Source organism: Streptomyces sp. NPDC085481, assembly GCF_044541845.1.
Taxonomy (GTDB): Bacteria; Actinomycetota; Actinomycetes; order Streptomycetales; family Streptomycetaceae; genus Streptomyces.
This window is the reverse complement of sequence record NZ_JBITTJ010000025.1, coordinates 1-48,374: the sequence shown is the minus strand read 5'-3', so window position 1 is coordinate 48,374 and position 48,374 is coordinate 1. Positions and strand designations below refer to the sequence as shown.

Below are 48,374 nucleotides of genomic sequence, written 5' to 3'. Positions count from 1 at the left end.
GCCGTCCGCGACTCGACCACGATGCTGCGCCGCAACCTCCTGCACGCCCGGCGCTACCCGTCCCTCACCCTCAACCTGCTGCTGACGCCGATCATGCTGCTGCTGCTCTTCGTCTACATCTTCGGCGACACCATGAGCGCGGGCATCGGCGGCGGCGACCGCTCCGACTACATCGCCTACATCGTGCCCGGCCTGCTGCTGATGACCATCGGCAGTACGACGATCGGCACCGCGGTCTCCGTCTCCACCGACATGTCCGAGGGCATCATCGCCCGCCTGCGGACGATGGCGATCCACCGTGGGGCCGTGCTCATCGGGCACGTCGTCGGCAGCGTCCTGCAGTCAGTCGCCAGCGTCGTCCTCGTCGGCGCCGTCGGCGTGGCCATCGGCTTCCGCTCCACCGACGCGACCGTCCTGGAGTGGCTCGCGGCCTTCGGCCTGCTGGTGCTGTTCTCCCTGGCGCTCACCTGGATCGCCGTCGGCATGGGCCTGATCAGCCCGAACGCCGAGGCCGCCAGCAACAACGCCATGCCGCTGATCCTGCTGCCGCTCCTCTCCAGCGCCTTCGTCCCCACCGACGCGATGCCGGGCTGGTTCCAGCCGATCGCCGAGTACCAGCCCTTCACCCCCGCCATCGAGACCCTCCGCGGCCTGCTGCTCGGCAGCGAGATCGGCAACAACGGCTGGATCGCGGTCGCCTGGTGCCTGGGCCTCGCGGTGCTCGGCTACTTCTGGTCGACCTCGAAGTTCAACGCCGACCCGAAGTAACCGTCATGACCACGCGGGGCACCTCCCGCCGGCTCGTCCCACCCCAGGGCGGCGTACCCACCGACACCCCGTCGGCGTACGCCGCCCCGTTTCTTTGAGCGGTCGGCGTTGCCGGTGGGGCGTCAAGGGCAGAGGTGAATGCGCCGATTACTTTCTCCGTGATCCTCAGTCAGAGTTCACGCAACGGCCTGATCCGCCGACAACAGGACCCGAGAAACCGAGGAACCCGATGCGCACCCTGATCAGCACCGCCTTCATCTCGCTCGACGGCGTCGTGGAGGCCCCGGGCGGCGAGCCCGGCTACCGCAACTCCGGATGGACCTTCAAGGACGTCGAGTTCCTCCCCGAGGCGTACGAGATCAAGGGCCGCGAGCAGCAGGAGGCCACCGCGATGCTGCTGGGCCGGACGAGTTACGAGGCCTTCAGCCCGGTGTGGCCCGGCATGGCGGAGTTCGCCGAATACAAGCTGATGCCGAAGTACGTCGTCTCCACCACGCTCACCGACGACGACCTGGTCACCGACTGGGGCGAGACCACGATCCTGCGTACCCTCGACGAGGTCGCCGCGCTGAAGGAGACCGAGGGCGGCCCGATCATCGTGCACGGGAGCGCCTCCCTGAGCCGGAGCCTCGCGGACGCCGGCCTGATCGACCGCTACCACCTGCTCGTCTTCCCGCTCCTGCTCGGCGCGGGGAAGCGCCTGTTCAGCACCTCGGACAAGGACGCACAGAAGCTGAGGCTGGTCGAGCACGAGGCGTACGCCAACGGCGTGCAGAAGAACGTGTTCGACGTCGTCCGCTGACCGAGGCGGTCGCCGGGCGCTCGGCTTCGGCGCCGGTCACATCGGCGAGTGTCCGCCCCCGCGAGCGCTTCTCACGACCGGCCGCCGGCCGCCTCGATCTTCGCCTGCAGGGCGCTGAGCAGGCCCTGCAGCAGCTCGATGGTGACCTCGTCCGTCAGGTTGCCGTCGGCGTCGAAGCGCTCGTGCGAGCGGAAGACGTGGACCTCGGGCTTCACGACGACGTCGCTGTCGGTCCAGACGAACATCTGGCGCAGGGCGAGCTGGGCGCGCACGGTGCCGAAGTTGGTGGGAGCCGCGCCCATGATGGCGAGGGGCTTGCGGTTGAGGGGGAGGCCCTCGGTGCGGGTCCAGTCGGTGCTCAGCCAGTCGAGGGCGTTCTTGAGCACACCGGGGACCGAGTAGTTGAACTCGGGTGTGGCGATGAGCAGTCCGTCCGCCTCCTGGACCCGGCGGCGCAGCTCGGCCACGGGGGCGGGGCGCAGTTCGGGGGTGTCGAGGTCGAGGTCGTACGGCGGTATCTCGCGCAGGCCCTCGTAGATCTCGATGTCCTGGCCGGTGTTGAACTTCTGGGCGGCGCGCAGCAGTTGCGTGTTGTGGGAGTCGGCGCGCAGCGAACCGGAGATGGCGAGGACGCGGGACGCGGGCATGGGGTGCTCCTTCGGGTGATTCCGGTCGATGACCGTTGCCGGTCAGGGAGTTGACGACCCAGAAGCTAAACCGGTCGGTTCAGTCTGTCAACCAGACGGTTCAGTATTGACAATGAACTGAATGGTGTAGTTCATTCGAGCCCATGTCGACCCCCCGCGCCTCCCACGCCTCCCACACCCCCCGCTCGGCAACCCGGCGCGCCTTACCGCCCGCCGCCCGGCCACCCCGCGGGTTCCCCCTCGCCGCGCTCGCCGCGCCCGCCGCCATGGGGGCCTCCGGGCCGAGCCTCGCCCTCCCCGCCGCCGCACGGGAGTCGGGCGCCTCCCCCACCGCCGTGGCCTGGCTGATGACCGTCTACGGGCTCGGCATGGCGATCGGCACGCCGCTGCTCTCCGGTACGGCGGGCCGCCGCGGCCCGGCCGGCACCGTGCGGGCCGGCGCCGCGCTCGTGCTGATAGGCGCCGCCGTCGTCCTGCTCGCCCCGAGCCTGCCGCTCGCGGTGGCGGGGCGCGTCCTGGAGGCGGCCGGGGCCGCCGGGCTCAACGTCGCGGCCTTCCAGATCGCCGGGCGGGACCGGACGGGCCGGGCGCCCGGGATCGTCGCGATCGGCAGCGCCGTCGGGGGCACCGCCGGGCTCTTCGTGGGCGCGGCCGTCGCCGGGGCCGCCGGCTGGCGGGGCGCGCTGGTGCTGCCGCTGCTCAGCCTCCTGGTCCTGCTGCCCGCCCTGCGCGCGGCGGGACCCGCGGCGACCGCCGAGGACCGCCCCCGGAGCCGTACCGGAGGAGTGCCCCTCGACGTTCTCGGCGACCGGCGCTTCCTCGCCGCCGCCGGGCTCATGCTCGCCCTCTCGACCGTCAACTTCGCGCTCCTGTACGGCGCTCCGCGCCGGGTCGCCGCGCTCAGCGGATGGAGCCCCGTCCAGATCGGCGCGGCCGCCTCGGTCGCAACGCTCGTGGGGGCCCTGCTGTCCTGGCAGTTGATCCGTACGGCACCCCGGCTCGGCACCGGCCGGACCCGGGCCGTGCTGGCGGGCGGCTCGCTCGCCGCCGCCGTCCTCGCGTCGGCGGCGCCCTGGCCGCTCGCCGTCCTCGTCGGAGCCGGTGCGAGCTCGTTCGTCACCGCGGGCGGCCAGGGGACGCTGGTCGGAGCCTCCGTGCAGGCCCTCCCCCAGGACCGGCACGGCAGCGCGATCGGCCTGTTCAACCTGGCCTTCCTCATCGGCGTCGCCGCCGGTCCCGCCCTGGCGGCCGCCCTGGTGGCCGGCTGAGCCTCCGCAGCCGCCCACGACCCTTTGCAGACCGAACCGTTCAGTTCATATACTGACCGGCCCCGCCGCCCCCGTCGCCTAAGGACACCCCCTCATGGGCACCGAGACCAAGGACGTGCTCGACGAGTACGGCATCCCGGTCATCCCCGACCCCGCCGACGCCGCCTCCCGCAAGCGCCGGGCGATCATCGACGCCGCCCTCGCCGAGTTCCTCGCCGAGGGCTACTCGGCGGCCTCCATGGACGCCATCACCCAGCGCTCCGGCGTCTCCAAGGCCACCATCTACAAGCACTTCGGCAGCAAGGAGCGACTGTTCCTCGCCGTCATCGGCGGCGTCCTGCCACAGACGTACGCCGATCTGGAGCCCGCCAACTCCACCATCGCCGACGCCCCCGACCTGCGCGCGGCCCTCGTCCGGCTCACCACCGACTGGGCCCGGATCCTGCTGCGCCGCGACATCATGTCGCTGCGCCGTCTGGTGATCGGCGAGATCGACCGCTTCCCGCAGCTCGGGCAGCTCTGGTACCGGGTCAGCTACGACATGAACAACGGGCCGCTGATCGACGCCTTCACCGCGCTGCACGCGCGCGGCGCGCTGGACGTCCCCGACCCCGAGCTCGCCGTGCAGCAGCTCGTGGCGGTCACCGTAGGGGTGCCGCAGCTCGTGCACACCTTCGCGCCCGACGCCGAGGTCGACGACGCCGAGCTCACCCGGGTGATCAGCTCGGGAGTGGACCTGTTCCTGGCGCGCTACGCCACCGCCTGACGCCCGCCCAGCACAGCAGCCCCACCGCCCACGCGCCCGTGGTCAGGAGCTGGCTACGGCTCGCCGGGTCGCCCAGCATGAACACGAGCACCCCGCCGATCCCGGCGAGCGCCGCCACCGCCCGCACCGACGGGCCGTGCAGGCGCAGATGGGAGGCGGCGACCAGGGCCCACACCAGCAGGATCGCCGCGCCGATCGAGTGCAGCAGGAACGGGAAGACCGTACGCGGCCAGAGCAGGCTGAGGACCACCGAGCCGAAGCCGAACGCGGCGGAGGCCAGGACGGCCGCGTACGGGACGCCCCCGCGCACCCGCCCCAGGGCGCGGGGCGCGTCCCCGCGCCCCACCAGGGCGAACAGCATGCGCGAGGAGCCGTAGACGTTGGCGTTCATCGCCGAGAGCAGCGCCACCAGGACCACCGCCCGCATCACGTCGGCCGCGCCCGCGACGCCGGTCCGCTCCATCACGGCGGCGTACGGTCCCTCCGCGACGCCCGGCGCGTTCCACGGCACCAGGGCCACGATCACCGCCATCGAACCCAGGTAGAAGACCGAGACCCGCCACACCACCGCCCGTACGCCCGCGCGCACCGCCCGGGCCGGGTCGCCGCACTCGGCGGCCGCGATGGTGACCGTCTCCAGACCGCCGAACGCGAACACCGCCGCCACCAACCCGACGGCCACCCCGTGCCAGCCGTGCGGCAGGAAGCCGCCGTCACCGGTGAGATGGGCCGCGCCCGGCGACGGGTGGCCGGGCAGCAGGCCGGCCAGGACGGCGGCGCCGAGCGCGAGGAAGCCGCAGATGGCGGCGATCTTCAGGCCGGCGAACCAGAACTCCAGCTCGCCGAAGTGGCGCACCCCCGCCAGGTTCCCCGCCGTGAACACGGCCATGAACACGGCCACCCACGCCCAGACCGGCACCCCCGGCACCCAGCCGGTCATGATCCGCCCCGCGCCGATCGCCTCCGCCGCCACGCTCACCACGAGCAGCGCCCAGTACATCCAGCCCGCCAGCAGCCCGGCCCACGGCCCGAACGCCCGCCGCGCGTGCTCCGCGAACGAGCCGGTCACCGGGCGCGCCGCCGACATCTCCCCCAGCATCCGCATCACCAGCGTCGTCAGGACGCCCGCGAGCCCGTACGAGACGAGGATGCCGGGCCCGGCGGCCGCGATCCCCACCCCCGAACCGACGAAGAGCCCCGCGCCGATGGCCCCGCCCAGCGCGATCATGGCCAGATGTCGCTGCCGCAGCCCGACACCCAGTACCCGATTTGTCACGTTATCCCCCGAATCCCGTACGGCCTTGAGACGGCCAGCGGGGAGCCTCGCCGGTCGGGAACGCCGCGGGCAAGTCGGTTCCGGTCAGCGAGATGGCTATTCCGCGCGAAGTACGATCGGGAGGCCAGCACAACCCATGTGACGTCAGTCGAAGGAGATCCCCATGGCCCAGGTCGCGCTCAAGGGCAACCCGGTACAGGTCAACGGCACCCTGCCCGCCACCGGCAGCCAGGCTCCCGAGTTCACCCTGGTCGGCGAGGGCCTCGCGGACAAGTCCCTCAAGGACTTCGCGGGCGTGCGCAAGGTGCTCAACATCTTCCCGAGCGTCGACACCCCGACCTGCGCGTCGTCGGTGCGCAAGTTCAACGCGGAGGCGGCCGGCCTCGACAACACCGTGGTGCTCTGCATCTCCGCCGACCTGCCCTTCGCCCAGGCCCGCTTCTGCGGCGCCGAGGGCCTGGAGAACGTCAAGAACCTCTCCACCCTCCGCGGCCGCGAGTTCCACACCGCCTACGGCGTGGACATCGCCGACGGCGCCCTGGCGGGCCTGACCGCCCGCGCCGTCGTCGTCCTCGACGAGGACGACAAGGTCCTGCACACCGAGCTCGTCAACGAGATCTCCGAGGAGCCCAACTACGAGGCCGCCCTGTCCGCGCTGAAGTAGGCGCTGCCCGGCACCCGCACGGCACTCCCGGGGGCCTGTCCGCTTCGTCTTCGTCGCGGGCAGGCCCTCGGGCGTGTTCCAGGGGAACTGCCGCACCAGGCTGACCGCCTCCTCGTACGGCGTGGCCGGGTCGCCCGTCGTGCCCACCACCAGACCAGCGCGGCGCAGCCCGTCGACGTACGCGGCGGCGTCGCCTGACGGCAGCATCCGGTCGAAGACGGCGCAGTCGTACGCCGTGACGAACAGGGCCTCGTCGGCCTCGGGCAGGTCCGCGGCCTCGTCCACGGCGAGTCCGGCGGCACGCAGGGCCCGCGGCCACACCGAACCGGAGGTTGTCGTCGTCCTCGACGAGCAGCACGCGCACGTCGGCACCCTGACCGCCTACGATCGGAGCATGGGCAGCAGCAGCCGGAACGGCTCCTACCTCTCCCTCTGGTCGAAGGACTCGTTCCTGTCGATCGGGTCCGTCGGGTCCTTCCTGTCCATCGGGTCGGTGGGCTCCGCCTTCTCGGTCGGCTCGGTCGGTTCCTTCCTGAGCGTCGGGTCGCTGCTCTCGGCCCGGTCGCTGTGCTCCGTCATGGCGTGGCGTTCCGTCGGCGGGGTCATGAGCGCGTGCACGCGGCGACGGGGGTGACCGCCACCACCTCGCTGAGCGGCACCTCGACCGTCCGGCCCTGCACGGACAGGGTCAACGCGCTCGTGCCCCGGGCCAGTTCGCCGCACCAGGTGCCGGTGGCGGTGGTGACCTCCACGGTGGCGGTGCCGGCCGTGCCCGGGGCCTGACTCGCCGAGGCGGGCTCGGGCCACCAGGAGGTCGTGGCGGCGACGGCCGTCAGGAGGACGGTGACGAAGGTCAGGGCGAGGCCGGTACGCAGACGCCGGGCGGCCCGGGACGGGTCGTCGGCGGCCGTGGCGTGCGGCCACGCCGTGCGGCCGACCAGATAGACCGCGAGACAGGCGACGAACAGGGCGAGCAGCACCAGAACGCCGGCGATCGCCTCGACGGACCGCGGGGCCGCGGTCCCCGACCCGCCCGCCTTCAGCGCGCCGCACAGGCCCACGAAGCCGAGCGCCGCCAGCTGGAGCGTCAGCCAGCCCCTGGCCGAGGCCTGGAGCAGGGCGCCGCGGTCGTCTCCGTACTCTCCACCGTCGACCATGCCGACAGGATGCCGAGCCCCGGGCCCGGGAGGCGGGGTGCCACGCCGAGGGGGAGACTGAAGGCAGGGCCGTTCGGCCCTTGGCGCGGCCGTCGGCAGGGGTGCCCTGAAGGAGTGGTCATGGGCGGTACGGCTGTGGAGACCCTGCGCGAGGCACTGCGCGGCGAGGTGATCGGACCGCAGGACGCGGAGTACGACGAGGCCCGGGCGATCTACAACGCGATGATCGACCGGCGGCCCGCGGTGATCGCGCGGTGCGCGGATTCGACGGACGTACGGGCGGCGGTGCGCTTCGCCCGCGACAGCGGCATGGATCTCACGGTGCGCGGCGGCGGGCACAGCGGTGGCGGACTGTGTCTGGCCGACGGGGCGTTGATGGTGGACCTGTCGGCGCTGCGCTGGGTGCGGGTGGCGCCGCAGGACCGCTCGGCGCGGGTCGGCGGCGGCAGCCGGCTCGGCGACCTCGACCACGAGGCGCACGGCTTCGGCCTCGCCACCCCGGCCGGGATCATGTCGACGACCGGTGTGGGCGGGCTGACCCTCGGCGGCGGGCACGGGCATCTGACCCGCGCGTACGGGCTGACCGTCGACAACCTGCTCGGGGCGGACGTGGTCCTCGCGGACGGCTCGTTCGTGTCGGCCTCGGCGGAGGAGCACCCGGACCTGTTCTGGGCGCTGCGCGGCGGCGGCGGGAACTACGGGGTGGTCACCTCCTTCACGTACGCCCTGCACCCGGTGGACGCGGTCGGGCTCGCGGTCACCCTGTGGGAGCCGGAGCACATCGGGGCGGTGCTGCGCTGGTACCGGGAGTTCCTGCCGGCGGCGCCGGAGGAGCTGAACGGCTTCTTCGCGGTGCTCGTGGTGCCGCCCGGGCCGCCGTTCCCCGAGGAGATCCACGGGAAGAAGATGTGCGGCGTGGTGTGGTGCTTCACCGGGACGCCGGACGAGGAACGGCTGGCCGAGGTGTTCGCGCCGGTGGCCGAACCGGCCCCGCCCGCCTTCCACTTCGCGACGCCGATGCCGTATCCGGCGGTCCAGTCGATGTTCGACGAGCTGATGCCGAAGGGTCTGCAGTGGTACTGGCGCGGTGACTTCTTCGACCGGATCACGGACGACGCGATCGACGTGCACCGCACGTTCCTGGAGAACATCCCCACGGAACTGTCGACGATGCACCTCTACCCGGTCGACGGCGCCGCCCACCGCCCCGGCCCGGTGGACTCGGCCTGGGCCTACCGGGACGCGGTCTGGTCCGGCGTGGTCGCCGGGATCAGCCCGGAGCCGGCCGAGGCGGACCTCGTCCGCAAGTGGGCCGTGGACTACTGGGCCGCCCTGCACCCGCACTCGATGGGCGGCGGGTACGTCAACTTCCTGGGCGCGGACGAGGGACAGGAGCGGGTGCGGGCGACGTACCGCGGGCACTACGACCGGCTGGCCGAGGTGAAGAAGACGTACGACCCGGACAACGTCTTCCACCACAACCAGAACATCGCCCCGTCCTAGGCCGTGTCCTGCCCCCATGGACGATCCATGGCCGGAGGTCATCGCGGTCCAGCGCGACCTGGTCAGGATCGGCCACCACCGGGGTCCTTCCCCCATGGAGATTCTGATCGCGCTGACGGCCGGGCAGCACCGCCTCACACTGATCCACGTGGACGACGACTTCCAGGCCATCGCCAAGGTGCGCCCGGACATCTCCATGCTCCGGCTGGACGTCGGCTGAACGAGCCTCCTACACCACCAGATGCACCGCGAGCACGGCGATCAGCGTGCTCGAGGCGAGGGCCGTCGTGAGACGGCCGCGGGCGCCGGTCAGGGTGCGGCCCAGGAGGGTGCCGCCGGTGGCGAGGAGGAGTTGCCAGGTCGCGGAGGCGAGGAGGGCGGCCAGGACGAAGGCGGTGCGTTCGGGGGCCGAGGCGGGAGCCTCTGGGCCGGTGGCGAGGATGAGGGCGGCGAAGTAGATCACCGTCATGGGGTTGAGGATCGTGATGCCCAGGAAGGTGAGGTACGCGCGGGCCGGGGACAGCGCCGTAGCGGCATCGTCGCGTGAGGCGAGACGGCCGGAACGGTGCGCGGCCAGGGCCGTCAGGGCCGCCCGTACCGCAAGAGCCACCAGGACCAGCGCGGAGACCCACCGGAGCGGGGTCATCACCGGGGTGAGCAGCGGCACCAGGGCCGAGCCGCCCGCCACCGCGAGCAGGGCGTACACGCCGTCCGCCGTGGCGACACCGAGCGCCGCCGCCGCGCCCGTACGCCAGCCGGTGCGGGCCGTGACGGCGACCAGGTAGGCGCCGACCGCGCCCACCGGGATCGCGATGCCGTAGCCGGCGAGCAGGCCGGCCAGGGCCGCGGCGATCACGCGACGGCGGGGGTCGCTCCTGCGGGGGCGCCGGGCTGTCGCCGGTAGGCCGAGCCGTCCTTCGTACGGGCCAGCTGCCCGCCGATCACCAGATAGCGGCGCAGGGCCGGGAAGTCCTCGTGCACGGTCTTCAGGGCCTCGTTCACCTCGCGCTCGCTGTACACGCGGGTGGGCTCGAAGAGGGTGGCGGCGAGATGGTCCAGCAGGGCCGCCCGGCGGGCGGGCCTGCGTGGGATCGCCTTGAGGCGCCCGTCGGCGGCGAAGAGGTCTGTGGTCATGCGGTGCAGCCTGGCCCGCCCGGGGGGACGCCCGCAAAGGGTTTATCGGATGACGACGTTCACCGCCTCGTCGATCCTCGGCATGATCGGCGGCGTCCCCTCCTCCTGGAAGATCGGCATCGCCTTCTCCACGAAGGCCTGAAACGCCTGCTCCGACTCCCAGAAGTCGATCACCCGCCAGCCTCCCGATCCGTCGGGCCCCGCCGCATGGGCGAGGAACCCCTCGGGCGGCCACCAGGACGCGGTGGTGATCCTCTGGTTGGTGCGCTCGTAGATCTCCTGGGTGCCGCCGGGAATCTCGACGGTGACGATGACGGCCATGGCGTTGCTCCCGTACGCGATCGGTGAGGGTCCCGACCAGCACACCAGCCGCCGCCCGCGGGCGCACCGCAACGGGACCCGAACGGGCGATGCCGACACTGGCTCGGCTGCGGTTCGGCCGAGGACTTCAGCACCCAGGGCTGGCACCCCGGGGTGGCCGATCAGCCGGGTACCGCTCTCCTGGGATCGGCCGGAGCCATGTCCCGGGCGATCTCGCCTGCCAGGCGACCGAAGAGCTCTATCGCCCGGTTGCCGCCGCCGGACCGCCACGTCAGGCCGTATCCGAGGGGCTTGTCTCCCTCCACCGGGACGTAGGAGATACCGGGACGGCCGTGGTAGAGGGCGATGTGGGCGCCTGACAGCAAGGCTCCCTTGCCGCCGGCGACGAGTGTCAGGGCCTCCTGGAAGTTGGTGACGGACGGCCCCTGCGCGATGGGCCTGCCGCTGGGTGTGCGCGTCGGCAGTTGATGCTCCAGCCAGTAGTCCGGGATGTCTCCCGCGATCGTCAGCAGCGGCACGTGGGCCAGGTCCTCAAGCGTCACCGTGTCCCGCCCCGCCAGGGGATGCCCGGCCCCGACAGCCAGCACCCTGTCCTCGGCGAGGAGTGTCGGGCCGCGGGTCAGGTCGTCCTCGCGCACGGGGAAGTCCGTCAGCTGGAGGTCGAAGTCGCCTTTTCGCAGCATTCCGTACGGATCGGAGAGCGGCACCTCGCATACCTCGACGGCGAGTTCGGGATGGGTGATGCGCAGCTTCTCGATCGTCTTCATCACCATCTCGCCGGCCAACGGCGTGGAGAAGCCGACGTGCAGGACTCCTTCGATGCCTCGTGCCGAGGCGACGGCACGCACCAGGGCGTTCTCGATGCCGCGGTAGTGCGGTGCGAGGTCGTCACGGAGGCGGCTGCCCAGGCTGGTGAGGGCCACGCGGCGGCTCGTGCGCGTGAACAGCGGCGCTCCGACGCGGCGCTCCAGTTTCCGGATGAGCTGACTGACCCGGGCGCGGGACAGGCGCAGGCGGTTTGCGGTACGGCCGAAGTGCAGTTCTTCGGCGAGTACGAGAAAGCATTCGAGCTCGTTCTGGTCCACGCACTTCTCCGGGATCGCATGGGACATGGATCGGTAAGCCTGGCTGACCGAACGTTGCGATCATCGCCGTTGTTCCCGTCCGGGGCGTGGCGAAAGCTTGAGGCACCACCAACACCCACCACTCCGGAAGGAGTTCATCGTCATGAGTGCCTTGAGTACTTCGAGCGGGCTGAGCGCACACAAGTGGGGCATCCTGCTCGTGCTGTGCGGCGCGATCTTCCTCGAAGGCATCGATGTCGCCATGCTCAACGTGGCACTGCCGTCGATCCGCGCCGACCTCGGCCTGTCCACCGGTGAGCTGCAGTGGGTCATGAGCGCCTACGTACTCGGTTACGGCGGCTTCATGCTCCTCGGCGGACGGGCGGCCGACCTGTTCGGACGCCGTCAGATGTTCGTCTTCTGGCTCACCGTCTTCCTGCTGTTCTCCGGGCTCGGCGGACTCTCCACCGAGGGATGGATGCTGATCGTCGCGCGGTTCATCACGGGCGTCGCCGCAGCCTTCATGACCCCGGCGGGTCTGTCCGTCATCACCACGGGCTTCGCCGAGGGTCCGGAGCGGAACAAGGCCCTGCTCATCTACTCGGGCACCGCCGCGGGAGGCTTCACGATCGGCCTGGTCGCCGGTGGGCTGCTCACCGCCGTCGGCTGGCGCTGGGTCTTCTTCGCCCCGGTCGTGCTCTCCTTCCTCATCCTCGTCGCAGCCCTCGCGTTCGTCCCCAAGTCGGCCCGCCCGGACCGGTCCGGCAAGCCGGTCGACGCCGCCGGCGCGCTCACCGTCACCGCTGCCCTCGTGCTGATCGTGCTGGGCGTCGAGCGTGCGGCCCACGCCGGGATCACCGCCAGCGCCGGCACCTTGCTGGCCGGGCTGGCGTTCTTCGCGGCCTTCCTCGTCATCGAACGGCGCTCCCCCGAGCCCCTGGTACGCATGGGTATCTTCCGCAACGGCTCCCTGGTGCGGGCGAACCTTTCGGCGATGCTGTTCGCCGCCGGGTTCTTCGGCTTCCAGTTCCTGGTCGTGCTGTACCTCCAGGAACTGCGCGACTGGTCGACGCTGCAGACGAGCTTCGCGATGCTGGTCATCGGGGTCGACGCGATTCTCTCGCCGACCCTCACCCCACGGCTGGTCAGCCGCTTCGGCACCGCCAAGGTGATCTCCGGGGGGCTCCTCCTCGCGGTGCTCGCCTACGGGCTGTTCCTCCCGCTGGGAGCGGACTGGAGCTACGCGGCGATGTTCCCGAGCCTGATCTTCCTCGGCCTCGCGTTCTCCCTGGCGTACGGCCCGCTCACCATCGTGGCCACGGAAGGGATCGCGGAGGAGGAGCAGGGACTCGCGGGCGGTCTCCTCTACACCGCCTTCCAGTTCGGTGCCGCCCTCGGGCTCTCCGCAGTCACCGCCGTCAGCGTGGCCGCCACGCACGCGGCGACTCCTGCCGCACTGCTGGACGGTTACCGGGCCGGTCTGCTCGTCCCCTTCGCGGCATCGGTCGCCGCCGCTGCCATCAGCGCCTTCGGCCTGCGCACCCGGCGCGGCGGAGAGCCGTCCGCCGCGGTGGACGCTGCCGCTGAGCGCATCAACGCCCCCGTCTCCCGCTGATCCTCGACGCTGATCCTCGAAGGGACAGACTCATGGCCGACACCGTCAGCGAGTTCTCCGAGATCCAGGACTCCTTCCTCGGCTACATCCGCGACATCAAGTACGCGACCATGGTCACCGTCGACCGCCGGCACCGTCCGCGCGCTCGTGTGCTGCTGCCCGTGTGGGAGATCGTCGACGGAGAGCCGATCGGCTGGCTCGCCGCGTACCGGACCCCCGTCAAGAGCGCGCACCTCGCGGGCAACCCGCACACGACGTACGCGTACTGGAATCCCCGTCAGAACGCGGTCTTCGTGGACAGCGTCACCACCTGGGCCGATGACGAGGAATCCAGACTTCATGCGTGGGACCTGTACAAGCGGGGCGGTCCGCCGGGTGTGGGCTACGACCCGGTCCACTACTGGCGTGGCGGTCCCGACGATCCCGGCTACCACGTCCTGCGGATCGATCCCTGGCGCATACAGCTCGTCCGCGGTTCCGATCTGCGCAGCACGCTGTGGCGGAGGCAGGACCCGGCCCCGGCGATCACCTCGTCCACGACCCCGAGCAGCTCGGCCAAGGCGGCCGTCCGCTGAATCCTCGTGAGAAGAACGGATGCCCCCCGCTCCAGCGGGGTCATCCGTCCTGCTCACGTGTGGGTCCCCGCTACAGCGGCCTTCGCGGCGGGCCGAGTTGGGGGCAGTGGACGAGGGGTCACTCTCGCGGGGCATATTCACTCGACGCGTTCACACCGACACCCTCCGTACGGTACGGTTCACGCAAATCGGCCCCCGCGATGGCGCCAACCATCAGCGAGGGCCTCGACCACTAGTGGAAGCCGACTCCACCGTGATGTACCGGAACTTTATCGCGCCCTCGCGCTGCTTCACCCGGTTCTCCCACGAGATCATCCGTCATCCGCGCCTCGGATCCGATGCCGTGCGGCTCCTGACCTGGCAGCTTTCGCTGCCCGAGGGTGCTCGCGAGTCGCTGTCGCGGACCGCCGAACGTGCCCGGATCGGAGCATGCGCGTTCACCCGGGCGAAGCGGCAGCTCAAGGAGGAGGGCTTCGTTCACGAGCGGCGGGTGCAGGGGCCCGGGGGCAGGTGGGTGACGCAACAGCTCGTGTCCAACCAGCCGTTGAGTGCGGCGGAGGCCGCCAAGCTGCTCGGGTGCATGCCCGGAGTCGTACCGGGTCCCGGGATTCCGGCCGTCGGTCGGCCGACCACCCCGTGCACCGACGGTCATCCAGAGAAAGATCCGGGGGGAGAGACCTCCGACCTTCCGCCCGAACCGGAGGCCGATCCCGAACCGGAGGCCGATCCCGAACCGGAGGCCGATCCCCAGCCCGAGCCGGAACCCGGGCCCGAGCCCGAGCCCGAGCCCGACGTTGCCCAGGAGGGTCGGGCACTCGTCGGAGCGCTGCCGCTGCTCTCGCCCGCCTTACGCCACATCCCGCCCGGCATGCGGGACGAGTTGGGGCGGCTCGCCGGGCGCTGGCTGGCCGCCGGGCACACGGTCGCCGACGTGCACCAGCACATCCTGCGGGGACTGCCCGGGGGCGAGGCGCCCGTGTACCGGCCCGGTGGGCTCGTGCGGTATCTGTTGCGCGAGGTCCCGCCCGTAGCCCCCACGCCGCCCGAGCCGCCCGCCGGCCCGCGCCTTTCGGCGCGGCTGGCCGCGGCCCGGGAGTGCGAGGGCGAACACGTACAACCGATGCTGTTCCGGCCCCTGGCGGACGAGACGCTGTGCGCCGCGTGCACTCCCGGAAGAGCTACCGCCCCAGCCGGTGCCTGATCCTCTTCACCGGCTCCTTCGGGTTCGCCCTCAGCGGTAGATGAGCAGCTCCTGCTCCGTCGCCCCCGTCAGTTCGTACCGGGTCCGCACCAGCGGACGGCCCGAATAGATCCGGATCAGGGTCGCCGCATCACCCCGGAAGCGCGCCGGCGGACGCCCCGGGGCCGGGTTGCCCAGGGCCACCTCGCCATCCCGGTCGGCCAGGACGCCCAGCAACCGGGGCGTCTCCCGCTTGCGGCTGGTCACGGACAGCAGCGACAGGGCCAGATCCAGGGCGGCCCCGCAATAGGCGCCCGGCTCGCCGAAGGCCTCCCGTACGTCTCCGGCGTGGACCCACTCGCCGAGCGCGACCGCGTCCAGCCGGCCGTCCGACTGCCCGGCGATGACCGGCCCCGCCTCGGTGAGGCCCCGCTCCAGCTCGTCGAGGATCCGGCCGAGCGGCCAGTCCTCGCGTTCGGCGACGTCGGCGGCGTTGGCGTCCGGCAGGAAGACGCCCTCCTCGAGCCGCCCCTCGACGATCCTGACCAGCGCCGCCGCGCAGTGCGCCAGCACCTGCCGGGCGGTCCAGCCGGGGCAGGCGGTGCGGAGCTCGTACGCCTCCTCGGGCGTGCGCCGCAGGAGCGGCATCAGCAGGTCCCGCTCCGCTCTCAGGAGCCGGTCCGGCAGCCAGGGGTCACGCGCGTCGTCCGCCGTGCGATCCGTACACATCAGTAGCGGTAGTGGTCGGGCTTGTACGGGCCCTCGACCGGCACGCCGATGTACGCGGCCTGCTCCGGGCGGAGGGTGGTGAGGCGGACGCCGAGGGCGTCCAGGTGCAGCCGGGCGACCTTCTCGTCGAGGTGCTTGGGCAGCGTGTAGACGCCGATCGGGTACTGCGCGGTCTTCGTGAAGAGCTCGATCTGGGCCAGCGTCTGGTCCGCGAAGGAGTTGGACATCACGAACGAGGGGTGGCCCGTCGCGTTGCCCAGGTTGAGCAGCCGCCCCTCGGACAGGACGATGACGACCTTGCCGTCCGGGAAGGTCCAGGTGTGGACCTGCGGCTTGACCTCGTCCTTCACGATCCCGGGGAGCTGCGCGAGACCCGCCATGTCGATCTCGTTGTCGAAGTGGCCGATGTTGCCGACGATGGCCTGGTGCTTCATGCGGGCGATGTCGGACGCCATGATGATGTCCTTGTTGCCCGTCGTGGTGATGAAGATGTCGGCCGTCTCCACCACGTCGTCCAGGGTCGCGACCTGGTAGCCGTCCATGGCCGCCTGGAGCGCGCAGATCGGGTCGATCTCGGTGACGATCACCCGCGCGCCCTGCCCGCGCAGCGACTCCGCCGACCCCTTGCCGACATCGCCGTAGCCGCACACGACGGCCGTCTTGCCGCCGATCAGCACATCCGTGGCCCGGTTGATGCCGTCGACCAGCGAGTGCCGGCAGCCGTACTTGTTGTCGAACTTCGACTTCGTCACGGCGTCGTTCACGTTGATCGCCGGGAAGAGCAGCGAGCCCTCGCGGTGCATCTCGTACAGCCGGTGGACGCCGGTGGTGGTCTCCTCGGTCACGCCGCGGATGCCGGCGGCGATGGCGGACCAGTTGAGGGCGCTGTTCTCCAGCAGGGCCCGCACGACGGCCATCTCCTCGCTGGCCGCCTCCGGCAGCGCGCCGGACTTCTGGCGCTCGACGCCCAGGTGGACGAGGAGCGTGGCGTCGCCGCCGTCGTCCAGGATCATGTTGGGCCCGTCGGCGTCCGGCCAGGTCAGCGCCTGCTCGGTGCACCACCAGTACTCCTCCAGGGTCTCGCCCTTCCAGGCGAAGACCGGGATGCCCGCGGCGGCGACGGCGGCGGCCGCGTGGTCCTGCGTGGAGTAGATGTTGCAGGACACCCAGCGGACCTGCGCGCCGAGCGCGACGAGCGTCTCGATCAGCACGGCCGTCTGCACGGTCATGTGCAGCGAGCCGGTGATCCGCGCCCCGGCCAGCGGCTGGGCGGCCGCGTACTCGCGGCGGATCGCCATCAGGCCCGGCATCTCGTGCTCGGCGAGGGTGATCTCCTTGCGGCCGAACGCCGCCAGGCCGGTGTCGGCGACCTTGAAGTCCGTGAAGGCCGTGCGGGCCGCGGTGTCAGACATGGACAACTCTCCTAGCATTGCTGATCGTTCGGTGGATTTCGAGCGCCGCCGTGGACCTGTTGAGGGTGATGTAGTGCAGGCCCGGTGCCCCTTCCGCGAGCAGCCGCAGGCCCATCGCCGTCGCGTGCTCGACCCCGATGCGGTACGCGGCGGCCGGGTCGTCCTTGGCGCGCTCGAGGCGGTGCGCCAGGTCCTCGGGGAACGCGGCGTCGCTCAGCTCCGCGAAGCGCCGGATCTGGCGCGCGTCCGTCGCCGGCATGATCTCCGGGATGATCGGGGTGTCGCAGCCTGCGGCCGCCACCCGGTCACGGAGCCGCAGGTAGTCCTCCGGGTCGAAGAACATCTGCGTGATGGCGTAGTCGGCGCCGGCCCGGCACTTGGCGACGAAGTGCGCGAGGTCCTCCGCCGGACCCGCCGACCTGGGGTGGCCCTCGGGGAAGGCCGCCACGCCGATCCGGAACTCGCCCAACGAGCGGACCAGCCCGACCAGTTCGTGTGCGTACGTGAAGCCCTGCGGGTGCGGTGTCCACGCGCCGCGCGGATCGCCGGGCGGGTCGCCGCGCAGCACGAGCACGTCCCGGACGCCCGCGTCCGCGTACGCGCCGATGATCGAGCGCAGTTCGGCCACCGAGTGCCCGACGGCCGTCAGGTGCGCGACGGGCCTCAGGGTCGTCTCGGCCGCGATCCGCTTGGTGACCTCGACGGTCCGGTCGCGGGACGAGCCGCCGGCGCCGTAGGTCACCGAGACGAAGTCCGGGGACAGGGCCTCGACCCGGCGGATCGCCTCCCACAGGGTCCGCTCGCCCTTGTCCGTCTTCGGCGGGAAGAACTCGAAGGAGAAGGTCGCGCTCATCTGCGGCCTCCCGCGTTGAAGTAGCTCGCCTCCGGGTGGTGGACGACGATCGCGTCCGTGGACTGCTCGGGGTGCAGCTGGTACTCCTCCGACAGCTCGACCCCGATCCGCTCCGGGCGGAGCAGCGCGGCGATCTTCGCCCGGTCCTCCAGGTCGGGGCAGGCCGGATAGCCGAGGGAGTAGCGGCAGCCCTGGTACTCGGTGCGGAGCATGCCTGCGAGGGACGCCGGCTCCGAAGAGCCCGCGATTCCCCATTCGGCGCGCACCCGCGCGTGCCAGTACTCGGCCAGCGCCTCCGCCAACTGCACGGACAGGCCGTGGAGTTCGAGGTAGTCCCGGTAGGCGTCGGCGGCGAAGAGCCGCGCCGTCTCCTCGCCGATCCGGGAGCCGACGGTGACCACCTGCATCGCGACGGCGTCGATCTCGCCGGAGTCCTCGGCGCGGTGGAAGTCGGCCAGGCAGAGGCGGCGGCCCCGCTGCTGGCGGGGGAAGGAGAAGCGGGTCCGCTCGCCTCCGTCCTCGTCCAGGACGATCAGGTCGTCGCCCTTGGACACACAGGGGAACCAGCCGTAGACGACGGCTGCTTCGAGGAGGTGGTCCGTCTGGAGGCGGTCGAGCCAGGCGCGCAGGCGCGGCCGGCCCTCCGTCCCGATGGTCTCGTCGTCCTTGAGGCCCCACTGGCCCTTGAAGAGGGCGGTCTCGTCGAGCCAGGGTGCGTAGTCGGCGAGCTGGATGCCCTTGACGACCCTGGTCCCGAGGAAGGGGGGTTCGGGTACGGGGTTGTCGGTGGCGACGTCGGAGCGGCCGGCCGGCTCGGGCTCCCGCACCTGGGCGACGGGGGTGTCGCGCTTCGGCACCCGGCGCTGCTTGAGCGGGGGGAGTACGGCTCCGGGCACGCCGCGCTTGACGCCCATGAGCGCGTCCATCAGGCGCAGGCCCTCGAAGGCGTCGCGAGCGTAGCGGACCTCGCCCTGGTAGATCTCGTGCAGGTCCTGTTCGACGTACGCCCTGGTCAGCGCGGCCCCACCGAGGATCACGGGGAAGCGTTCGGCCAGCCCCCGGCCGTTCAGCTCCTCCAGGTTCTCCTTCATGATCACTGTGGACTTCACCAGGAGACCCGACATGCCGATGACGTCCGCCCGGGACTCCTCCGCCGCCTCCAGGATCGCGGAGACCGGCTGCTTGATGCCGATGTTGACGACGTTGTAGCCGTTGTTGGAGAGGATGATGTCGACGAGGTTCTTGCCGATGTCGTGGACGTCGCCGCGCACGGTCGCGAGGACGATCGTCCCCTTCCCGTCCGCGTCCGACTTCTCCATGAACGGCTCCAGATAGGCCACCGCCGTCTTCATCACCTCGGCGGACTGGAGCACGAACGGCAGCTGCATCTGCCCGGAGCCGAACAGCTCGCCGACCGTCTTCATGCCGTCGAGCAGGATGTCGTTGACGATCTCGAGCGCCGGACGTCCGGCCAGGGCCGCGTCCAGATCACCCTCCAGGCCGTTCTTCTCGCCGTCGATGATCCGCCGCTTCAGCCGCTCGTCCAGCGGCAGGGCGAGCAGCTCCTGCGCCTTGCCGGCCTTCAGGGACCTGGCCGTGGCGCCCTCGAAGAGCTCCAGGAGCCGTTGCAGCGGGTCGTAACCCTCCCGCCGCCGGTCGTAGACGAGGTCCAGCGCGACCTCGACCTGCTCCGGCTCCAGCCTCGCGATGGGCAGGATCTTCGACGCGTGCACGATCGCCGAGTCGAGCCCCGCCTTCACGCATTCGTCGAGGAAGACCGAGTTGAGCACGATCCTCGCGGCCGGGTTGAGCCCGAAGGAGATGTTGGACAGACCCAGCGTCGTCTGTACGTCGGGATGCCGCCGCTTCAGCTCACGGATCGCCTCGATGGTGGCGATGCCGTCCCGCCGCGACTCCTCCTGTCCCGTACAGATGGTGAAGGTGAGGGTGTCGATCAGGATGTCCGACTCCCTGATCCCCCAGTTCCCGGTGAGGTCGGCGATCAGCCGCTCCGCGATCTCCACCTTCTTCTCCGGCGTGCGGGCCTGCCCCTCCTCGTCGATGGTCAGCGCCATCAGCGCCGCCCCGTGCTCCCTCGCCAGCGACGTGACCTGCGCGAACCGCGACTCCGGCCCGTCACCGTCCTCGTAGTTGACCGAGTTGAGCACGGCCCGCCCGCCCAGCTTCTCCAGGCCGGCCCGCAGCACGCCGACCTCGGTGGAGTCGAGCACGATCGGCAGGGTGGAGGCCGTCGCGAACCGCCCGGCCAGCTCCGCCATGTCGGCGGCGCCGTCCCGCCCCACGTAGTCCACGCACAGGTCGAGCAGGTGCGCGCCCTCGCGGATCTGGTCGCGGGCCATCTCCACGCAGTCGTCCCAGCGGCCCTCCAGCATGGCCTCGCGGAACTTCTTCGACCCGTTGGCGTTGGTCCGCTCGCCGATCGCCAGGTACGAGGTGTCCTGGCGAAACGGCACATGGCTGTACAGCGACGAGGCGCCCGGCTCGGCCTCCGGCGTCCTGGCCGGCACGGCCGCGCCCCGCACCCGCGCCACGATCTCCCGCAGGTGCTCGGGGGTGGTGCCGCAGCAGCCGCCCACCAGGGCGGGTCCGTAGTCCCGTACGAACGCCTCCTGGGCGTCGGCGAGTTCGGCCGGCGACAGCGGGTAGTGCGCCCCGTCCGAGGTGAGCACCGGCAGGCCCGCGTTGGGCATCACCGACACGGGAATGCGGGCGTGCCGGGACAGGTAGCGCAGGTGCTCGGCCATCTCGGCCGGCCCGGTGGCGCAGTTGAGGCCGATCATGTCGATGCCGAGCGGCTCCAGGGCGGTCAGCGCCGCCCCGATCTCGGAGCCGAGCAGCATGGTGCCCGTCGTCTCGACGGTCACCTGCACGATCAGCGGCAGGTCGAGCCCGCACCAGTCCAGGGCCCGGCGGGCGCCGATGACGGCCGCCTTCGTCTGGAGCAGGTCCTGGGAGGTCTCGACGAGCAGCGCGTCGGCGCCGCCGCGGATCAGGCCCTCGGCGTTCTGCTGGTAGGCGTCGCGCAGCGGCTCGTACGTGACGTGCCCGAGGGTCGGCAGCTTCGTGCCGGGTCCCATGGAGCCGAGCACCCAGCGGGGGCGGCCGTCGGCGGCCGTGTGGGCGTCGGCGGCGGTACGGGCGATCCGGGCGCCGGCCTCGGACAGCTCGTACACGCGCTCCTCGATGCCGTACTCGGCGAGCGCGGCGAGGTTGGCGCCGAAGGTGTTGGTCTCCACGCAGTCCACGCCGACCGCGAAGTAGGCGTCGTGGACGGAGGCCACGATGTCGGGCCGGGTGACGTTGAGGATCTCGTTGCAGCCCTCCAGGTCCTGGAAGTCCTCCATCGTCGGGTCGGCGGCCTGGAGCATGGTGCCCATCGCCCCGTCGGCCACCACGACCCGGGTGGCGAACTCTTCTCGCAGCGATCGTCTGCCCTGGCTCACGTCAGCCCCCTCAGATGGGTGAGCAGCTCGGCCGCGCAGCCCATCCCGTACGTCGTCCTGATCCGGTCCAGGAGCGGCTCCCGGTGCAGCCGGTACTCCTGCGTCCCCACGTAGTCGAGGACGGTCGAGGCGACCGCGCAGCCCAGCTGGGCCGCGCACCGCTCGGGCACGCCCCACAGCGTTCCGGCGAGGAAGCCGGCCCGGAAGGCGTCGCCGACGCCCGTCGGGTCGACCACGCCCGCGACCGGCACGGCCGGCACGGCGAGCGGGGCCCGGCCCTCGCCGCGGATCCGTACCCCGGCCTCGCCGTGAGTGGTGACCCAGGTGCCGACGCGGCGCAGCACGTCCGCCTCGGCCCAGCCGGTCTTGTCCAGGAGCAGGGCCGTCTCGTACTCGTTGGTGAACAGGAAGCGTGCCCCGTCCACCAGTTCCCGCACCTGCCCGCCGTCGAGCCGCGCCAGCTGCTGTGACGGGTCGGCGGCGAAGGGGACCCCGAGCTCGCGGCAGGTGCGGGAGTGCCGCAGCATGGCCTCGGGGTCGTCCGGGGAGACCAGGACGAGTTCCAGGCACCCCGCCAGGGCGACGACCTCCCGCAGGTCGATCTCGCGGGCCTCGGCCATCGCTCCGGCGTAGAAGGTGGCGATCTGGTTCTGCGCCCGGTCGGTGGTACAGACGAACCGGGCGGTGTGGAGCGACTCGCTGACGCGCACCGAGTCGGTGTCCACACCGTGGTCCTTCAGCCAGATCCGGTACGGCTCGAAGTCGGCGCCGACCGCGCCCACGAGGATCGGGCGCAGGCCGAGCACGCCGAGCCCGAAGGCGATGTTCGCTGCCACTCCGCCGCGCCTGACCTCCAGGTTGTCGGCGAGGAACGACAGGGAGACCCGGTCGAGACGGTCGGCGAGCAGCTGCTCGCTGAACCATCCGGGAAAGGTCATCAGATGGTCGGTCGCGATGGATCCGGTGACAGCGATACGCATGTCGACTCCTTCAGCTCCCTTGGCTCCGTGGTCCCTCAGACGCCCGCGGCCGTCTTCAGGGCGGCCACCCGGTCGGTGCGCTCCCAGGTGAACTCCGGCAGCTCCCGGCCGAAGTGCCCGTACGCCGCGGTCGCCGCGTAGACGGGCCGCTTCAGGTCCAGGTCGCGGACGATCGCGGCCGGCCGCAGGTCGAAGACCTCGGTGACGGCCTCCTGGATCCGCTCGTCCGGCAGGGTGCCCGTGCCGAAGGTCTCCACGAAGAGACCGACCGGCTCCGCCTTGCCGATGGCGTACGCGACCTGCACCTCGCAGCGCTTGGCGAGCCCGGCCGCGACGACGTTCTTCGCGACCCAGCGCATGGCGTACGCGGCCGAGCGGTCGACCTTGGAGGGGTCCTTGCCGGAGAAGGCGCCGCCGCCGTGGCGAGCCATGCCGCCGTACGTGTCGATGATGATCTTCCGGCCGGTGAGGCCGGCGTCGCCCATGGGGCCGCCGACCTCGAAGCGCCCGGTGGGGTTGACCAGGAGCCGGTAGCCGTCGGACTCCAGGGTCACCCCCTCCTCCACCAGCTCCTTGAGGACGTGCTCGACGACGTACTCGCGGATGTCCGGGGTCAGCAGGCCCTCGACGGAGATGTCGGCGGCGTGCTGGGAGGAGACGACCACCGTGTCGAGGCGGACCGGTCGGTCCCCGTCGTACTCGATGGTGACCTGGGTCTTTCCGTCGGGCCGCAGATAGGGCACGGTGCCGTTCTTGCGGACCTCGGTGAGCCGGCGCGAGAGCCGGTGCGCGAGGGCGATCGGCAGCGGCATCAGCTCGGCGGTGTCGTCGCAGGCGTAGCCGAACATCAGGCCCTGGTCGCCGGCGCCCTGGGCGTCGAGCTCATCGCCCGCTCCTTCGACCCGGGACTCGTACGCGGTGTCGACGCCCTGTGCGATGTCCGGCGACTGGGCGCCGATGGACACCGACACGCCGCAGGAGGCGCCGTCGAAGCCCTTCGCGGAGGAGTCGTAGCCGATGTCCAGGACGGCGTCGCGCACCAGCTGGGCGATCGGCGCGTACGCACCGGTGGTGACCTCGCCGGCGATGTGGACCTGGCCGGTGGTGATCAGGGTCTCCACGGCGACCCGGGAGTGCGGGTCCTGGGCGAGGAGCGCGTCCAGGATGGTGTCGCTGATCCGGTCGGCGATCTTGTCGGGATGGCCCTCGGTCACGGACTCCGAGGTGAACAGGCGGCGGCTCATGCCTGGCCCACCTCCACCTGGGCCTTGAAGAAGTGCTGCTCGATCGCGGCGAGGGTGCGGATGGAGTCGACCTCCAGGGTCTCCATCTGGATGGCGGTGCCGCTCTCCTGCTCCAGGAGGAAGACGAACTCGACGAAGGACAGCGAGTCGATGAGCCGGTTCTCGATCAGGTCGAGGTCGGGCGCGATGTCCGCGCGCTCCGGGTGACGCTCGAGGATCCAGTTCTTCACCGTCTGCAGGCCGTCGGCCATGATTGCTCTCCTTTTAGCTACTGCTCGCTTGGAATGCTGGATACGTAAGGGGTGGGGGCGATGATCGGCGCGGCGACCGCGACCGCGTAGTCCACGTCGTGGCTGATGGACACGGTGATCTCGGTGATGCCGGACTCCGAGGCCATCTCGGCCGCGGCGCGGTGCAGCTCCACCAGCGGCCAGCCGCCCTCGGAACGCCGTACGACGATGTCGGGCCAGGGCAGGAACCTGCCGCGGACGCGTAACGTCTTGAAGGCCGCTTCCTTCGCCGCGATCCGTCCGCACAGGCTCAGCACGTCGAGCCCGGACGAGGTGCGGCAGTCGGCGAGTTCGCCGGGGGTGAGCATGCGCTCGAAGAACTTCTCCCCGTACTGGGCGAGAAGCCTGCGGACACGGGTGACGGACACGATGTCCATGCCGAGGTTCGCCCAGCCCAGGCCGCCCGCCGGCGGGGCGACGGGACGGGCCGGCACGTCAGATCACCGGCCCGGCCGCGTCGCTCGCACCGGCCCGCAGGCGGGCGTTCGCGTCGAGCACCGCCCGGGTGGCGGCCTGCCAGCCGCCGTGCCGGCGGGTCAGCGCCGACACCCAGCGCTCCAGGCCGAAGGCGACGCAGCTGGTGAAGGCGGGACCGCCGGTGGATTCCAGGGTGATGGCGCAGCGGTCGCCGAAGAAGTTCCGGTGCGTGTTGACCGAGGCGATGGCCAGGTCCTCGTACAGGAACTCGTGCTTCACCGGCGTGAGCCGCTGGAGCACGGCCTTCGAGCCGCCCTTGTCGAAGAACGGGTCGCAGGCGGCCTCCTTGCGCAGCGGCAGGTCGAGCGCCTCCGCGAAGGCGTGGATCCGGGTGGTGAAGGTGGCCAGATGGTCCTCGGCGTGCTCGCGCCCGCCGATGGCCACGATCTCCCGCATGCGGAAGCCGAGCTGGCGCCGCATGCCCTCGTAGTGCGTCTCCTTGCGGAAGCACCAGGAGCAGATCGTGACGAGGGTGTCGTCGGCGACCGCGGTGCCCTGGTGGGTCAGGTAGACGGCGTAACAGGACGCCGAGGGCAGGCCGAGCGCGGCGGGTTCGAGCGCCTCGACCGGGAAGCAGCCGGTGTCGGTGGAGAAGGGCGTGGTCTCGCGGCGCTCCAGGTCGAGCGGGGCGGCGACGACGGCCTGGTGGGGGAAGTTGTCGTAGTAGTCGAGCCGGGCCAGGTCGGCGGCCGGCAGGAGCGGGGGCATGGTCATCGGGCGGGCGCCCGCGGCCACTCCCCAGCCCTCGAAGGTGTCGTCGAGGAGCCGCAGCAGGCGGGTCCCCTCGGGGCCCATGACGGGCAGGCCCCTCGACTCCTCCTGTTTTCCGCCGTGGCCGGCGGTCTCGGGGGTCGTCACGGTCATGATCGGTGCACCTCTCGGGTGAGGGCTGTCGCTCAGACGACGGGAAGCGTGTCGTCGGAGAAGATCCCGGTCTTCAGGAAGAAGGACAGCGGCTTGCGGATCGCCTTGCGCTCGTGCGGGCGGCGGCGCTCGTCGGCGACGAGGGCGTTGCGCAGTGCGAGCGGGTCGGCGATGCCGGCGTCGCGGTACACGTGCGGGTTGTAGAGGGAGTTGGTGCTGTAGACGACGTACCTCTTGAGGTACGCCTCGACCTCACGGACCCGCTCGGCGCCGACCGCCTGGCACATCCGCTGGTACAGCAGGGAGACCAGCTCGCGCCCGAAGGCGATGTGGCGGGACTCGTCCTGGTGGTGGATGCGGTTGACCTCGCGGATGGTGTGGCACAGGGCGTCGTCCTTGGCCATCCGGGAGTTGTAGTGGTCGACCAGCTCCTCGAAGAACAGGATGCGGGTGAAGACCAGGAAGTTCTCGACCTCGGGCTCCCAGGCGGCGTCGGCGCGCATGGCGGTGGAGCCGTAGATCTTGTTGCCGTAGCGTCGGCAGAACTCGGAGAAGAACCACATGTGTTCGTTCTCCTCGCCGATGAAGTGGTGGAAGAAGTCCGACGGCACTTCGAAGCCGGGCATGTGGATGCGGCCGACGACCTCGATGAGGAGCTCGCGGATGCCGTGCACGTTGAGGCTGTAGAAGTTGATGGACTCCCACTTGGAGAGGCGCTGAAGCGTTTCCTCGCCGAGGGTGTCGAAGTGTTCGGTGCCGTAGACGGTGAGCAGCTCCGGCGTCATCCAGTACCGGTTCTCCTCCAGCGTCTCGGGCCACTGGAAGGTCTGGTACGGGTTGTAGTAGTCCTCGACGGAGCGCTCGCTGAGGCGCTCGAGGACCTCCATGAACCGGTCGGTGACGGGCAGCGGGGCGGTGACGCCCATGGGGTGACTCCTCGGGGTTGCCGGCGGCGTGGGTTACGGGCGGACTTCGTAGACCGCGTTGACCGGGGTCTCGGTGGCGCGCCGCCAGCGGGTGAAGCCGGCCTCCTCGGCGATGGCGCGGAAGGCCTTCTCGCCGGAGTGGTTGCCGAGCGCGTGCGGGCCGCGCTGGGCGACCGCGACAGGCAGGCACATCACGGCGGACAGCGCCATGAACATGCGGGCGGCGGGGGTCTGGGTGTCGATGTCGGCGGGCGACACGTTGGACTCGACGAGCATCCACGTGCCGTCCGCGTCGAGCGACTTGTGGACGTGCTGGGCGGCGGCGACCGGATCGCCCATGTCGTGCAGGGCGTTGAAGAAGCACACCAGGTCGTAGCCGGAGCCCGGGAAGTCGTCGGCGGAGGCGACCTCGAAGACGACCCGGTCGGAGAGGCCGGCCTCCTCGGCGAGCTGCCGGGCGAGGCAGATGGCCTCCTCGGAGTAGTCGAAGCCGTGGACCGTGGCGTTCGGGAAGGCCTTGGCGATGAGCAGGGTGGTGTGTCCGACACCGCAGCCGACGTCCGCGACGGTGCCGCCGGCGGCGAGCTTGTCGGTGACCTCGTGCAGGGCGGGCAGCCAGTCCGGGACGAGCTTGTGCTCGTAGGTGGGCTGGAAGAAGGAGCCCATGCCGGTGTCGAGGGCCGCGTCGTGCTCGGCCCAGCCGACGCCGTCACCGGACCTGTACGCCTCGACGAGCAGGTCCTCGGTGGCGTACAGCGCCTTCAGGGCGGTGAAGAAGCCGGCGGCGTAGGTGACGGCGGTGGGGTCGGCGAGCACCTCGACGTGGTCGGCGGGCAGCGTGTACGTGAGGGAGCTCGGGTGCCGCTCGACGTATCCGGCCGAGAGCTGGGCGTGCAGCCACTCCTCGACGTACCGCTCGTCGGTGCCGGTCTTCTCGGCGAGCCGAGCGGCGGTGAGCGGGCCTTCGGCGGCCAGCGCCTTGTAGAGGCCGAGGCGCTCGCCGAGGGCGACGGTCAGGCCGCGTACGGCCGCGCCGGCGTCGGTGATGACCCTCTGGTGGAAGTCGTGGGCGCTCATGCGGCCACCTCCTGGCTGCCCGGCAGGTCGCACGTGAACAGGAAGGAGCGGGGCACGCGCGGCACGGAGCGCGGCGGGACCGGGTAGGGCCAGCGGTCGAAGTCGGCGCCCGGCTCACCGGGCTGCTTCACCTCGCGTACGGCCCAGCCGCAGGCGTCGAGCAGCGCCTCGGGCTCCTCGGTGCCGAAGAGCCACGGGTTGCCGTCCTCCTTGAGGGCGCCGAGGAAGGGCCGGGACAGCGGGTTCTCCAGGGCGGCCTTGGAGATCACGTCGCCGAGCAGCACGGAGCCGGGCGCCGCGTGCGCGGAGAGCGTGGAGATGAGGGTCCGTACGGCCTGCTCCGGCAGGAAGAACAGCAGGCCCTCGACCACCCACAGGACGGGCTCGTCGCTCTTCCATCCCGCCTCCTTCAGGGGGCCGGTCCAGTCCTGGGTCAGGTCGACCGGGACGGTGATCCGGGTGCGGCCGGCCGGCGCGGGCTCGTTGGCCAGCATGTCGGCCTTGGCCTCCAGGAGGGCCGGGCGGTCCAGCTCGTAGACGGTGACGCCGGCGGGCCAGGGCAGCCGGAAGAACCGGGTGTCCATGCCGGCGGCGAGGAACACCACCTGGCGGATGCCGCGCTCCTGCACCGCCTTGACGATCGCGCGGTCCAGGTAGGTGGTGCGGATGGCGAGGAACGGCACGGTGCCGGCCCCTGCGTAGCGCTCGAGCAGTTCGAAGCCGATCTGGTCGGCGACGGTGCGCGCGTAGGGATCGGCGAACAGCCGGTCCTCGCGCTCGGTCTCCAGGGCACGCGCGGCGGCGGTCCACTGGGCGGTGCGGGATACGGCCTCCACAGGAGGTCCCCCTTCGATTGGGTTACGGGAGTTGCGGACGGCCGTGCTCAGCGTGCGCAGCACCCGGCCGGGTCCTCGGCCGCGGGCATCGACGACAGATGGCCGGCCTCGGATCCGGCGGGACGGCGCCGGAAGATGCTGTGCAGGATCATGCTGAACACGGCCGTCCCGTCGGCGGCCACCAGCGTGCAGCGCGGCTTGACGGTGCCGCTGGTGGGGTTGAACGGCGACGGAGTCGCGCCAAGGATCTCCACGCGCGCCGCGAGGACGTCCCCGGGTCGTACCGGACGCAGGTAGCGGACCTCGTCGATCCCGGGCGAGCCCATACAGGCGCTGTAGGCGAGCAGCCCGTCGACGTAGCGGCGCATGAACATCGACTGGGTGTGGAAGCCGCTGGCGATCAGCCCGCCGAACTGCGAGGCCTCGGCGAGGTCCTGGTCCGTGTGGAAGGGCTGCGGGTCGTAGCGCCTGCCGAACTCCAGCACCTCCTCCGCCGTGACGGTGACGGTGCCCAGCTCGTGGACGTCGCCGGGCCGGAAGTCCTCGAAGTAGCGCATCGCGCGCCCCCCTTGACCTAGGAGTGGTCGTTCCCTGGCATCACCTAATCTACGAATCGCTCATTTATTTTGTCAACCCAAAAGAAGGCTCAAACGGCCCCAGCCGCCAGGGCCTTCGCCCTCCTCGTCGGCCAGCGCGCGCTCGATGTCGCCCCACAGGTCCTCGACCCCCTCGATGCCGACCGACATCCGCACCAGACCCGGCGCGATCCCGGCCGCGGCCAGGGCCTCGGCGTCCAGCTCGCGGTGGGAGGTCGAGGCCGGATGGGTCACGAGCGTCTCCACGCCGCCGAGCGAGAGGGCGAGCTTGGCGACCCGTACGCGCTCGATGAAGGCCCGGCCCGCCTCCCGGCCCCCCTCCAGCTCGAAGGACAACAACCCGCCACCGCCCGCGAGCACCTTGCGCGCCGTGACGTACGAGGGGTGGCCGGAAAGCCACGGGTAGTGCACGCGCGTGACGTCGCCGCGGCCGGCCAGCCGCCCGGCGAGCACGGCGGCGTTGGCGCAGTGCTCGCGCATCCGCAGCGGCAGCGTGGGTATCCCGCGCAGGGTCAGCCAGGCCGCGAACGGGTCGGCGCAGGCGCCCAGTTCGACCGTGCGGGGCCACACCGCGCGGCGCAGCGCGTCGTCGGCGAAGACGGCGGCGCCGCCGAGGACGTCCGAGTGACCGGAGAGGTACTTGCTGGTGGAGTGCACGACGACGTCCGCGCCGAGCTCGATCGGACGGCACAGGACGGGCGAGGCGAGCGAGTTGTCGACCAGGCTCGTCACCCCGAGCCGGTGGGCGGCGGCGAGCAGCCCCGGCAGGTCGGCGACCTGGCCGGTGGGGTTGGCGATGGTCTCCAGGACCAGGAGTCTGACGTCGCCGGACCGCGCGGCCCCCTCGAGTTCGCCGGCGTCGTCGCCGCTGATGTACGTGACGTCGACGCCGTACCGCCCGGCCAGGTCCGACAGGACGGCGTACGTCCCCCCGTACAGGCACCGCTGCGCCACCACCCGGTCGCCGGGCTTGAGGAGGGCGAGCAGCACCCCGCTGATGGCGCCCATCCCGGAGGCGAAGGCGATGGCTCCGGCGCCCCCTTCGAGCCCGGCGAGGGTCTGCTCCAGGGCGCGTACGGTCGGATTGCCGCGCCGGCTGTAGACGTACCGCCCGTCGGGTCCGGCCATCGCCTCGGCGAGCTCGTCGGCCGAGGCGAAGGCGAAGGCGGAGGACTGCACGAGCGGCACCGAGAGCGGCCGGCCGCCCTGCTCGAAGGGCGGGTTGGAGACGTGCACGGCCCGGGTGTTGAGATCCACTTCCTGGTCTCCCTCTGATCGGGTACGGAAAAAGGGGCCGCCCGGCGTCCGGTGACGGACGTCGGGCGGCCCCTCGGGGGTGCGTCACACGGCGACCTTGTCGCCCTGCTGCGGTGCGGGGGCCGGGGCCTCGGCGGCCAGGGCCTTGTCGCTCTTCATGACGAGGAGCGTGATGACACCGCCGACCGCGGCGATGATCGCGGCGCCGATGAAGGCGGAGGAGAAGCCGTCGGTCAGCTTGGGCAGGTTGCCGAGCTGGTCGGCGCCCTGCGACATGGCGACCGCGGTGAGGGCGGCGAGGCCGAGCGCGGAGCCGACGTTGTACGTGGTGTTGACGATGCCGGAGGCGAGACCGGCCTGCTCCTGCGGGGCGCCGGACATGGCGGCGATCATCGCCGGGATGTAGGCGAGGGACATGCCGAGCGCGGCGACGAGCGAGGCGGGCAGGACGTCGACGAGGAAGGTGCCGGTGGGCTCGACCGCGGCCAGCCAGACCAGACCGGCGGCGAGGACGAGCAGACCGATGCCGATGAGCGGCTTGGCACCGAACCTGGCCATGAGACGGGCGGTGATGGCCGTCATGAAGATCATCAGGAGCACGGTCATCGGGAGCAGCGCGGCACCGGACGCGAAGGCGCCGTAACCGAGGACCTGCTGGAGGTAGAGGTTGAGGAAGTACCACATCGGGATCCAGGCGGCGCCGAGCAGCGTCATCGCCAGGTTGGCCGAGCCGAGGCGCGGCACCCGCCAGACGCTGAGGGGCATGAGCGGCTCGCGGACCGCCTTCTGGATCACGAAGAAGAGGACGAGGAGGACGACGGCGCCGACCAGCTCCAGGATGGTGGCGGTGGAGCCCCAGCCGACCTCGGGGGCGCGGACGACGGCGAAGACGGCGAGCGCGAGTCCCGCGGTGACGGCGACGGCACCGAGGACGTCGACGGAGCCGCGACGGGACTCGACGTTCGGGAGCAGCCGGGTCGCGGCGAGGGTCGCGAGGCCGATCGGGATGTAGATGATGAAGACCCACTGCCAGGCGGCCCACTCGGTGAAGACGCCACCGAGGAAGACGCCCGCGGTACCGCCGGCCGGGGCGGCGGCGCCGTAGAGCGCCATGGCCTTGCCGAGCTCCCGCGGGTCGTGCATGAAGAGCATCATGAGCAGGGTCATGGCGGAGGGCGCGATGAGCGCGCCGCCGACGCCCTGGACGGCGCGGCCGGCGATCTCGACCCAGGCCGTCTGCGCGGCGGCGGCGAGCACCGAGCCGGCGATCATGACGGCCCAGCCGGTGACGAAGATCTTCCGGGCGCCGACGAGGTCGGAGAGGCGTCCGCCGAGGAGCAGCAGTCCGCCGAAGACGATCACGTAGGCGTTGAAGACCCACTGGAGCTCGCCCTGCGAGAAGCCCAGGTCCTTCTGCATCTCGGGAAGCGCCACGCCGATGATCGAGGTGTCCATGATGACCATGAACTGTGCGGCGGCGAGCACGACAAGTGCCCACCAGCGCCGGGGATTGACGGTTGACATTGCCCTGACCCTTCACTCGCTGCTGCATACCCCCAGGGGGTACCTGTGCGCAGCACCGTAACATACCCATGGGGGGTATGTAAGAGCAACGTGAGGCCAGGATGAGGACCGAAAGGGAGCGCGCACGTCCGCACGCCGAAGGCGCACCGGGGGCGGCACAATGCCCCCATGACCGCAGAGACGACCTCACCGAAGCCGCCCGCGGACCAGGAGCGGGAGCTTCTCCGGCGCTGGACCTCCACCCTGCGCGCCGCGAGGGCCGGCCGCGCGGGCCCCGACCCCCTGCCGTACGGGCAGAACCTGCTGGCCCGCTGGTCCGAGCCGCAGCGCAGGTACCACACGGTCGACCACCTGCGGGCGGTCCTCGACCGCATCGACGAACTGACCGACCAGGGCGGCGAGGGCGGGGAGTTGGAACTGGTCCGGCTCGCGGCCTGGTTCCACGACGCGGTCTACCTCCCGGACCGCTCGGAGAACGAGGAACGCTCCGCGGCCCTGGCCGAACGGGCCCTGACGGAGGCGGGCCTGACCCCGCGCGAGGTCACCGAGGTCGCCCGCCTGGTCCGCCTCACCGTCACCCACGACCCGGCCCCGGGCGACCTCAACGGCGAGACCCTGTGCGACGCCGACCTGGCGATCCTGGCGAGCCGCCCGGATACCTATACGGGGTATACGAGGGCAATCCGCGAGGAGTACGCCTTCGTCCCCGACCCCGCCTTCCGCGAAGGCCGCGCCGCCATCCTCCGCCACCTCCTCGCCCTCCCCCGCCTGTTCCGCACCCCCTACGGCGCGGCGGCCTGGGAGGAGACGGCACGAGCGAACCTGGAACGGGAACTGGCGCAGCTGACGGGGCGCGACTGAAGCAGCGGCAGCTGCGGCCCCGTCACCGTCAGTCCGTGGTCACGGGCGAGGAGCGCAGCGCTTCGGCCAGCACCTCGGCAGCGGCGGCGGGGATGAGTCCGACGTGGACGTACGCGGCCCCTCTGTGGGTCACGACCGCCCTGATGCCGCTCCAGGAGGCCTCGGGCAGTCCCAGCGCGGCCATCGCCGTACGAAGGGCTTCCACCGCGCCACAGGACTCGGCCTGAGCCGCGCCAGGTCTGCATCTGGCCTAGCCGGCCGTCTGCAGGAGTCCCGGCACGACCCCGGGCTCGTAGATACGGAAGCGGTGAGTGCGGGCGTTCAGGGAGACGTGGGCCTCTTGGGCGCGCTTGAGGCCGTTCCTCTGGAGCCGTTTCCATTCGACGTACATCTCGTCGATGCCGTGGGCGGCGGCTCGCAGGTCCTCGTACTGCTCCGGCACTCCGCAGATCGTGACGTACCTCAGGAGGTCGTCATCGGACGGAGGGGTGCGCCCCGTCTCCATGCGGGATGCCTTGGATTCGCTCCATCCGGCGTGGATCGCCAGCGCTCGCGCAGTCATGCCGGTGGACCTGCGGATGTCGCGCAGGCGCTTGCCGAAGACAGCGCGGGCTTCTTGGACGGACGACGAGGGCGACGTGTTCACGAGCGGACCGGGATCAGGCGGGCCGGTACTCCGAGTGGGGGGGCGAGCCACCGTCCTTGCTCTCGGGATCCTTACCGAGCCTGTGCAGAGCCATGGTGTACTCCTCGCTCGCTGCCGACGATCTCTGTGTGAGAGCTTGCACGGGGCGAAGGGTGCGGCGCACTGGACTTGCACGAACTTGCAGGCCCGATAAGCCCGTTGTACGGATCAGCGGACGGTTCGCTCCGCAGGAAGCGCCTCAGGTCGGCTGATCAGTCGGCCGACTCGCCGGACTCGGGTACAGCAGCGGGCGGGAGTGCGTCAACGACGAACGAGCCCTTGTGCGGAAGCGTCTCGATCAACCCTCGCTCCCGGAGGTCTCGCAGGGCGCGCCTGATCGTGCGGTCTGCGACGCCGTGGGTCTCGGCGAGTCGCGTGATGCTGGGCAGTGCTCCACCAGGGGGAATGCGTCCCGTCCGGATTTCTTCCTCGATGATGCGTGCGATCCGCTGCCACTCGTACTGGGCCATGCATTCAGCATCGCGCGGCGCACCGAGTCCCACATTGCCGGACCATGGTGCACCGAGGTGCACCATGGTCTACCGTGGTACATCACCAGAGGGCCCCCGCAGCCGTTGCACCGGCCCGGGGGCGTGGCCATCAACCCATGGAGGTTGACGACAGTGGGCATTATCCATGCCTTCCTGCACTGCTTGCTGGGCGCGCGAGCGCCCGGTCGGGGGCGGCGCAGGACTGACACCCATCCCGCCGCCCCGGCTTCTGCCGGGCACGCGACCGAAGCCCGTCCCGCAAGGGCCCCCGTCCGACAGGAGGCGTGCGCGCTACCCCGGTCCCCGTACGGGCTCTTGGAGATGCTCGACGGGGAGGACACCGCGCTCGTCCGTCCCTACCTGGTCGAGTACGAGCGGCAGGAGGAGCGCGCCCGTCAGGGGTGGCGGCGGCTCGGCCTCGTGCTGGCGGCGGACTTCGGCATCGACCAGGACACCTGGGACGTACATCCGCTGGGGGTGGCCCGGTGAACGACGCCACCCCCAGCACGCCACGGAAGCCCGTCCGCATGTGCGTGCGCTGCAACCGCGTCACGGACGCGCCGGTGCTCGTCTCCGAGGTGCACCAGAATTCCGGTCCGGGGTTCAACGTGTACGCGTGCCCCGGGTGCGCGCCCCGTTTCCCGCCGATGCCCGATGCACTCGACCTCCTCCGGGGCGGGCGGCGCCGAGACCGGGACGACGCCGAGCAGTCGTAGCCGCGGGCCCGCCCCACTCACCACCGTCGGCCACGGAGTGGACGTCTCGCATCCCGAGATGTTCATTCCGGCCGGAATGACAGGCACAAACCCCGGGTTGCCCATGTCATGCCGTCTTCCTCCGCCGAGCGAGCCACCACCCCCGTGACCTCCCCTTCCGCCTCCCCCGCCCCCTCCCCCGCCCGTATGCCGCTGGCCGTCTACATCCTCGGCCTGTCCGTCTTCGCCCTCGGGACGAGCGAGTTCATGCTCTCCGGGCTGCTGCCGCCGATCGCGGAGGACATGGGCGTCTCCATCCCGCGCGCGGGACTGCTCATATCGGCGTTCGCGATCGGCATGGTCGTCGGCGCCCCGCTGCTCGCGGTCGCCACGCTCCGGCTGCCCCGTAAGACCACGCTCGTCGCGCTGATCACGGTCTTCGGCCTCGGGCAGGTGGCGGGGGCGCTCGCGCCGAACTACGCGGTGCTGTTCGCGTCGCGGGTGGTGAGCGCGCTCGCGTGCGCCGGGTTCTGGGCGGTCGGGGCCGCGGTCGCCATCGCGATGGTGCCGGTCGGGGCGCGGGCCCGGGCCATGGCCGTGATGATCGGCGGACTGTCCATCGCCAACGTGCTCGGCGTCCCCGCGGGCGCCTTCCTCGGCGAGCACCTCGGCTGGCGCTCGGCGTTCTGGGCCGTCGGCGCGGCCTCCGCGATCGCCCTGGTCGGCGTGGTCACCCGGATCCCGCACATCCCCCGGCCCGAGACCCGGCCCCGGCTCCGGTCCGAGCTGGTCATCTACCGCGACCGGCAGGTGCTGCTCTCCGTCCTGATCACGGCGCTCGCCGCGGGCGGCGTCTTCTGCGCCTTCTCGTACCTGGCGCCGCTGCTCACCGACGTCTCCGGTCTCGACGAAGGCTGGGTGTCCGGGGTCCTCGCCCTCTTCGGCATCGGCGCCCTCATCGGCACGTACATCGGCGGCCGGGTCGCCGACGCGCACCTGTTCGGCGTGCTGCTCAGCGGCATCACCGCCTCCACCGTCTTCCTCGTGGCCCTGGCCCTGTTCTCCTCGAGCCCCGTCGCCACGATCGTGCTGGCCTTCCTGCTCGGCGTCTCGGCCTTCTACACCGCCCCGGCCCTCAACGCCCGCATGTTCAACGTCGCCGGCGCCGCCCCCACCCTCGCGGGCGCCACGACCACCGCCGCCTTCAACCTCGGCAACACGGGCGGCCCCTGGCTCGGCGGCACCGTCATCGACGCCGACCTCGGCTACGCCTCCCCCGCCTGGGCGGGCGCCGCCATGACCGTCCTGGGCCTCGCGGCGGTGGCCGTCTCGCTGCGGCTGAGCCGGCCCTCCCGCTCCCGCGTGGTGATCGGCGCCTCCACGCAGGAGCCCGAGCAGGCTTCCGTATCGTCTCGCTGAACCTCCCGCCGGAGGGCCCCCTCAAAAGGGACACGACAACGAGAGAGCAGGACCTCAGTGCGACTCAGAACGATCCGCGCCGCCGTCGCGACGGCCGGGGCGCTCGTGCTCACCCTCGCGGGTGCGGTCTTCACCGCCGTGCCCGCGAGCGCCGCGTCGGCCGACTTCACGTACGAGGCGACCAGGAACGCCGACACGTACCTGGACGTGCCCGGTACGGAGATCGCCTTCGACGCCGCGGCCGGGGAGCGCTCGTACCTCTGGTCCCGGTTCTTCTCCACCGGACCGGTCGACGCGCTCTCCGCCGGGGAGAACATCGGCAACACCATGGCCATCCGCTGCCGCAACGCCGACGGCACCGCCCTGCCCACCGGCACCGAGGCCGGCACCTACTGGGCCGCCAACCTGGTGCCCCCGAACGAGAAGCAGCTGACCGCCGCCCTGCGCTGGGTGTTCGTCGCGCCCGCCGACGGCGGCTACACCTGCCGCCTGTCGGTCGTCTCGTACTCCTCGATCATCACCGGCGGCCGTACGGTCACCATGCGCGTCCCGGCCGGCGCCGAACTCGCCCGCAGCACGGCCTACACCGGCCAGGCCCGCTGGACCCTCCTCGCCGGCACCGGCACCACCGTCGCCCGCGCCACCACGGCCACCACCCTCGGCTACACGTACACCCCGTCCGAGAGCGCCACCGACTTCGTCGTCTACCAGGACGCCGCCCTGTCGACCTGCGCCGCCAACTCCCCCATCTGCTCCGGCGGCACCGCCGCCTACACGGGCACGGTCGTCGACACCTGGGTCGAGGCCCAGCCCCGCAACCCCGACGGCTCCGTCTGCGGCGACCCGATCACGGGCCCCGTCTCACGCTGGAACATCACCAACGCCAAGCACCACCAGACGGCCGCCAACGCCCTCCACCTCGCCCCGTCCCAACTGGGCGGCTGCACCCAGGTCCGGGCCACCCTGAAGGTGAAGAACGTCGACGGCAACCCCGTCAAGATCCACGACGGCTACGCGTCCGGCACCATAGCCGCCACCCACGGCGCGGGCATCAGCTACACGTCGTAACCCGGTCCCACTAGCCCACGATCACGCCACCGACCCGGGAGAGCGCCTCCAGCACTTCCGGGTCGAGGCCGCAGTCGCGGGAGAAACGGGCGCCACGGAGGCGGGAGCCGACGGTCGTGCGGGACAGGATCTCGCCCGTACGGAAGTCGCACAGCCACAACTCGCCGAGGGCCGTCAGAACGAGCAGCCGGTCGCCGGCCTCCGGGGACCTGAGTGCCTTCACCCCGCCGGGCACCTTCGGGATCCGCCAGGCGACCTCCCGCTCCGATTCGCCGAGGCACCAGCCATAAGACGATCTCCACCGACATCCGGCCCCCCGAGCCTCAGCGTGTGCCGTTCGGCGGCAGACTAGCGGCTGGGCGAGCGGCGGATGGGGGTTCCGGCCGCATCCCGTCACACTGTGTGAACGACGGCCGCCGCGGCTCCGGTCGGTGTCGTCCTACACGTCGTAGCGCGGCAGCGTCTCCCCCTGCGCCGGCCGGCTCTTCGGGCGGCGCAGGCCCGCGGCCGTGAGGCGGAGGAGGAGTTCCTTCGAGCCGACCTCGATCGCGCCGGCCGCCACCGCGGAGGCGTAGCGGTCGGAGGGGATGTCGTAGTGGTCGCGTTCGAAGGCGCGCGGCGGGGCGCCGATCGAGGCGGCGAAGGCGTGGAGTTCGTCGAAGGAGACGTCGCTGATCAGGTGGGACCACATGCGGCCATGACCCGGCCAGGTCGGCGGGTCGATGTAGAGGGTCACTCTCCGGCCCCCGTCACGTGAGGCCGCCCACCCGGGCGACCACGACGCCCTGCTTGCCGCAGACCCAGTGCGGGTCGGGGCCCATCTCCGGTTCCACGTCGAGGGCGTGCGGGTCGCCCGAGGAGCAGACGGGGCAGAGCGGCCAGCGGCCGTAGCGTTCGAGCAGGGCGTCCTGGACGTCCTGGGCGATCAGGCCGGCCACGAAGGCCCGTCCCTCGGGCCACTGCTCCACCCACCAGCGGCGGTGCGCGACGGCGTCCTCCACCATCGAGACGACCTCGGCCAGGGCGACCTCGCGGGCCACCAGATCGGCGAGTATCAGGGCGCGGGCGGCATGGAGAGCCTGTTCCACGGGGTCGATGTCGTCCATGTTCACATTGTCCCCCCTGTGACGGCGGATGCCAGCAACCCTCCCCCGGGACGAACGTCCCGTCCCCATCCGGGTCCAACGGGGTATTGACGGTCCCCGTTGCCGAAAATATCTTTCAAGAGTGACCAATGAAGTGAAGGAAATTTTCACCAGTGGCAGCGGCGGCACCAGCAGCGCCCCCGCCGCCGGGGCGACCGCGCCGCCCGCGCCCGCCGCCCTCGCGGCCAAGGTGCGGACGCTCGCCCCGTCCATGACCCGCTCCATGCAGCGGGTCGCCGAGGCCGTCGCCGGGGACCCGGCCGGCTGCGCCGCGCTCACGGTCACCGGTCTCGCCGAACTCACCGGCACCAGCGAGGCGACCGTCGTCCGCACCGCCCGCCTGCTCGGCTACCCGGGCTACCGCGACCTGCGCCTCGCCCTCGCCGGCCTCGCCGCCCAGCAGCAGTCCGGCCGTGCGCCATCCGTCACCGCCGACATCGCCGTGGACGATCCCGTGGCCGACGTCGTCGCCAAGCTCGCGTACGACGAGCAGCAGACCCTCGCCGACACCGCCGCCGGACTCGACACCGTCCAGCTCGGCGCCGCCGTCGCCGCCCTCGCCACCGCCCGCCGCATCGACATCTACGGCGTCGGCGCCTCCGGCCTCGTCGCCCAGGACCTCGGACAGAAGCTGCTCCGCATCGGCCTGATCGCGCACGCCCACAGCGACCCGCACCTCGCGGTCACCAACGCCGTGCAGCTCCGCTCCGGCGACGTCGCCATCGCCATCACCCACTCGGGCTCGACCGGCGACGTCATAGAACCGCTCCGCGTCGCCTTCGACCACGGCGCCACCACCGTCGCCGTCACCGGCCGCCCCGACGGCCCCGTGACGCAGTACGCCGACCACGTCCTGACCACCTCCACGGCCCGCGAGAGCGAGCTCCGGCCCGCCGCCATGTCGTCGCGCACCAGCCAGCTCCTGGTCGTGGACTGCCTGTTCACCTGCGTCACCCAGCGCACGTACGAGACGGCGGCTCCTGCCCTCGCGGCCTCGTACGAAGCCCTCGCCCACCGCCACTCCCCGCGCACGCGCTAGGAGGTGTCCCGCCGGTCATGCCGGGCTCCCGGCGCCTGATGCCGCGCCTCGCCGCGTTGTCGTCGGTCGCCATGGCACCGTCATGCCTCCCTCCTCCGCCTTGCGCTGCACGACACCAGACACCGCTCGCTGATCCGGCCTGATCGACGAGACACCCCTAGCACCGAAAGAGCCGCCCCGTGTCCACGACCTACTCCGCACTGCGCGCCCAGCTGGCCACCCTCACCACCGAGGCGTTCCGCCCCGAGCTCGCCGAGATCGACCGGCTCTCCACGGCCGAGATCGCCGCCCTGATGAACGGCGAGGACCAGTCCGTCCCCGCCGCCGTCGCCAAGCAGCTCCCCGCGATCGCCGCCGCCATCGACGCCACCGCGGCCCGCATGGCCCGCGGCGGCCGCCTGCTCTACCTCGGCGCCGGCACCGCCGGGCGGCTCGGCGTCCTGGACGCCAGCGAGTGCCCGCCCACCTTCAACACCGACCCGTCCGAGGTCGTCGGCCTCATCGCGGGCGGCCCGCCGGCGATGGTGAAGGCGGTCGAGGGCGCCGAGGACTCGAAGGAGCTGGCGGTCGAGGACCTCACCGCGCTGGGGCTGACCACCGACGACACCGTGGTCGGCATCTCCGCCTCCGGCCGCACCCCGTACGCCATCGGGGCCGTCGAACACGCCCGCGCCCTGGGGGCGTTGACGATCGGGCTGTCCTGCAACGCCGGCAGCACGCTCGCCGCGGCCGCCGAGCACGGCATCGAGGTCGTCACCGGCCCCGAACTCCTCACCGGATCCACCCGCCTGAAGGCGGGCACCGCCCAGAAGCTCGTCCTCAACATGATCTCGACGATCACGATGATCCGGCTCGGCAAGACCTACGGAAACCTGATGGTCGACGTCCGCGCCTCCAACGACAAGCTCCAGGCCCGCTCGCGCCGCATCGTGGCCCTCGCCACCGGCGCACCGGACGAGCAGATCGAGGCCACCCTCGCCGCCGCCGACGGCGAGGTGAAGACCGCGATCCTGATGATCCTCGCCGACGTCGACGCCCCGACGGCCGAGCGCCGGCTGCGGGACTCGCGGGGCCACCTCCGCGCGGCGCTGCACGCGACCGGGCCGGCCACCTCGTAACCTCACACCGCCCCAGAGGTCCCCCTCACAGCAAGGCACCACCGCACCATGAGCACAGACGACAAGAACCGCGCCATCGCCGCCGCGATCCTCCCCCTCGTCGGCGGCGCAGAGAACATCGGCTCCGTGGCCCACTGCATGACCCGCCTGCGGCTGGGTCTGCGGGACCGCTCGCTCGTCCGGGACGAGGCCCTGAGGGCCCTGCCGGCCGTGCTGGGTGTGGTGGAGGACGACACGTACCAGATCGTCCTCGGCCCGGGCACCGTCGCCCGGGTGACCCCGGAGTTCGAGGCGCTGGTGGCGGAGGCCCCCGGGCCCGTACGCGCGGCGCACACCGCCGAGGAGCTGGCCGAGCGGGGCGCCGCCCTGAAGACGGCCCGGAAGGCGCGGAACCGGACCCCCGTCAAGCTGCTCCTCCGCAGGATCGCGGACATCTTCGTCCCGCTGATCCCCGCCCTCATCGGCTGCGGCATCATCGCGGGCCTCAACGGCCTGCTGATCAACCTGGGTTGGGTACCCGGCCTCACCCCGGCCCTCGCGGCGACGGCGAGCGGCTTCATGGCGCTGATCGCGGTCTTCGTCGGCTACAACACGGCGAAGGAGTTCGGCGGTACGCCGATCCTCGGCGGCGCGGTCGCCGCAGTCATCGTCTTCCCGGGCGTCGCGAAGATCGACGCGTTCGGGCAGACGCTGTCGCCGGGTCAGGGCGGCGTGCTCGGCGCGCTGGGTGCGGCGGTGCTCGCCGTGTACGTGGAGAAGTGGTGCCGCCGCTGGGTGCCGGAGGCGCTCGACGTCCTGGTCACTCCGACCCTCACGGTCCTGATCTCAGGCCTGGTCACGGTCTTCGGCCTGATGTACGTGGCGGGCGAGGTCTCCACCGCGATCGGCGACTTCGCGAACTGGCTGCTCGCGGGCGCGGGCCCGGGCGCCGGCTTCGTCCTCGGCGGCCTGTTCCTGCCCCTGGTGATGCTGGGCCTCCACCAGGCCCTGATCCCGATCCACACCACCCTGATCGAGCAGCAGGGCTCCACCGTCCTCCTCCCGATCCTGGCGATGGCGGGCGCGGGCCAGGTAGGCGCGGCCATGGCGGTCTACCGGAAGCTCCCGCGCAACGGCTCCATCCGCCGCACCATCAGGTCCGCCCTGCCGGCCGGATTCCTCGGCGTCGGCGAACCCCTGATCTACGGCGTCTCGCTCCCCCTCGGCCGCCCCTTCGTCACCGCCTGCGTCGGCGGCGCCTTCGGCGGCGGCTTCGTCGGCCTGTTCGACATGCTGGGCGACAAGGTCGGCTCCACCGCCATCGGCCCCTCGGGCTGGGCCCTCTTCCCGCTCCTCGACGGCGACAAGGGCCCGGGCACGACGATCGCGATCTACGCGGGCGGGCTGCTCGTCGGTTATGTGGTGGGCTTCGTGGCGACGTACTTCTTCGGCTTCGGCAAGGAGCTCCTGGAGGAGTTCGACGTGGAGACGGAGGTCCCGGAGGAGCGCGCGGTGGCGACGGGCACGGGGAAGCCGAACGCTGAGCAGGACCCGGACCCGGACCCGGAGCCGTCACCGGCGAAGGTCTGACGGTGCGAACGCGAGAGGCTCCCGGTACGCCCGTAACGGGAGCCTCTCGCGTTCGCACCGTCGGGCAGCGCCGTCCGCTCAGCCCTTCGGCTGGTTGATGTTGACCATCCAGGTGATGCCGAAGCGGTCCGTGCACATGCCGAAGACGTCGCCCCACATCTGCTTCTCCAGCGGTACGGAGACCGTTCCGCCGCCGGAGAGCTTGTCCCAGTAGCCGCGCAGCTCGTCGGCGTCCTCGCCGCTCACGCTGACCGAGATGTTGTTCCCGGGCTTGTACGGCATCCCCGGCGGGCTGTCGGCTGCCATGAGCGTGAAGCCGGCCGTGGTCTCGAGCATGCCGTGCATGATCTTGTCGCCGGGGGCGCCGGCCCCGTGGTCGCCGAAGTCGCCGTAGGTGTTGAGGTTCAGGGTGCCGCCGAAGACCCCCTTGTAGAACTCCATCGCCTGCTTGGCATCGCCGTCGAAGCTGATGTACGGGTTGAGACGAGAGGGCATGGATGATCCCTTTCCTGACGAGATGTCGGTTATCGCAGTCTAGGTGGTCCACCCGGCGCGGGTCAGCAGGTGACGTCGGTGGCGGGCCGCTCGCCCGTGAGCAGGAAACCGGTGACGGTCCGGTCGCCGCAGGCGTTGCCGTTGGTCAGGTACATGCCGTGACCGCCCTGGTCCACGGAGACGAGGCGGGCCTTGGAGCCGAGGGCTGCGCGCATCTTCAGGCCGTTGGAGTGCGGGGTGGCGGGGTCGCGCAGGCTCTGGATCATGAGGATGTTGGAGGGGCCGTCGTCCGTGATGCGGGTCGGCTTCTCGACCGGGCCGCCCTTCCAGAAGCCGCAGGGCGTGATGTTGGCCGGCATGCCGCCCGTCAGCGGGTACGCGGCACGGTCGGCGGCGACGGCGCGCTCGTAGGACCGGACGGAACCGCGCCACCGCACGTCGTTGCAGATGACGCCGACCGTGATGGCCGCGTCGGGGTCGGGCATCGCACCGGCGAGCATCGGCGGGATGACCGGCCTCTCGGACGGGGTGCGGGCCTGCTGGACCAGCCGGGCGAAGCCCTCGAAGGCGGAGTCGGAGAAGAGGGCGTTCTGCAGGGCCTGGCGCAGGACGTTGCCGGTCAGCGGGACGCCGGCCGTCCCCGATGCCTTCGGCTCACGGTCCAGACGGGCGGCCAGGTCGAGCAGGAGGGGACGGACGTCCTCGGGACGCTCGGCGAGGCGCAGGCCGGCGCCGGCGCGGTCCGGGTGGGCCGCCCACGCCGCGAAGTCGGGGAAGCGGTCCTCGGCGCCCCGGGCCATGCCCTGGAGCCAGCCCTGGGCGACCGTGCGCGGGTTCGGGTCGTTGCTGCTGTCCAGCACGATGCGGTCGGTGCGCTGCGGGTACTTCTGGGCGTACACGGCGGTGACGTACGTGCCGTACGAGATGCCCCACACCGACACCTTCCTCTCGCCGAGCGCCTGGCGCAGCCGGTCCATGTCGCGGACCTGGTTGGCGGTGCTGAGGCTGCGCAGCTCGGCGCCGCCGTTGCGGGCGCAGGCCTCGGCGATCCGGCGGGACCGCTCGACGTTCTCGTCGATGGAGCCGTCGGCGGCGGGCCAGCTGCGCAGGGTCACCATGTAGCGGTCCGCCTCCGCGAGCCCGCAGTTCGCCTTCATGCTGCCCCCGACCCCCCGCGGGTCGAAGGCCACCAGGTCGTACGCCCCGCCCAACTCCTTGCCGAGCGCCGCCCCCTTCGCGCTGAGCCGCTGCACACCGGAGCCGCCGGGGCCGCCGGGGATCACGAGGAGCGTGCCGCGCCGGGCCTGGGCGTCGGCGCTGCGGATCCGGGAGACGGCGAGGCCCACCTGGCGACCGGCGGGGTCGGCGTAGTCGAGCGGCACGGAGAGCGTGGCGCACTCCTGGCCGAGGCCCGTGGGGCCGCACGGGGTCCAGGCCAGGGTGGAAGCGGGGGCGGATGCGGCAGGGGCGGCCTGGGCGAGCGCGGTGGGGGCCGCCGCCGGGGTGCCGAGGGCGGCGGAGGCGAGGGCGAGGGTGAGGGCGATGCCTGCGGAAGTCGTCATGGGGCAACCCTTGTTGATCAGGCGTCAGACCCCCATCCGGCAGGCACGCGGATGGCGGGTGGGGGTAGCCCCCCGGGGTGGCACGGGATGGCCCACCGGGTACGTCGCCCGCCCCGGCCCGCCCTCAGTCAGCGGACGACGTCCCTGGTATGTGCCCGGCGGCCTGGTTCACCGGGGCGATCAGCAGCCACAGCACGCCCGCCGCGACGAGCACCGACGACCAGGCGGCGTGCAGCCCCGCGAGCCACGGCGCGGCGAGCAGGTACGGCACCGCGTACGCCGACAGCCTGCGTGCGGCCCCGCGCGGCGTCCACGCCTCGGACGAGTCGACCATGCCGAAGGCCAGACCGCCGATGATCCCGCCCATGAGCCCGGTCAGCAGCAGCCCGAACCCGGAGACCCCCCACCGCATCAGCGCGACCTCGCCGGTCGCCTCCCCCGACGCCCCGCTCATCACCGCGAGCACAAGGCCGGACAGCGGCACGCACAGCGCCACCAGGTGCGCGAGCCGCAGCGTGTCCCACAGCGACTCCGGTTCCCCACAGTTGTCGGGCATCAGCCCGGTGGCAGGGGCCGGCCCGCTCCCCCGGCCGGCGATCACCCCGCGCCGCAGCCAGCGGGCCGCCAGCCCCAACACCACCACCCACAGCCCCCCGCAGCACAGCCCCGCGCCCCCGAGGACCAGCGCCTGCCGCTGCCCGTCCGGTCCCGGCCGCCACCACAGCAGCACCGCCGCGACGGCCCCGAGCAGCATCGCCGCGCCCACCAGCAGCCGGGCGGCCACGGTGAAGAGCAGCCCGGTGCGCCGCGCCCGCTCCCCGTCCGAGTGCAGCCGGACCAGCTCGTACGGGCGGACCGGCCTGCCCCGCCTTCTTCGACGCCGACGCACTGCCATCGCGATCCCCCACCCTCCGGGCCGCTTCGGCCCGACGACTACGCGGACGGAGAGAAACGTACGCCCGGAAGAACCCGCTGGCGCCGCCCCGCCCACCGGGAGATCATCCCCGCCATGACCACCGACACGAGCCGGACAGCGACAGCGACCGCGACCGCGACGCCGAGCACCGACATATCCGCCGCCGCCTCCGGCACCTGGACCCTCGGCGACCTCACCGTCAACCGCATCGGCTTCGGCGCGATGCGCCTGCCGCAGAACGGCGGGGCACTCGTCGAGAACGCCGTACCCAGAGACCGCGACCAGGCGATCGCCGTCCTGCGCAGGGCCGTCGACCTCGGCGTGAACCACATAGATACCGCCGCCTTCTACTTCTCCCCCCTCCGCTCCGCGAACGAGCTCATCAACAGCGCTCTCGGCCCGTACGCCGACGACCTCGTCATCGCCACCAAGGTCGGCCCCACCCGCGACGTGTCCGGCGCCTGGACCGACCACGCCCGTACCCCGCGGGCCCTGCGCGCCCAGGTCGAGGAGAACCTGCGCCAGCTCGGCCGCGACCACCTCGACGTCGTCAACCTCCGTGTCCTCGGCACCGATTCGATCGCCGAACGCTTCGGCGCCCTCGCCGAACTCCGCGAGGCCGGCCTCATCCGCCACCTCGGCGTCTCCAACGTCACCCCGGACCAGCTCGCGGAGGCGCGGGGCATCGCGCCCGTCGTCTGCGTACAGAACATGTACGGGATCGGAGTGCGCCCGGAGTACGCGGAGTTCGTCCGGCACTGCGGGGAGCAGGGCATCGCGTTCGTCCCGTTCTACGCGATCGCCGCGGGCGGCAGGGAGGGCGGAGCCACCGCCACCACCGAGCCCGAGGAGATCCTGGCCGTCGCCCGCGCCCACGACGCGAGCCCCGCCCGGATCCGCATCGCCTGGACCCTCCACCAGGGCCCCCACCTGCTGGCCATCCCCGGCACGGGCGACCCGGCCCACCTGGAGGACAACGTCGCGGCGGGCGCGCTGAAGCTGACCGAGGAGGAACTCGCCCTCCTCGACGGCGTACACAAGGCGGCTGTCTAGACTCCGCGCATGACCGACGCCAACGCCCTCGTCTCCGACCTGGCCCCGACCGGCACCCTGCGCGCCTCCATCAACCTCGGCAACCCGGTCCTCGCCCAGGGCACCCCGGACGCCCCCGCAGGCATCACCGTGGACCTCGCCCGCGAGATCGGCGCGCGCCTCGGGGTGCCGGTGGAGCTGCTCTGCTTCGACGCGGCCCGCAAGTCGTACGAGGCGATGGCGACCGGCCGCGCCGACCTCTGCTTCCTCGCCGTCGACCCGGCGCGGGAGGCGGAGGTGGCGTTCACGGCCCCGTACGTGGTGATCGAGGGCGTGTACGCCGTACCGCGCGAGTCGTCGTTCAGGACCCCGGAGGACGTGGACGCGCCGGGCGTACGCATCGGCGTGAAGGCGGGCTCCGCCTACGACCTCCACCTCACCCGCACCCTGCGTCACGCGACCCTCGTGCGGGGCGAGGAGGGCGTCGACACGTTCGCCGACCTGGCCCTGGAGGCGGGCGCGGGCATCCGCCAGCCGATGACCGCGTACGCGGCGGCCCACCCGGAGGTCCGCCTTCTCGACACCCGTTTCATGCGGATCCGCCAGGCGGTCGGCACCCCCGTGACCCGCTCCCCGGAGACGATCGCCTTCCTCCGGGCGACGGTGGACGACCTGAAGGCCGACGGCTTCGTGGCCGCGTCCCTGACCCGCGCAGGCCAGGACCCGGGGCTGGTGGCGGGCGCGGACGCGTAGGAGAGGCGCGCTCAGCCGGCGGCAGCCGCGCCAAACCACCTCGGCAGGGCCCTCAGCAGCTCCTCCTGGTCCTCCCCGGCCCACGCCACGTGCCCGTCCGGCCGCAGCAGCACGGCCGGTACGTCCAGCTCCTCGCTGACGTCGACGACGTGGTCGACCCGGTCCGCCCAGCCCACCACCGAGAGCCGGCCGGTCTGGTCGAGCAGGAGGCCGCGGCCGCCGTGCGTCAGGTCGTACAGGCGGCCCCGCTTCAGGCACACGTCGCGCAGTCGCCGGCCGAGGAGTTCATGGCCGTCGCCGAAGTCGTAGCGGACCGCGATCGCGGTGATCTTCTCGATGAGGTAGCGGTTCACCTCCTCGAACTCGACCAGTTCCGCCATCAGGCGGCGCACCGCCCGGGCTCCCGGCTCGGCCGACATCAGCTGCATCTGCGCGCGGGTGTTGTCCAGCACCTCGGCGGCCACCGGGTGCCGTTCGGTCTCGTAGCTGTCGAGGAGTCCTCCGGGCGCCCAGCCGGCCACCTCGGCGGCCAGCTTCCAGCCGAGGTTGAACGCGTCCTGGATACCGAGGTTGAGCCCCTGTCCGCCGGTCGGCGGGTGGATGTGGGCCGCGTCGCCGGCCAGCAGCACCCGGTCGACACGGTAGTGCTCGGCCTGCCGGGTGGCATCGCCGAAGCGGGAGAGCCAGCGCGGTGAGTGCGCGCCGAAGTCGGTGCCGCCGAACGCCCGCAGCTGCTGCCGGAACTCGTCGAGGGTCGGCGCGGTCGCGCGGTCCTCGGCCACCCCCTCGGCGGGCACGACGACGCGGTACGCCCCGTCCCCCAGCGGCATGGCACCGAACCGCTGCTGGGTCTTGCGGACCTCCACCCCCACGGCGGCCACCGTCTCGGGCGATGCGGTCAGCTCCATCACGCCCAGCAGGGTCTCGACCCGGGAGGGCTCACCGGGGAAGGCGACGCCGAGCAGCTTGCGTACGGTGCTGCGACCACCGTCGCACCCGACGACGTAGCGCGAGCGCAGTACCGTGCCGTCGGCCAGCTCGACGCTCACCCCGTCCTCGTCCTGGCTCAGCCCGGCCACCTCGCAGTCGCGCCGGATCTCGGCGCCGGCCTCGACGGCGTGCTCGGCCAGCAGGCGCTCGGTGATCTCCTGCGGGATGTGCAGGACGTACGAGTGCGCCGTGTCCATCCGGTCCGGCCACGAGTCGCTGAGGCCGGCGAAGAAGCCGCCGGCCGTGATCTGCTTGCCGACCGCGAGGAAGCGCTCCAGCAGGCCGCGCTGGTCCATGACCTCGATGCTGCGTACGTGCAGACCCTGCGCGCGGGACTGCCGGGTCGGCTCCGCCTCCTTCTCCAGGACGAGCACGCGCACGCCGTGCAGCCGCAACTCGCCCGCCAGCATCAGGCCGGTCGGTCCGCCCCCGACCACGATCACGTCAAACATACAAACCGCCCCGTTCACCCCGATTGCTTCGCCTTCGGCTGGACATTCTGCGGGACGACCGGGGTCTTGCGGCAAGGCCCCCCATGCGCTATATGTTGAGAGTGGCAAGGAGCGGGTAACCTCCTTGCCTTTCTTTTTTGCCCGCCTGCCGCCTGCCGCCCGCCCGTCGGCCGCCGCCTCCCGCGAAAGGCCGGAAAGGGCCGCTCGGCCGCACCCCGAGCCGTGGGAACCTCTGTCGGCACGCAGCGAGAGCACGCGAAAAGCCCAGAACACCAAGAACAACTCCGCACCGGTGGCGCAGCGACTGCATTCCGCAGCCCGCATTCCGCATTCCGCCGAAACAGAAGGAGAGGTTCCGCCATGGCTTTATCCGCAGGCAACGGCAGTCCGCGCGACCAGCACACGGGATGCGAGCACAACGGCGACGGCAAGCCGCCCGGCAGACGGTCCTTCCTCACCCGGGCCGTCGGCGTCACCGCAGGTCTCGCCGGAGCCGCCCTCACCACCGGCGTGTTCGCCGCACCCGCCTCGGCCGCGCCCTCCGGGGCCCAGGCCACGCAGAACAACTGGCGCTTCTGCCAGAAGTGCTTCGCGATGTACTTCTGGGGCTACCCCACCGACGGCGTCTGCCCCGCCGGCGGCGCGCACAGCGCCCAGGGATTCAACTTCATCCTCCCCTACGACGTCCCCGAGACGCCGACCGCACAACGCAATTGGCGTTTCTGCCAGAAGTGCTTCGCGATGTACTTCTGGGGCTACCCCACCGACGGCGTCTGCCCCGCCGGCGGCGCGCACAGCGCCCAGGGATTCAACTT

Annotated in this window: 52 protein-coding genes and 2 pseudogenes; 20 read left to right on the top strand and 34 right to left on the bottom strand. The window is 71.7% G+C overall.

Annotated elements, in window-relative coordinates:
* Both ACIGEZ_RS33725 and ACIGEZ_RS33720 read left to right on the top strand, forming a co-directional pair.
* A partial coding sequence (locus ACIGEZ_RS33725) for an ABC transporter permease (RefSeq protein WP_399839075.1) occupies positions 1-768 on the top strand: 768 nt, incomplete at its 5' end.
* Between the two features lie 229 nt (positions 769-997).
* Complete coding sequence (locus ACIGEZ_RS33720; protein ID WP_399839072.1) at positions 998-1,570, top strand: dihydrofolate reductase family protein; 573 nt, start codon at positions 998-1,000, stop codon at positions 1,568-1,570.
* Positions 1,571-1,641: 71 nt separating this feature from the next.
* Here the strand turns inward: ACIGEZ_RS33720 and ACIGEZ_RS33715 are convergent, their stop codons facing one another.
* On the bottom strand, positions 1,642-2,217 hold the full coding sequence (locus ACIGEZ_RS33715) for an NADPH-dependent FMN reductase (RefSeq protein WP_399839070.1): 576 nt from the start codon (positions 2,215-2,217) through the stop codon (positions 1,642-1,644).
* A 143-nt stretch (positions 2,218-2,360) separates the two neighbouring features.
* Here ACIGEZ_RS33715 and ACIGEZ_RS33710 point away from each other — a divergent pair, with 143 nt between their 5' ends.
* Both ACIGEZ_RS33710 and ACIGEZ_RS33705 read left to right on the top strand, forming a co-directional pair.
* Positions 2,361-3,485 (top strand): MFS transporter, encoded by a 1,125-nt coding sequence (locus tag ACIGEZ_RS33710; RefSeq protein WP_399839067.1) that lies wholly within the window; start codon positions 2,361-2,363, stop codon positions 3,483-3,485.
* Positions 3,486-3,579: 94 nt separating this feature from the next.
* Positions 3,580-4,251 (top strand): TetR/AcrR family transcriptional regulator, encoded by a 672-nt coding sequence (locus tag ACIGEZ_RS33705; protein ID WP_399839064.1) that lies wholly within the window; start codon positions 3,580-3,582, stop codon positions 4,249-4,251.
* Here ACIGEZ_RS33705 and ACIGEZ_RS33700 read toward each other — a convergent pair.
* A complete protein-coding gene (locus ACIGEZ_RS33700; RefSeq protein ID WP_399839081.1) occupies positions 4,205-5,479 on the bottom strand; it encodes an amino acid permease in 1,275 nt (424 codons plus the stop codon). The two genes, ACIGEZ_RS33705 and ACIGEZ_RS33700, sit on opposite strands and share 47 nt — an antisense overlap.
* Before the next feature lie 211 nt (positions 5,480-5,690).
* On the opposite strand from ACIGEZ_RS33700, the gene tpx reads away from it, so the two are divergent.
* Positions 5,691-6,191: a thiol peroxidase gene (gene tpx / locus ACIGEZ_RS33695; RefSeq protein ID WP_399839061.1), complete on the top strand. Its 501-nt coding sequence runs from the start codon at positions 5,691-5,693 to the stop codon at positions 6,189-6,191.
* Between the two features lie 144 nt (positions 6,192-6,335).
* On the opposite strand, the pseudogene ACIGEZ_RS33690 reads toward tpx, so the two are convergent.
* From ACIGEZ_RS33690 to ACIGEZ_RS33680, 3 genes and pseudogenes are all read right to left on the bottom strand, one after another.
* Positions 6,336-6,549 (bottom strand): annotated as a pseudogene (locus ACIGEZ_RS33690) (DNA-binding response regulator); the annotation flags it as partial.
* A gap of 62 nt (positions 6,550-6,611) precedes the next feature.
* Positions 6,612-6,770 (bottom strand): hypothetical protein, encoded by a 159-nt coding sequence (locus ACIGEZ_RS33685; RefSeq protein ID WP_399839058.1) that lies wholly within the window; start codon positions 6,768-6,770, stop codon positions 6,612-6,614.
* Positions 6,771-6,793: 23 nt separating this feature from the next.
* Positions 6,794-7,348 (bottom strand): hypothetical protein, encoded by a 555-nt coding sequence (locus ACIGEZ_RS33680; protein ID WP_399839056.1) that lies wholly within the window; start codon positions 7,346-7,348, stop codon positions 6,794-6,796.
* A 120-nt stretch (positions 7,349-7,468) separates the two neighbouring features.
* Here ACIGEZ_RS33680 and ACIGEZ_RS33675 point away from each other — a divergent pair, with 120 nt between their 5' ends.
* A complete protein-coding gene (locus tag ACIGEZ_RS33675) occupies positions 7,469-8,851 on the top strand; it encodes an FAD-binding oxidoreductase (protein WP_399839054.1) in 1,383 nt (460 codons plus the stop codon).
* Positions 8,852-8,867: 16 nt separating this feature from the next.
* A complete protein-coding gene (locus ACIGEZ_RS33670; RefSeq protein WP_399839051.1) occupies positions 8,868-9,071 on the top strand; it encodes a hypothetical protein in 204 nt (67 codons plus the stop codon).
* 9 nt (positions 9,072-9,080) lie between these two features.
* Here the strand turns inward: ACIGEZ_RS33670 and ACIGEZ_RS33665 are convergent, their stop codons facing one another.
* The 4 genes from ACIGEZ_RS33665 to ACIGEZ_RS33650 form a co-directional block, all read right to left on the bottom strand.
* The gene (locus ACIGEZ_RS33665) at positions 9,081-9,707 is read right to left on the bottom strand and encodes a LysE family transporter (protein WP_399839049.1); all 627 of its coding nucleotides are present in this window, start codon (positions 9,705-9,707) and stop codon (positions 9,081-9,083) included.
* Entirely contained in the window at positions 9,704-9,985 is a 282-nt protein-coding gene (locus tag ACIGEZ_RS33660; RefSeq protein WP_399839046.1) for a DUF2087 domain-containing protein, read from the bottom strand. Before ACIGEZ_RS33660 ends, ACIGEZ_RS33665 begins: the two co-directional genes overlap by 4 nt.
* A gap of 42 nt (positions 9,986-10,027) precedes the next feature.
* Entirely contained in the window at positions 10,028-10,306 is a 279-nt protein-coding gene (locus tag ACIGEZ_RS33655) for an antibiotic biosynthesis monooxygenase (RefSeq protein WP_399839043.1), read from the bottom strand.
* A 161-nt stretch (positions 10,307-10,467) separates the two neighbouring features.
* The gene (locus ACIGEZ_RS33650; RefSeq protein WP_399839040.1) at positions 10,468-11,418 is read right to left on the bottom strand and encodes a LysR family transcriptional regulator; all 951 of its coding nucleotides are present in this window, start codon (positions 11,416-11,418) and stop codon (positions 10,468-10,470) included.
* A 115-nt stretch (positions 11,419-11,533) separates the two neighbouring features.
* On the opposite strand from ACIGEZ_RS33650, the gene ACIGEZ_RS33645 reads away from it, so the two are divergent.
* From ACIGEZ_RS33645 to ACIGEZ_RS33635, 3 genes are all read left to right on the top strand, one after another.
* Positions 11,534-12,985 (top strand): MFS transporter, encoded by a 1,452-nt coding sequence (locus ACIGEZ_RS33645; RefSeq protein WP_399839037.1) that lies wholly within the window; start codon positions 11,534-11,536, stop codon positions 12,983-12,985.
* A gap of 32 nt (positions 12,986-13,017) precedes the next feature.
* Complete coding sequence (locus ACIGEZ_RS33640; RefSeq protein ID WP_399839034.1) at positions 13,018-13,560, top strand: pyridoxamine 5'-phosphate oxidase family protein; 543 nt, start codon at positions 13,018-13,020, stop codon at positions 13,558-13,560.
* 256 nt (positions 13,561-13,816) lie between these two features.
* Positions 13,817-14,761, top strand: a complete 945-nt coding sequence (locus tag ACIGEZ_RS33635; protein ID WP_399839031.1) for a hypothetical protein — start codon at positions 13,817-13,819, stop codon at positions 14,759-14,761.
* Between the two features lie 30 nt (positions 14,762-14,791).
* Here the strand turns inward: ACIGEZ_RS33635 and ACIGEZ_RS33630 are convergent, their stop codons facing one another.
* From ACIGEZ_RS33630 to ACIGEZ_RS33560, 15 genes are all read right to left on the bottom strand, one after another.
* Positions 14,792-15,469 carry a maleylpyruvate isomerase family mycothiol-dependent enzyme gene (locus ACIGEZ_RS33630; RefSeq protein WP_399839028.1) on the bottom strand — a complete coding sequence of 226 codons (678 nt, stop codon included), beginning with the start codon at positions 15,467-15,469 and terminating at the stop codon, positions 14,792-14,794.
* The gene (gene ahcY / locus ACIGEZ_RS33625; RefSeq protein WP_399839025.1) at positions 15,469-16,881 is read right to left on the bottom strand and encodes an adenosylhomocysteinase; all 1,413 of its coding nucleotides are present in this window, start codon (positions 16,879-16,881) and stop codon (positions 15,469-15,471) included. The genes ACIGEZ_RS33630 and ahcY overlap by 1 nt, the downstream gene beginning before the upstream one ends.
* Positions 16,874-17,734 (bottom strand): methylenetetrahydrofolate reductase [NAD(P)H], encoded by an 861-nt coding sequence (gene metF, locus ACIGEZ_RS33620; protein WP_399839022.1) that lies wholly within the window; start codon positions 17,732-17,734, stop codon positions 16,874-16,876. Before metF ends, ahcY begins: the two co-directional genes overlap by 8 nt.
* Positions 17,731-21,198, bottom strand: a complete 3,468-nt coding sequence (gene metH / locus ACIGEZ_RS33615; protein WP_399839019.1) for a methionine synthase — start codon at positions 21,196-21,198, stop codon at positions 17,731-17,733. The genes metF and metH overlap by 4 nt, the downstream gene beginning before the upstream one ends.
* The gene (locus ACIGEZ_RS33610; protein WP_399839016.1) at positions 21,195-22,178 is read right to left on the bottom strand and encodes a carbohydrate kinase family protein; all 984 of its coding nucleotides are present in this window, start codon (positions 22,176-22,178) and stop codon (positions 21,195-21,197) included. Before ACIGEZ_RS33610 ends, metH begins: the two co-directional genes overlap by 4 nt.
* A 35-nt stretch (positions 22,179-22,213) precedes the next feature.
* Positions 22,214-23,422: a methionine adenosyltransferase gene (metK, locus tag ACIGEZ_RS33605; protein ID WP_399839013.1), complete on the bottom strand. Its 1,209-nt coding sequence runs from the start codon at positions 23,420-23,422 to the stop codon at positions 22,214-22,216.
* Entirely contained in the window at positions 23,419-23,673 is a 255-nt protein-coding gene (locus ACIGEZ_RS33600; RefSeq protein ID WP_399839010.1) for a phosphopantetheine-binding protein, read from the bottom strand. Before ACIGEZ_RS33600 ends, metK begins: the two co-directional genes overlap by 4 nt.
* A 17-nt stretch (positions 23,674-23,690) precedes the next feature.
* The gene (acpS, locus tag ACIGEZ_RS33595) at positions 23,691-24,146 is read right to left on the bottom strand and encodes a holo-ACP synthase (protein ID WP_399839007.1); all 456 of its coding nucleotides are present in this window, start codon (positions 24,144-24,146) and stop codon (positions 23,691-23,693) included.
* Position 24,147: 1 nt separating this feature from the next.
* On the bottom strand, positions 24,148-25,053 hold the full coding sequence (locus ACIGEZ_RS33590; RefSeq protein WP_399839004.1) for a hypothetical protein: 906 nt from the start codon (positions 25,051-25,053) through the stop codon (positions 24,148-24,150).
* Between the two features lie 32 nt (positions 25,054-25,085).
* Entirely contained in the window at positions 25,086-25,979 is an 894-nt protein-coding gene (locus ACIGEZ_RS33585) for a diiron oxygenase (RefSeq protein ID WP_399839000.1), read from the bottom strand.
* 33 nt (positions 25,980-26,012) lie between these two features.
* Positions 26,013-27,056: a class I SAM-dependent methyltransferase gene (locus ACIGEZ_RS33580; RefSeq protein ID WP_399838997.1), complete on the bottom strand. Its 1,044-nt coding sequence runs from the start codon at positions 27,054-27,056 to the stop codon at positions 26,013-26,015.
* The gene (locus tag ACIGEZ_RS33575; RefSeq protein ID WP_399838994.1) at positions 27,053-27,892 is read right to left on the bottom strand and encodes a class I SAM-dependent methyltransferase; all 840 of its coding nucleotides are present in this window, start codon (positions 27,890-27,892) and stop codon (positions 27,053-27,055) included. Before ACIGEZ_RS33575 ends, ACIGEZ_RS33580 begins: the two co-directional genes overlap by 4 nt.
* 47 nt (positions 27,893-27,939) lie before the next feature.
* The gene (locus ACIGEZ_RS33570; RefSeq protein WP_399838991.1) at positions 27,940-28,449 is read right to left on the bottom strand and encodes a MaoC family dehydratase; all 510 of its coding nucleotides are present in this window, start codon (positions 28,447-28,449) and stop codon (positions 27,940-27,942) included.
* 72 nt (positions 28,450-28,521) lie between these two features.
* Positions 28,522-29,745 (bottom strand): trans-sulfuration enzyme family protein, encoded by a 1,224-nt coding sequence (locus tag ACIGEZ_RS33565; protein ID WP_399838988.1) that lies wholly within the window; start codon positions 29,743-29,745, stop codon positions 28,522-28,524.
* An 84-nt stretch (positions 29,746-29,829) separates the two neighbouring features.
* Complete coding sequence (locus tag ACIGEZ_RS33560; protein WP_399838985.1) at positions 29,830-31,269, bottom strand: MFS transporter; 1,440 nt, start codon at positions 31,267-31,269, stop codon at positions 29,830-29,832.
* A 168-nt stretch (positions 31,270-31,437) separates the two neighbouring features.
* Between ACIGEZ_RS33560 and ACIGEZ_RS33555 the strand changes: the two genes are divergently transcribed.
* Entirely contained in the window at positions 31,438-32,130 is a 693-nt protein-coding gene (locus ACIGEZ_RS33555; protein WP_399838983.1) for a hypothetical protein, read from the top strand.
* Positions 32,131-32,158: 28 nt separating this feature from the next.
* Here the strand turns inward: ACIGEZ_RS33555 and ACIGEZ_RS33550 are convergent, their stop codons facing one another.
* The 3 genes from ACIGEZ_RS33550 to ACIGEZ_RS33540 all read right to left on the bottom strand — a co-directional run bounded on the left by ACIGEZ_RS33550 (position 32,159) and on the right by ACIGEZ_RS33540 (position 33,285).
* Complete coding sequence (locus ACIGEZ_RS33550) at positions 32,159-32,335, bottom strand: hypothetical protein (protein WP_399838980.1); 177 nt, start codon at positions 32,333-32,335, stop codon at positions 32,159-32,161.
* A gap of 45 nt (positions 32,336-32,380) precedes the next feature.
* On the bottom strand, positions 32,381-32,776 hold the full coding sequence (locus tag ACIGEZ_RS33545; protein WP_399838978.1) for a helix-turn-helix domain-containing protein: 396 nt from the start codon (positions 32,774-32,776) through the stop codon (positions 32,381-32,383).
* 251 nt (positions 32,777-33,027) lie between these two features.
* Complete coding sequence (locus ACIGEZ_RS33540) at positions 33,028-33,285, bottom strand: winged helix-turn-helix domain-containing protein (RefSeq protein WP_399838975.1); 258 nt, start codon at positions 33,283-33,285, stop codon at positions 33,028-33,030.
* 342 nt (positions 33,286-33,627) lie between these two features.
* On the opposite strand from ACIGEZ_RS33540, the gene ACIGEZ_RS33535 reads away from it, so the two are divergent.
* The 3 genes from ACIGEZ_RS33535 to ACIGEZ_RS33525 all read left to right on the top strand — a co-directional run bounded on the left by ACIGEZ_RS33535 (position 33,628) and on the right by ACIGEZ_RS33525 (position 36,488).
* Positions 33,628-33,795: a hypothetical protein gene (locus ACIGEZ_RS33535; protein WP_399838972.1), complete on the top strand. Its 168-nt coding sequence runs from the start codon at positions 33,628-33,630 to the stop codon at positions 33,793-33,795.
* Between the two features lie 413 nt (positions 33,796-34,208).
* Complete coding sequence (locus ACIGEZ_RS33530) at positions 34,209-35,420, top strand: Cmx/CmrA family chloramphenicol efflux MFS transporter (RefSeq protein ID WP_399839078.1); 1,212 nt, start codon at positions 34,209-34,211, stop codon at positions 35,418-35,420.
* A 57-nt stretch (positions 35,421-35,477) separates the two neighbouring features.
* The gene (locus ACIGEZ_RS33525; protein ID WP_399838969.1) at positions 35,478-36,488 is read left to right on the top strand and encodes a hypothetical protein; all 1,011 of its coding nucleotides are present in this window, start codon (positions 35,478-35,480) and stop codon (positions 36,486-36,488) included.
* 10 nt (positions 36,489-36,498) lie between these two features.
* Here the strand turns inward: ACIGEZ_RS33525 and ACIGEZ_RS33520 are convergent, their stop codons facing one another.
* The 3 genes from ACIGEZ_RS33520 to ACIGEZ_RS33510 all read right to left on the bottom strand — a co-directional run bounded on the left by ACIGEZ_RS33520 (position 36,499) and on the right by ACIGEZ_RS33510 (position 37,594).
* The gene (locus ACIGEZ_RS33520) at positions 36,499-36,711 is read right to left on the bottom strand and encodes a hypothetical protein (RefSeq protein WP_399838966.1); all 213 of its coding nucleotides are present in this window, start codon (positions 36,709-36,711) and stop codon (positions 36,499-36,501) included.
* Between the two features lie 216 nt (positions 36,712-36,927).
* A complete protein-coding gene (locus ACIGEZ_RS33515) occupies positions 36,928-37,224 on the bottom strand; it encodes a DUF4031 domain-containing protein (protein ID WP_399838963.1) in 297 nt (98 codons plus the stop codon).
* 13 nt (positions 37,225-37,237) lie between these two features.
* On the bottom strand, positions 37,238-37,594 hold the full coding sequence (locus ACIGEZ_RS33510; protein WP_399838960.1) for a hypothetical protein: 357 nt from the start codon (positions 37,592-37,594) through the stop codon (positions 37,238-37,240).
* A 121-nt stretch (positions 37,595-37,715) separates the two neighbouring features.
* On the opposite strand from ACIGEZ_RS33510, the gene ACIGEZ_RS33505 reads away from it, so the two are divergent.
* From ACIGEZ_RS33505 to ACIGEZ_RS33495, 3 genes are all read left to right on the top strand, one after another.
* On the top strand, positions 37,716-38,672 hold the full coding sequence (locus ACIGEZ_RS33505) for a MurR/RpiR family transcriptional regulator (RefSeq protein WP_399838957.1): 957 nt from the start codon (positions 37,716-37,718) through the stop codon (positions 38,670-38,672).
* A gap of 179 nt (positions 38,673-38,851) precedes the next feature.
* Positions 38,852-39,790, top strand: a complete 939-nt coding sequence (gene murQ / locus ACIGEZ_RS33500) for an N-acetylmuramic acid 6-phosphate etherase (RefSeq protein WP_399838954.1) — start codon at positions 38,852-38,854, stop codon at positions 39,788-39,790.
* Between the two features lie 48 nt (positions 39,791-39,838).
* Positions 39,839-41,359: a PTS transporter subunit EIIC gene (locus ACIGEZ_RS33495; protein ID WP_399838951.1), complete on the top strand. Its 1,521-nt coding sequence runs from the start codon at positions 39,839-39,841 to the stop codon at positions 41,357-41,359.
* Between the two features lie 78 nt (positions 41,360-41,437).
* On the opposite strand, the gene ACIGEZ_RS33490 is transcribed toward ACIGEZ_RS33495, so the two are convergent.
* From ACIGEZ_RS33490 to ACIGEZ_RS33480, 3 genes are all read right to left on the bottom strand, one after another.
* On the bottom strand, positions 41,438-41,854 hold the full coding sequence (locus tag ACIGEZ_RS33490; RefSeq protein WP_399838948.1) for a VOC family protein: 417 nt from the start codon (positions 41,852-41,854) through the stop codon (positions 41,438-41,440).
* A 62-nt stretch (positions 41,855-41,916) separates the two neighbouring features.
* Entirely contained in the window at positions 41,917-43,416 is a 1,500-nt protein-coding gene (locus ACIGEZ_RS33485; protein WP_399838946.1) for an alpha/beta hydrolase, read from the bottom strand.
* 124 nt (positions 43,417-43,540) lie between these two features.
* The gene (locus tag ACIGEZ_RS33480) at positions 43,541-44,311 is read right to left on the bottom strand and encodes a hypothetical protein (protein ID WP_399838943.1); all 771 of its coding nucleotides are present in this window, start codon (positions 44,309-44,311) and stop codon (positions 43,541-43,543) included.
* A 114-nt stretch (positions 44,312-44,425) separates the two neighbouring features.
* Here ACIGEZ_RS33480 and ACIGEZ_RS33475 point away from each other — a divergent pair, with 114 nt between their 5' ends.
* Both ACIGEZ_RS33475 and ACIGEZ_RS33470 read left to right on the top strand, forming a co-directional pair.
* On the top strand, positions 44,426-45,385 hold the full coding sequence (locus tag ACIGEZ_RS33475; RefSeq protein ID WP_399838941.1) for an oxidoreductase: 960 nt from the start codon (positions 44,426-44,428) through the stop codon (positions 45,383-45,385).
* 9 nt (positions 45,386-45,394) lie between these two features.
* Positions 45,395-46,117 (top strand): transporter substrate-binding domain-containing protein, encoded by a 723-nt coding sequence (locus tag ACIGEZ_RS33470; RefSeq protein WP_399838939.1) that lies wholly within the window; start codon positions 45,395-45,397, stop codon positions 46,115-46,117.
* Between the two features lie 11 nt (positions 46,118-46,128).
* Here ACIGEZ_RS33470 and rox read toward each other — a convergent pair whose 3' ends face one another.
* Positions 46,129-47,559, bottom strand: coding sequence for a rifampin monooxygenase (gene rox / locus ACIGEZ_RS33465; RefSeq protein ID WP_399838936.1), 1,431 nt, complete (start codon positions 47,557-47,559; stop codon positions 46,129-46,131).
* A gap of 360 nt (positions 47,560-47,919) precedes the next feature.
* On the opposite strand from rox, the pseudogene ACIGEZ_RS33460 reads away from it, so the two are divergent.
* Positions 47,920-48,374 (top strand): annotated as a pseudogene (locus ACIGEZ_RS33460) (hypothetical protein); the annotation flags it as partial.

Excerpts from the sequence above, each read along its gene's own strand:
- ACIGEZ_RS33645 (WP_399839037.1), top strand. The coding sequence starts at position 11,534 with ATGAGTGCCTTGAGTACTTCGAGCGGGCTGAGCGCACACAAGTGGGGC.
- rox (WP_399838936.1), bottom strand. The coding sequence starts at position 47,559 with ATGTTTGACGTGATCGTGGTCGGGGGCGGACCGACCGGCCTGATGCTG.
- ACIGEZ_RS33640 (WP_399839034.1), top strand. The coding sequence starts at position 13,018 with ATGGCCGACACCGTCAGCGAGTTCTCCGAGATCCAGGACTCCTTCCTC.
- ACIGEZ_RS33685 (WP_399839058.1), bottom strand. The coding sequence starts at position 6,770 with ATGACGGAGCACAGCGACCGGGCCGAGAGCAGCGACCCGACGCTCAGG.
- ACIGEZ_RS33600 (WP_399839010.1), bottom strand. The coding sequence starts at position 23,673 with ATGGCCGACGGCCTGCAGACGGTGAAGAACTGGATCCTCGAGCGTCAC.
- ACIGEZ_RS33655 (WP_399839043.1), bottom strand. The coding sequence starts at position 10,306 with ATGGCCGTCATCGTCACCGTCGAGATTCCCGGCGGCACCCAGGAGATC.
- tpx (WP_399839061.1), top strand. The coding sequence starts at position 5,691 with ATGGCCCAGGTCGCGCTCAAGGGCAACCCGGTACAGGTCAACGGCACC.
- ACIGEZ_RS33490 (WP_399838948.1), bottom strand. The coding sequence starts at position 41,854 with ATGCCCTCTCGTCTCAACCCGTACATCAGCTTCGACGGCGATGCCAAG.
- ACIGEZ_RS33580 (WP_399838997.1), bottom strand. The coding sequence starts at position 27,056 with ATGAGCGCCCACGACTTCCACCAGAGGGTCATCACCGACGCCGGCGCG.
- ACIGEZ_RS33660 (WP_399839046.1), bottom strand. The coding sequence starts at position 9,985 with ATGACCACAGACCTCTTCGCCGCCGACGGGCGCCTCAAGGCGATCCCA.
- ACIGEZ_RS33680 (WP_399839056.1), bottom strand. The coding sequence starts at position 7,348 with ATGGTCGACGGTGGAGAGTACGGAGACGACCGCGGCGCCCTGCTCCAG.
- ACIGEZ_RS33650 (WP_399839040.1), bottom strand. The coding sequence starts at position 11,418 with ATGTCCCATGCGATCCCGGAGAAGTGCGTGGACCAGAACGAGCTCGAA.
- ACIGEZ_RS33700 (WP_399839081.1), bottom strand. The coding sequence starts at position 5,479 with ATGATCGCGCTGGGCGGGGCCATCGGCGCGGGGCTCTTCGTCGGTTCG.
- ACIGEZ_RS33475 (WP_399838941.1), top strand. The coding sequence starts at position 44,426 with ATGACCACCGACACGAGCCGGACAGCGACAGCGACCGCGACCGCGACG.
- ACIGEZ_RS33710 (WP_399839067.1), top strand. The coding sequence starts at position 2,361 with ATGTCGACCCCCCGCGCCTCCCACGCCTCCCACACCCCCCGCTCGGCA.
- ACIGEZ_RS33485 (WP_399838946.1), bottom strand. The coding sequence starts at position 43,416 with ATGACGACTTCCGCAGGCATCGCCCTCACCCTCGCCCTCGCCTCCGCC.
- ACIGEZ_RS33540 (WP_399838975.1), bottom strand. The coding sequence starts at position 33,285 with ATGGCCCAGTACGAGTGGCAGCGGATCGCACGCATCATCGAGGAAGAA.
- ACIGEZ_RS33470 (WP_399838939.1), top strand. The coding sequence starts at position 45,395 with ATGACCGACGCCAACGCCCTCGTCTCCGACCTGGCCCCGACCGGCACC.
- ACIGEZ_RS33715 (WP_399839070.1), bottom strand. The coding sequence starts at position 2,217 with ATGCCCGCGTCCCGCGTCCTCGCCATCTCCGGTTCGCTGCGCGCCGAC.
- ACIGEZ_RS33705 (WP_399839064.1), top strand. The coding sequence starts at position 3,580 with ATGGGCACCGAGACCAAGGACGTGCTCGACGAGTACGGCATCCCGGTC.
- ACIGEZ_RS33610 (WP_399839016.1), bottom strand. The coding sequence starts at position 22,178 with ATGCGTATCGCTGTCACCGGATCCATCGCGACCGACCATCTGATGACC.
- ACIGEZ_RS33585 (WP_399839000.1), bottom strand. The coding sequence starts at position 25,979 with ATGGGCGTCACCGCCCCGCTGCCCGTCACCGACCGGTTCATGGAGGTC.
- ACIGEZ_RS33535 (WP_399838972.1), top strand. The coding sequence starts at position 33,628 with ATGCTCGACGGGGAGGACACCGCGCTCGTCCGTCCCTACCTGGTCGAG.
- ACIGEZ_RS33670 (WP_399839051.1), top strand. The coding sequence starts at position 8,868 with ATGGACGATCCATGGCCGGAGGTCATCGCGGTCCAGCGCGACCTGGTC.
- ACIGEZ_RS33560 (WP_399838985.1), bottom strand. The coding sequence starts at position 31,269 with ATGTCAACCGTCAATCCCCGGCGCTGGTGGGCACTTGTCGTGCTCGCC.
- ACIGEZ_RS33720 (WP_399839072.1), top strand. The coding sequence starts at position 998 with ATGCGCACCCTGATCAGCACCGCCTTCATCTCGCTCGACGGCGTCGTG.
- ACIGEZ_RS33495 (WP_399838951.1), top strand. The coding sequence starts at position 39,839 with ATGAGCACAGACGACAAGAACCGCGCCATCGCCGCCGCGATCCTCCCC.
- ACIGEZ_RS33635 (WP_399839031.1), top strand. The coding sequence starts at position 13,817 with ATGTACCGGAACTTTATCGCGCCCTCGCGCTGCTTCACCCGGTTCTCC.
- ACIGEZ_RS33480 (WP_399838943.1), bottom strand. The coding sequence starts at position 44,311 with ATGGCAGTGCGTCGGCGTCGAAGAAGGCGGGGCAGGCCGGTCCGCCCG.
- ACIGEZ_RS33530 (WP_399839078.1), top strand. The coding sequence starts at position 34,209 with ATGCCGCTGGCCGTCTACATCCTCGGCCTGTCCGTCTTCGCCCTCGGG.
- ACIGEZ_RS33570 (WP_399838991.1), bottom strand. The coding sequence starts at position 28,449 with ATGCGCTACTTCGAGGACTTCCGGCCCGGCGACGTCCACGAGCTGGGC.
- ACIGEZ_RS33590 (WP_399839004.1), bottom strand. The coding sequence starts at position 25,053 with ATGACCGTGACGACCCCCGAGACCGCCGGCCACGGCGGAAAACAGGAG.
- ACIGEZ_RS33510 (WP_399838960.1), bottom strand. The coding sequence starts at position 37,594 with ATGGACGACATCGACCCCGTGGAACAGGCTCTCCATGCCGCCCGCGCC.
- metF (WP_399839022.1), bottom strand. The coding sequence starts at position 17,734 with ATGAGCGCGACCTTCTCCTTCGAGTTCTTCCCGCCGAAGACGGACAAG.
- ACIGEZ_RS33630 (WP_399839028.1), bottom strand. The coding sequence starts at position 15,469 with ATGTGTACGGATCGCACGGCGGACGACGCGCGTGACCCCTGGCTGCCG.
- metK (WP_399839013.1), bottom strand. The coding sequence starts at position 23,422 with ATGAGCCGCCGCCTGTTCACCTCGGAGTCCGTGACCGAGGGCCATCCC.
- ACIGEZ_RS33675 (WP_399839054.1), top strand. The coding sequence starts at position 7,469 with ATGGGCGGTACGGCTGTGGAGACCCTGCGCGAGGCACTGCGCGGCGAG.
- ahcY (WP_399839025.1), bottom strand. The coding sequence starts at position 16,881 with ATGTCTGACACCGCGGCCCGCACGGCCTTCACGGACTTCAAGGTCGCC.
- ACIGEZ_RS33555 (WP_399838983.1), top strand. The coding sequence starts at position 31,438 with ATGACCGCAGAGACGACCTCACCGAAGCCGCCCGCGGACCAGGAGCGG.